This window comes from Enterobacter cloacae complex sp. 394F7 (genome assembly GCF_057320385.1).
Window position 1 is genome coordinate 1 of record NZ_JBXWCS010000017.1, and the last position, 55,663, is coordinate 55,663.

57 protein-coding genes and 1 other annotated feature (1 of these 58 cut by a window edge) are annotated in these 55,663 nt (G+C 56.8%); of the genes, 36 read left to right on the plus strand and 21 right to left on the minus strand.

What is annotated here, in order from left to right:
• Positions 1–363 precede the first annotated feature (363 nt).
• From mnmE to rpmH, 5 genes are all read right to left on the minus strand, one after another.
• Positions 364–1,728, minus strand: coding sequence for a tRNA uridine-5-carboxymethylaminomethyl(34) synthesis GTPase MnmE (gene mnmE, locus AC2FAK_RS20385; protein ID WP_020685446.1), 1,365 nt, complete (start codon positions 1,726–1,728; stop codon positions 364–366).
• 72 nt (positions 1,729–1,800) lie between these two features.
• Positions 1,801–3,441 (minus strand): membrane protein insertase YidC, encoded by a 1,641-nt coding sequence (gene yidC, locus AC2FAK_RS20390; RefSeq protein ID WP_020685445.1) that lies wholly within the window; start codon positions 3,439–3,441, stop codon positions 1,801–1,803.
• Between the two features lie 2 nt (positions 3,442–3,443).
• Positions 3,444–3,701 (minus strand): membrane protein insertion efficiency factor YidD, encoded by a 258-nt coding sequence (gene yidD, locus AC2FAK_RS20395; RefSeq protein WP_001307474.1) that lies wholly within the window; start codon positions 3,699–3,701, stop codon positions 3,444–3,446.
• Positions 3,665–4,024 carry a ribonuclease P protein component gene (gene rnpA / locus AC2FAK_RS20400; RefSeq protein ID WP_028028049.1) on the minus strand — a complete coding sequence of 120 codons (360 nt, stop codon included), beginning with the start codon at positions 4,022–4,024 and terminating at the stop codon, positions 3,665–3,667. Before rnpA ends, yidD begins: the two co-directional genes overlap by 37 nt.
• A 16-nt stretch (positions 4,025–4,040) precedes the next feature.
• Positions 4,041–4,181, minus strand: a complete 141-nt coding sequence (rpmH, locus tag AC2FAK_RS20405; protein WP_000831330.1) for a 50S ribosomal protein L34 — start codon at positions 4,179–4,181, stop codon at positions 4,041–4,043.
• 637 nt (positions 4,182–4,818) lie between these two features.
• Here rpmH and dnaA point away from each other — a divergent pair.
• Genes dnaA through gyrB form a run of 4 tightly spaced genes read left to right on the plus strand, consistent with a single transcriptional unit; the run spans position 4,819 to position 10,834 of the window.
• Positions 4,819–6,216 carry a chromosomal replication initiator protein DnaA gene (dnaA, locus tag AC2FAK_RS20410; RefSeq protein WP_014830027.1) on the plus strand — a complete coding sequence of 466 codons (1,398 nt, stop codon included), beginning with the start codon at positions 4,819–4,821 and terminating at the stop codon, positions 6,214–6,216.
• Positions 6,217–6,220: 4 nt separating this feature from the next.
• Positions 6,221–7,321, plus strand: a complete 1,101-nt coding sequence (gene dnaN / locus AC2FAK_RS20415) for a DNA polymerase III subunit beta (protein ID WP_008500170.1) — start codon at positions 6,221–6,223, stop codon at positions 7,319–7,321.
• Positions 7,321–8,394 carry a DNA replication/repair protein RecF gene (gene recF / locus AC2FAK_RS20420; protein ID WP_095455656.1) on the plus strand — a complete coding sequence of 358 codons (1,074 nt, stop codon included), beginning with the start codon at positions 7,321–7,323 and terminating at the stop codon, positions 8,392–8,394. Before dnaN ends, recF begins: the two co-directional genes overlap by 1 nt.
• A 28-nt stretch (positions 8,395–8,422) precedes the next feature.
• Positions 8,423–10,834 carry a DNA topoisomerase (ATP-hydrolyzing) subunit B gene (gyrB, locus tag AC2FAK_RS20425; RefSeq protein WP_013094780.1) on the plus strand — a complete coding sequence of 804 codons (2,412 nt, stop codon included), beginning with the start codon at positions 8,423–8,425 and terminating at the stop codon, positions 10,832–10,834.
• 20 nt (positions 10,835–10,854) lie between these two features.
• Here the strand turns inward: gyrB and AC2FAK_RS20430 are convergent, their stop codons facing one another.
• Entirely contained in the window at positions 10,855–11,802 is a 948-nt protein-coding gene (locus AC2FAK_RS20430) for a LysR family transcriptional regulator (protein ID WP_095455657.1), read from the minus strand.
• A gap of 110 nt (positions 11,803–11,912) precedes the next feature.
• Between AC2FAK_RS20430 and AC2FAK_RS20435 the strand changes: the two genes are divergently transcribed.
• The 8 genes from AC2FAK_RS20435 (at position 11,913) to AC2FAK_RS20470 (ending at position 20,137) form a co-directional block, all read left to right on the plus strand.
• Positions 11,913–12,938, plus strand: coding sequence for a zinc-dependent alcohol dehydrogenase family protein (locus AC2FAK_RS20435; protein WP_095455658.1), 1,026 nt, complete (start codon positions 11,913–11,915; stop codon positions 12,936–12,938).
• A gap of 114 nt (positions 12,939–13,052) precedes the next feature.
• The gene (gene yidA / locus AC2FAK_RS20440) at positions 13,053–13,865 is read left to right on the plus strand and encodes a sugar-phosphatase (protein WP_020685441.1); all 813 of its coding nucleotides are present in this window, start codon (positions 13,053–13,055) and stop codon (positions 13,863–13,865) included.
• Between the two features lie 226 nt (positions 13,866–14,091).
• Positions 14,092–14,781 carry a D-galactonate utilization transcriptional regulator DgoR gene (gene dgoR, locus AC2FAK_RS20445; RefSeq protein ID WP_003861109.1) on the plus strand — a complete coding sequence of 230 codons (690 nt, stop codon included), beginning with the start codon at positions 14,092–14,094 and terminating at the stop codon, positions 14,779–14,781.
• Positions 14,778–15,656 carry a 2-dehydro-3-deoxygalactonokinase gene (locus tag AC2FAK_RS20450; RefSeq protein ID WP_095455659.1) on the plus strand — a complete coding sequence of 293 codons (879 nt, stop codon included), beginning with the start codon at positions 14,778–14,780 and terminating at the stop codon, positions 15,654–15,656. Before dgoR ends, AC2FAK_RS20450 begins: the two co-directional genes overlap by 4 nt.
• Positions 15,640–16,257, plus strand: a complete 618-nt coding sequence (locus AC2FAK_RS20455) for a 2-dehydro-3-deoxy-6-phosphogalactonate aldolase (protein ID WP_020685439.1) — start codon at positions 15,640–15,642, stop codon at positions 16,255–16,257. The genes AC2FAK_RS20450 and AC2FAK_RS20455 overlap by 17 nt, the downstream gene beginning before the upstream one ends.
• Entirely contained in the window at positions 16,254–17,402 is a 1,149-nt protein-coding gene (gene dgoD, locus AC2FAK_RS20460; RefSeq protein WP_013094786.1) for a galactonate dehydratase, read from the plus strand. Before AC2FAK_RS20455 ends, dgoD begins: the two co-directional genes overlap by 4 nt.
• 117 nt (positions 17,403–17,519) lie before the next feature.
• Positions 17,520–18,857: an MFS transporter gene (locus AC2FAK_RS20465; protein ID WP_170942763.1), complete on the plus strand. Its 1,338-nt coding sequence runs from the start codon at positions 17,520–17,522 to the stop codon at positions 18,855–18,857.
• A 50-nt stretch (positions 18,858–18,907) separates the two neighbouring features.
• Positions 18,908–20,137, plus strand: coding sequence for a YidR family protein (locus AC2FAK_RS20470; RefSeq protein ID WP_095455660.1), 1,230 nt, complete (start codon positions 18,908–18,910; stop codon positions 20,135–20,137).
• Here AC2FAK_RS20470 and AC2FAK_RS20475 read toward each other — a convergent pair.
• Positions 20,134–20,466 (minus strand): YceK/YidQ family lipoprotein, encoded by a 333-nt coding sequence (locus AC2FAK_RS20475; RefSeq protein WP_020685435.1) that lies wholly within the window; start codon positions 20,464–20,466, stop codon positions 20,134–20,136. The genes AC2FAK_RS20470 and AC2FAK_RS20475 overlap by 4 nt on opposite strands.
• 248 nt (positions 20,467–20,714) lie before the next feature.
• Positions 20,715–20,787, plus strand: a sequence feature (ROSE (Repression Of Heat Shock gene Expression) occurs in the 5'-region of heat shock genes and acts as an RNA thermometer to modulate expression.).
• Here AC2FAK_RS20475 and ibpA point away from each other — a divergent pair.
• The 3 genes from ibpA (at position 20,781) to AC2FAK_RS20490 (ending at position 23,583) form a co-directional block, all read left to right on the plus strand.
• The gene (gene ibpA / locus AC2FAK_RS20480; RefSeq protein ID WP_006177605.1) at positions 20,781–21,191 is read left to right on the plus strand and encodes a small heat shock chaperone IbpA; all 411 of its coding nucleotides are present in this window, start codon (positions 20,781–20,783) and stop codon (positions 21,189–21,191) included. Its footprint overlaps the feature before it by 7 nt.
• Positions 21,192–21,327: 136 nt before the next feature.
• Positions 21,328–21,756, plus strand: a complete 429-nt coding sequence (ibpB, locus tag AC2FAK_RS20485; protein WP_013094790.1) for a small heat shock chaperone IbpB — start codon at positions 21,328–21,330, stop codon at positions 21,754–21,756.
• Positions 21,757–21,921: 165 nt separating this feature from the next.
• The gene (locus tag AC2FAK_RS20490) at positions 21,922–23,583 is read left to right on the plus strand and encodes a putative transporter (protein WP_013094791.1); all 1,662 of its coding nucleotides are present in this window, start codon (positions 21,922–21,924) and stop codon (positions 23,581–23,583) included.
• On the opposite strand, the gene AC2FAK_RS20495 is transcribed toward AC2FAK_RS20490, so the two are convergent.
• Positions 23,551–24,297: a GntR family transcriptional regulator gene (locus AC2FAK_RS20495; protein ID WP_013094792.1), complete on the minus strand. Its 747-nt coding sequence runs from the start codon at positions 24,295–24,297 to the stop codon at positions 23,551–23,553. The genes AC2FAK_RS20490 and AC2FAK_RS20495 overlap by 33 nt on opposite strands.
• Positions 24,298–24,519: 222 nt before the next feature.
• On the opposite strand from AC2FAK_RS20495, the gene AC2FAK_RS20500 reads away from it, so the two are divergent.
• The 4 genes from AC2FAK_RS20500 to AC2FAK_RS20515 all read left to right on the plus strand — a co-directional run bounded on the left by AC2FAK_RS20500 (position 24,520) and on the right by AC2FAK_RS20515 (position 28,238).
• A complete protein-coding gene (locus tag AC2FAK_RS20500) occupies positions 24,520–26,142 on the plus strand; it encodes an alpha-glucoside-specific PTS transporter subunit IIBC (protein WP_013094793.1) in 1,623 nt (540 codons plus the stop codon).
• Positions 26,139–27,461: a 6-phospho-alpha-glucosidase gene (locus tag AC2FAK_RS20505; RefSeq protein WP_013094794.1), complete on the plus strand. Its 1,323-nt coding sequence runs from the start codon at positions 26,139–26,141 to the stop codon at positions 27,459–27,461. Before AC2FAK_RS20500 ends, AC2FAK_RS20505 begins: the two co-directional genes overlap by 4 nt.
• 92 nt (positions 27,462–27,553) lie before the next feature.
• Positions 27,554–27,901, plus strand: coding sequence for a YidH family protein (locus tag AC2FAK_RS20510; RefSeq protein ID WP_013094795.1), 348 nt, complete (start codon positions 27,554–27,556; stop codon positions 27,899–27,901).
• Complete coding sequence (locus AC2FAK_RS20515; protein WP_013094796.1) at positions 27,891–28,238, plus strand: DUF202 domain-containing protein; 348 nt, start codon at positions 27,891–27,893, stop codon at positions 28,236–28,238. Before AC2FAK_RS20510 ends, AC2FAK_RS20515 begins: the two co-directional genes overlap by 11 nt.
• A gap of 32 nt (positions 28,239–28,270) precedes the next feature.
• Here the strand turns inward: AC2FAK_RS20515 and dsdA are convergent, their stop codons facing one another.
• Positions 28,271–29,557 carry a D-serine ammonia-lyase gene (dsdA, locus tag AC2FAK_RS20520; protein WP_095455661.1) on the minus strand — a complete coding sequence of 429 codons (1,287 nt, stop codon included), beginning with the start codon at positions 29,555–29,557 and terminating at the stop codon, positions 28,271–28,273.
• Positions 29,558–29,652: 95 nt separating this feature from the next.
• Between dsdA and AC2FAK_RS20525 the strand changes: the two genes are divergently transcribed.
• A complete protein-coding gene (locus AC2FAK_RS20525; protein WP_095455662.1) occupies positions 29,653–30,741 on the plus strand; it encodes a glycoside hydrolase family 5 protein in 1,089 nt (362 codons plus the stop codon).
• Here the strand turns inward: AC2FAK_RS20525 and emrD are convergent.
• The 4 genes from emrD to tisB form a co-directional block, all read right to left on the minus strand.
• Complete coding sequence (gene emrD / locus AC2FAK_RS20530) at positions 30,644–31,828, minus strand: multidrug efflux MFS transporter EmrD (protein WP_032618354.1); 1,185 nt, start codon at positions 31,826–31,828, stop codon at positions 30,644–30,646. The two genes, AC2FAK_RS20525 and emrD, sit on opposite strands and share 98 nt — an antisense overlap.
• Before the next feature lie 175 nt (positions 31,829–32,003).
• Positions 32,004–32,837, minus strand: a complete 834-nt coding sequence (locus AC2FAK_RS20535; RefSeq protein WP_029881854.1) for an EamA family transporter — start codon at positions 32,835–32,837, stop codon at positions 32,004–32,006.
• A gap of 62 nt (positions 32,838–32,899) precedes the next feature.
• Positions 32,900–33,346 carry a GNAT family N-acetyltransferase gene (locus tag AC2FAK_RS20540; protein WP_013094803.1) on the minus strand — a complete coding sequence of 149 codons (447 nt, stop codon included), beginning with the start codon at positions 33,344–33,346 and terminating at the stop codon, positions 32,900–32,902.
• A 64-nt stretch (positions 33,347–33,410) separates the two neighbouring features.
• On the minus strand, positions 33,411–33,500 hold the full coding sequence (tisB, locus tag AC2FAK_RS20545; protein WP_020684667.1) for a type I toxin-antitoxin system toxin TisB: 90 nt from the start codon (positions 33,498–33,500) through the stop codon (positions 33,411–33,413).
• Between the two features lie 488 nt (positions 33,501–33,988).
• Between tisB and AC2FAK_RS20550 the strand changes: the two genes are divergently transcribed.
• The 10 genes from AC2FAK_RS20550 to AC2FAK_RS20595 all read left to right on the plus strand — a co-directional run bounded on the left by AC2FAK_RS20550 (position 33,989) and on the right by AC2FAK_RS20595 (position 43,237).
• Positions 33,989–34,303 carry a type II toxin-antitoxin system HigB family toxin gene (locus tag AC2FAK_RS20550; protein WP_020684666.1) on the plus strand — a complete coding sequence of 105 codons (315 nt, stop codon included), beginning with the start codon at positions 33,989–33,991 and terminating at the stop codon, positions 34,301–34,303.
• Positions 34,303–34,719 carry a helix-turn-helix domain-containing protein gene (locus AC2FAK_RS20555; RefSeq protein WP_028027984.1) on the plus strand — a complete coding sequence of 139 codons (417 nt, stop codon included), beginning with the start codon at positions 34,303–34,305 and terminating at the stop codon, positions 34,717–34,719. The genes AC2FAK_RS20550 and AC2FAK_RS20555 overlap by 1 nt, the downstream gene beginning before the upstream one ends.
• Before the next feature lie 146 nt (positions 34,720–34,865).
• The gene (gene ivbL / locus AC2FAK_RS20560; RefSeq protein WP_071830013.1) at positions 34,866–34,964 is read left to right on the plus strand and encodes an ilvB operon leader peptide IvbL; all 99 of its coding nucleotides are present in this window, start codon (positions 34,866–34,868) and stop codon (positions 34,962–34,964) included.
• Positions 34,965–35,070: 106 nt separating this feature from the next.
• Positions 35,071–36,759 carry an acetolactate synthase large subunit gene (gene ilvB, locus AC2FAK_RS20565; protein WP_095455663.1) on the plus strand — a complete coding sequence of 563 codons (1,689 nt, stop codon included), beginning with the start codon at positions 35,071–35,073 and terminating at the stop codon, positions 36,757–36,759.
• 3 nt (positions 36,760–36,762) lie between these two features.
• Positions 36,763–37,050, plus strand: a complete 288-nt coding sequence (gene ilvN, locus AC2FAK_RS20570) for an acetolactate synthase small subunit (protein WP_001171659.1) — start codon at positions 36,763–36,765, stop codon at positions 37,048–37,050.
• Positions 37,051–37,132: 82 nt separating this feature from the next.
• Positions 37,133–37,726: a response regulator transcription factor UhpA gene (uhpA, locus tag AC2FAK_RS20575; RefSeq protein WP_013094809.1), complete on the plus strand. Its 594-nt coding sequence runs from the start codon at positions 37,133–37,135 to the stop codon at positions 37,724–37,726.
• Positions 37,723–39,228, plus strand: coding sequence for a signal transduction histidine-protein kinase/phosphatase UhpB (uhpB, locus tag AC2FAK_RS20580; protein WP_013094810.1), 1,506 nt, complete (start codon positions 37,723–37,725; stop codon positions 39,226–39,228). The genes uhpA and uhpB overlap by 4 nt, the downstream gene beginning before the upstream one ends.
• Entirely contained in the window at positions 39,221–40,540 is a 1,320-nt protein-coding gene (gene uhpC, locus AC2FAK_RS20585) for an MFS transporter (RefSeq protein ID WP_045901857.1), read from the plus strand. The genes uhpB and uhpC overlap by 8 nt, the downstream gene beginning before the upstream one ends.
• 140 nt (positions 40,541–40,680) lie before the next feature.
• On the plus strand, positions 40,681–42,072 hold the full coding sequence (gene uhpT / locus AC2FAK_RS20590; protein ID WP_013094812.1) for a hexose-6-phosphate:phosphate antiporter: 1,392 nt from the start codon (positions 40,681–40,683) through the stop codon (positions 42,070–42,072).
• A 160-nt stretch (positions 42,073–42,232) separates the two neighbouring features.
• On the plus strand, positions 42,233–43,237 hold the full coding sequence (locus AC2FAK_RS20595) for an alpha/beta fold hydrolase (protein WP_095455664.1): 1,005 nt from the start codon (positions 42,233–42,235) through the stop codon (positions 43,235–43,237).
• Here AC2FAK_RS20595 and AC2FAK_RS20600 read toward each other — a convergent pair.
• A complete protein-coding gene (locus tag AC2FAK_RS20600; RefSeq protein WP_095455665.1) occupies positions 43,225–44,127 on the minus strand; it encodes a LysR family transcriptional regulator in 903 nt (300 codons plus the stop codon). The two genes, AC2FAK_RS20595 and AC2FAK_RS20600, sit on opposite strands and share 13 nt — an antisense overlap.
• Before the next feature lie 99 nt (positions 44,128–44,226).
• Between AC2FAK_RS20600 and AC2FAK_RS20605 the strand changes: the two genes are divergently transcribed.
• The 5 genes from AC2FAK_RS20605 to AC2FAK_RS20625 all read left to right on the plus strand — a co-directional run bounded on the left by AC2FAK_RS20605 (position 44,227) and on the right by AC2FAK_RS20625 (position 47,128).
• Positions 44,227–44,679 (plus strand): DUF1198 domain-containing protein, encoded by a 453-nt coding sequence (locus AC2FAK_RS20605; protein ID WP_014830062.1) that lies wholly within the window; start codon positions 44,227–44,229, stop codon positions 44,677–44,679.
• Between the two features lie 96 nt (positions 44,680–44,775).
• The gene (locus tag AC2FAK_RS20610) at positions 44,776–45,303 is read left to right on the plus strand and encodes an SRPBCC domain-containing protein (RefSeq protein WP_058681575.1); all 528 of its coding nucleotides are present in this window, start codon (positions 44,776–44,778) and stop codon (positions 45,301–45,303) included.
• Between the two features lie 64 nt (positions 45,304–45,367).
• Positions 45,368–46,558 carry a purine ribonucleoside efflux pump NepI gene (gene nepI, locus AC2FAK_RS20615; RefSeq protein WP_038418265.1) on the plus strand — a complete coding sequence of 397 codons (1,191 nt, stop codon included), beginning with the start codon at positions 45,368–45,370 and terminating at the stop codon, positions 46,556–46,558.
• Positions 46,559–46,614: 56 nt separating this feature from the next.
• Complete coding sequence (locus AC2FAK_RS20620; protein WP_041911702.1) at positions 46,615–46,887, plus strand: type II toxin-antitoxin system Phd/YefM family antitoxin; 273 nt, start codon at positions 46,615–46,617, stop codon at positions 46,885–46,887.
• Entirely contained in the window at positions 46,862–47,128 is a 267-nt protein-coding gene (locus AC2FAK_RS20625) for a Txe/YoeB family addiction module toxin (RefSeq protein ID WP_020686436.1), read from the plus strand. The genes AC2FAK_RS20620 and AC2FAK_RS20625 overlap by 26 nt, the downstream gene beginning before the upstream one ends.
• 1 nt (position 47,129) lies before the next feature.
• On the opposite strand, the gene AC2FAK_RS20630 is transcribed toward AC2FAK_RS20625, so the two are convergent.
• From AC2FAK_RS20630 to AC2FAK_RS20655, 6 genes are all read right to left on the minus strand, one after another.
• Positions 47,130–48,035, minus strand: a complete 906-nt coding sequence (locus AC2FAK_RS20630) for an EamA family transporter (RefSeq protein WP_095455666.1) — start codon at positions 48,033–48,035, stop codon at positions 47,130–47,132.
• A 125-nt stretch (positions 48,036–48,160) separates the two neighbouring features.
• Positions 48,161–49,540: a carbohydrate porin gene (locus AC2FAK_RS20635; RefSeq protein ID WP_013094819.1), complete on the minus strand. Its 1,380-nt coding sequence runs from the start codon at positions 49,538–49,540 to the stop codon at positions 48,161–48,163.
• A gap of 134 nt (positions 49,541–49,674) precedes the next feature.
• Positions 49,675–49,977, minus strand: a complete 303-nt coding sequence (locus tag AC2FAK_RS20640) for a PTS lactose/cellobiose transporter subunit IIA (RefSeq protein WP_008500136.1) — start codon at positions 49,975–49,977, stop codon at positions 49,675–49,677.
• An 11-nt stretch (positions 49,978–49,988) separates the two neighbouring features.
• Positions 49,989–51,362, minus strand: a complete 1,374-nt coding sequence (locus AC2FAK_RS20645) for a glycoside hydrolase family 1 protein (RefSeq protein ID WP_013094820.1) — start codon at positions 51,360–51,362, stop codon at positions 49,989–49,991.
• Positions 51,363–51,379: 17 nt separating this feature from the next.
• Positions 51,380–52,705: a PTS cellobiose transporter subunit IIC gene (locus AC2FAK_RS20650; RefSeq protein WP_013094821.1), complete on the minus strand. Its 1,326-nt coding sequence runs from the start codon at positions 52,703–52,705 to the stop codon at positions 51,380–51,382.
• Positions 52,706–52,716: 11 nt separating this feature from the next.
• Positions 52,717–53,031 (minus strand): PTS sugar transporter subunit IIB, encoded by a 315-nt coding sequence (locus AC2FAK_RS20655; RefSeq protein ID WP_013094822.1) that lies wholly within the window; start codon positions 53,029–53,031, stop codon positions 52,717–52,719.
• Positions 53,032–53,324: 293 nt separating this feature from the next.
• Between AC2FAK_RS20655 and AC2FAK_RS20660 the strand changes: the two genes are divergently transcribed.
• Positions 53,325–54,275, plus strand: a complete 951-nt coding sequence (locus AC2FAK_RS20660) for a LacI family DNA-binding transcriptional regulator (protein WP_013094823.1) — start codon at positions 53,325–53,327, stop codon at positions 54,273–54,275.
• A 101-nt stretch (positions 54,276–54,376) separates the two neighbouring features.
• Here the strand turns inward: AC2FAK_RS20660 and AC2FAK_RS20665 are convergent, their stop codons facing one another.
• A protein-coding gene (locus AC2FAK_RS20665; protein ID WP_095455667.1) for an efflux transporter outer membrane subunit crosses the window boundary here: on the minus strand, positions 54,377–55,663 show its 3' portion. Its footprint extends 78 nt past the window's final position; 1,287 of the gene's 1,365 nt are visible here — the last part of the coding sequence; its start codon lies off the right edge, out of view; its stop codon occupies positions 54,377–54,379.

Here is a 55,663-nt window from a genome sequence, read left to right on the forward strand (position 1 = left end):
ACCGTCGATACTGAGTGTAAAGCGCAGCCCCTTCAGTGACATAATGATGTCTCCGTAATATAAACGGGTCTCACCTTAGCGCTAATGGTATACAGGAAACAGGTTTTATCCGGATAAAGCCGAAAACCAGGAATTTATAAAGAAATGTATAATCTGAGCTAATTAATGAGTACGAACTATTTGTTATGACGGTGACGTTGTTGCAAAAAAAAACGCTCTGATCTTCTTGCCATGCATCACATTTGGTGGACAGACTGGATTTGCACAGGAAATATCCCCGTAAGAAAAAGCGGCAATATAGATAATCAAAACCCACATTAACAGTCAGTTAATGCGGGTTAATGATCGCACGCGGACTAAATGTTATTTCCCAATACAGAAGCTCGAGAAGATCCTCCCAAGCAGATCGTCCGACGTAAACTCCCCGGTGATCTCACTCAGATTCTGCTGCGCCAGGCGCAACTCTTCCGCCAGCAATTCCCCCGCCCATGCGCCAATCAGCTGCGCTTTGCCCTGCTCGAGGTGACGTGCCGCCTCTTCCAGCGCCTGCAGGTGGCGACGCCGCGCCAGGAAGCCGCCTTCCATGCTGGTGTCAAAGCCCATGCTCTGCTTGAGATGGTTACGCAGGTCGTCAACGCCCTCGCCGGTGCGGGCCGACAGACGGATAAGTGAGTGACCATTCACATCGCTGATGCCCAGCGTTTCGCCGGTGACGTCTGCTTTGTTACGCACCACGGTGATCGGCAGTTTAGCCGGCAGACGGGCGATAAAGTCCGGCCAGATCTCCGCCGGGTCAACGGCGTCGGTCGTGGTGCCATCCACCATAAACAGCACACGGTCGGCCTGCTCAATCTCCTGCCAGGCGCGCTCGATACCAATACGCTCCACTTCGTCGCTGGCATCACGCAGACCCGCAGTGTCGATGATATGCAACGGCATGCCATCGATGTGAATATGCTCGCGCAGCACATCGCGGGTGGTCCCAGCGATGTCGGTCACGATCGCCGCCTCACGGCCCGCGAGGGCGTTCAGCAGGCTCGATTTCCCGGCGTTTGGACGACCCGCGATGACCACCTTCATCCCTTCACGCAGCAGGCTCCCCTGGCGCGCTTCGGCGCGAACGGCATCGAGATCGGCCATCACATCATTGAGCTGGGCTTCAATTTTACCGTCAGAGAGAAAGTCGATTTCTTCATCCGGGAAGTCAATCGCTGCTTCGACGTAGATCCTGAGGTGAGTAAGTGCTTCCACAAGGTGATTTACACGTGCGGAAAACGCGCCCTGCAACGAGTTCAGGGCAGAGCGAGCCGCCTGTTCAGAGCTGGCGTCGATCAGGTCAGCAATCGCCTCGGCTTGCGCCAGGTCGAGCTTGTCGTTGAGGAAGGCACGTTCGGAGAACTCGCCAGGCTTCGCAATACGCAGGCCCGGCAGAGTCAGAATACGTTTTAACAGCAGGTCGAGGATAACCGGGCCGCCGTGACCCTGCAGCTCCAGCACGTCTTCACCAGTAAAGGAGTTCGGGCCGGGGAACCACAGCGCAATGCCCTGGTCCAGTGGGGTACCGTCGCTGTCTTTAAACGGCAGATAATCAGCGTAGCGCGGCTTTGGCAGTTTACCCAGCACCGCTTCAGCGACCTCGCGCGCCTTCAGGCCGGAGATACGCAAAATGCCTACACCACCGCGTCCCGGTGGGGTTGCCTGGGCGACGATAGTGTCGTTATGGCTCATGGTTGCTCTCGTTCAATACAAATAAAAAAGGCGGTCAATCGACCGCCCTTATTTTAGCGTTAACTTACCGAATCAGGACTTTTTCTTTTCGCGGCTATGCAGGCCACGTTTTTCCAGACCACGGTAAATAAGCTGCTGCTGGATGATGGTCACCAGGTTGCTGACGATATAGTACAGCACCAGACCTGACGGGAACCACAGGAAGAACACGGTGAAGATGACCGGCATAAAGGTCATGATCTTCTGCTGCATCGGGTCGGTCACGGTGGTCGGAGACATCTTCTGGATGAAGAACATCGTCACGCCCATCAGGATCGGCAGGATGTAGTACGGGTCCTGTGCGGACAGGTCATGGATCCACAGGGCGAACGGCGCATGGCGCAGCTCAACGGAACCCATCAGCATGTAGTACAGCGCAAGGAAGATTGGCATCTGAATCAGCAGCGGGAAGCAGCCACCCAGCGGGTTCACTTTCTCTGCTTTATACAGGGCCATCATCTCCTGGCTCTGACGCTGTTTGTCATCGCCCAGACGCTCGCGCATTGCCTGAATCTTCGGCTGCAGCATACGCATCTTCGCCATGGAGGTGTACTGCGCTTTGGTCAGCGGGTACATGATGCCACGTACGATGAAGGTGATAACGATGATGGAGAAGCCCCAGTTACCCAGGAAGCTGTGGATGAACTTCAGCAGCTTGAACAGCGGCTGAGAGATGAACCACAACCAGCCGTAGTCAACGGTCAGATCCAGGTGCGGTGCAACAGCAGCCATTTTGTCCTGGATTTCCGGGCCGACCCACAGGGTGCTTGCCAGCTTACCGGTTTGACCCGGCTGAACCAGAACCGGCTGAGATTTGTAGCCGATAGCCGCAATACCGTTGCCCAGATTCGCGGTGTAGAAGTTATTGGTACCGTCGTTATTTGGGATCCAGGCCGTTGCGAAATACTGCTGCAACATTGCCACCCAACCGCCTTTGGAGCTGACGTTCAGGTTTTCGTTATCGGCAATGGTGTCGAATTTGTATTTCTCATACTTCGCGTCAGGCGTGGAGTATGCCGCGCCACGGAAGGTATGCAGCGCAAAGTTGCTGCTTCCGGTGTCACGGTGAGACGGCAGATTGATGGACTGCTTCAGCTGACCAAAGGTCGATACTTCAAGCGGTTTCGCACCGGCGTTCTGTACGCTGTAGCCCACGTTCACTGCATATTCACCGCGTTTCAGGGTGAAGGTTTTAGTGAAGGTGTTGCCTGCCGCGTCGGTGTAGGTCATCGGAATAACGAGTTCGTTCTGGCCATCAGCCAGTACAAAGGTGTCGTTTTCGACGTTGTACAGTGGACGCGCACCGTTAGCCGGGTTATCCGGGCCATCACGACCGGTCAGGCCGCTCTGCGCCTGGTAGATAAACTCTGGCGTGGTTTCCAGTAACTGGAACGGCTCGGTAGACTTCAGCTCTTTCGGGTAGGTCAACAGCAGCGCCTGCTCAACATCACCACCACGGGTGTTGATAGTCAGCTCAAGCACATCGGTCTTAACCGTAATCTGTTTCCCCTGGCCACTGGCCGGTACGCCCTGGTCGGCGGCACTCCCCTGGCTGCTCGTTGTCTGCGTGGTCTGCTGCTGGGGTTGAGGATTTTTATCCTGCTCCCATGCCTGCCAGATCATGAAAGACACGAACAACAAAGCGATGATAAGAAGATTGCGTTGCGAATCCATCGTTAGTGTTCTCTGGTATCAAAGGGTCCTGGGGGGACGGGGTCGTCTCCACCTGGGTGTAAAGGGTGGCATTTTAATACGCGTTTCACCGTCAACCAACTGCCTTTTATCACTCCAAACCTGCGCAATGCCTCAATTCCGTAGCTTGAGCATGTTGGCGTGAAACGGCAGTGTGGCCCGAGTAGCGGACTAATCAGGCGTTGATAGACCCGAATGAGGGCTATCAGGACCCGCGAGCCAGGCGACAGTGGCGGCGCCATAATTTTTCCAACGCTTCCGAGAGAGCACGGTTATCGAGGTCGGCAACCCCTTTTTTCGCCACCACCACGAAATCCATAGAAGGCAGTTCGTGCTGACGTAAACGGAAGCTTTCACGCGTCAGACGTTTAATCCGGTTGCGTTCATGCGCACGCTTAACGTTTTTCTTGGCGACAGTAAGACCGATGCGGGGATGCCCCAGCGAATTTTGGCGGCCGAGGATGGTGATTTGCGGCGTGCCAGCCCGTAGTGGCTGCTGGAAGACGAAAGTGAAATGAGCGGGAGTTAACAAACGTAACTCCCTGGGAAATGCTAGCTTAACCACTCAGGGGTTAGCTTTATTACTTGGAAACGGTCAGACGAGCGCGGCCTTTAGCACGACGACGTGCCAGAACCTGACGACCATTTTTAGTAGCCATACGAGCACGGAAGCCGTGAGAACGGTTGCGCTTCAGTACAGACGGTTGAAAAGTGCGTTTCATGGCGATTTCTACCTAAACTTGAATAAATTCACTGACTTTTGCGTATACCCGAACGAGATTCGAACGACTAACGCCTCAGCGTGGGTGATTAAAGAGGCCGGATTGTAATAATTGTACACTCCGGAGTCAATTCTCTTTCCTTATTTCCCGCGTATTTCCGCACGATTTCGCGTGGAAAATGAGCAACGGACGACGCAGGAAGAAGAGCATCACGCGCCGGGTCGAGGATTATACGGTCTCATCAACAAAGCGCAAGGATCGTCCTGGATCTTCGTTAGATCATTTAAGCAAAAAATTGTCTGTTCTCATTAAATTTTCCAATATGCGGGCTAAATCGTGGGGCACTCCCGCCAGGATCGTTTACACTTACCCGGTTTCGGATCTTCCTGTGGATAAATCGGGAAGAATCTGTGAGAAACAGAAGATCTCTGGCTCAGTTTAGGCTATGATCCGCGGTCCCGATCGGGATCCAGCGATCCTGGCCGGGCATAAACACAATATCGTTCAGGTTGTTTCAACGATGGCGTGTATAACCGCAGATAGCGGTTCGCACATCCCCCTCATTGGGTCATGTCGATGTGCGCCAACAATCATGAATATTCAATAGTTTTCTTTTATTGTTCGAGTGGAGTCCGCCGTGTCACTTTCGCTTTGGCAGCAGTGTCTTGCCCGATTGCAGGATGAGTTACCAGCCACAGAATTCAGTATGTGGATCCGCCCGTTGCAGGCGGAACTGAGCGATAACACGCTGGCTTTGTATGCGCCAAACCGTTTTGTGCTCGATTGGGTAAGGGACAAGTACCTTAATAACATCAATGGACTGCTGAATGATTTCTGCGGGTCAGATGCCCCGCAGCTGCGCTTTGAAGTAGGCACAAAGCCGGTTACCCAGACGGTGCGCGAAACCGTAAACGTGGCAGCGCCTGCTCAGGCGGCACCCGCTCCGGCTCCTCGCGTTGCTCCTGCTGCACGTCCGGGTTGGGATAATGTGCCTGCCCCGGCAGAACCGACCTACCGCTCTAACGTTAACGTCAAACACACCTTCGATAACTTCGTGGAAGGTAAATCGAACCAGCTGGCACGCGCGGCGGCTCGCCAGGTGGCAGACAACCCCGGTGGAGCCTATAACCCGCTGTTCCTCTATGGCGGCACGGGTCTGGGTAAAACGCACCTTCTGCACGCGGTGGGTAACGGCATTATGGCGCGCAAGCCAAATGCGAAAGTGGTGTATATGCACTCCGAGCGCTTCGTTCAGGACATGGTAAAGGCCCTGCAAAACAATGCGATCGAAGAGTTTAAACGCTATTATCGTTCTGTTGATGCGCTGCTGATCGATGACATTCAGTTCTTTGCGAATAAAGAACGATCGCAGGAGGAGTTTTTCCACACCTTCAATGCGCTGCTGGAAGGTAACCAGCAGATCATTTTGACCTCGGATCGTTATCCAAAAGAGATCAACGGTGTGGAAGATCGTCTGAAATCCCGCTTCGGCTGGGGCCTGACCGTGGCGATCGAGCCGCCGGAACTGGAAACCCGCGTCGCGATCCTGATGAAAAAAGCCGATGAGAACGACATTCGCCTGCCGGGTGAAGTGGCGTTCTTTATTGCCAAGCGTCTGCGTTCCAACGTTCGTGAGCTGGAAGGGGCGCTGAACCGCGTCATCGCCAATGCCAACTTTACCGGCCGCGCGATCACCATCGATTTTGTGCGTGAAGCGCTGCGCGATCTGCTGGCACTGCAGGAAAAACTGGTCACTATCGACAACATTCAGAAGACGGTGGCCGAGTACTACAAAATCAAAGTGGCAGATTTACTGTCTAAACGTCGTTCCCGCTCGGTGGCGCGCCCGCGTCAGATGGCGATGGCGCTGGCAAAGGAGTTAACCAACCACAGTCTGCCGGAGATCGGCGATGCGTTTGGTGGCCGTGACCATACGACCGTGCTGCACGCTTGTCGCAAGATTGAGCAGTTACGCGAAGAAAGCCACGACATAAAAGAAGATTTTTCCAATTTAATCAGAACATTATCATCGTGACGCTATGAAATTTACCGTTGAACGTGAACATTTATTAAAACCGCTGCAACAGGTGAGTGGCCCATTAGGTGGCCGCCCAACGCTGCCTATTCTCGGAAACCTGCTGCTTCAGGTCGCGGACGGTACGCTGTCGCTGACCGGCACAGACCTGGAAATGGAAATGATCGCGCGCGTTACGCTGACTCAGCCGCATGACGCAGGCGCGACCACGGTTCCGGCACGTAAATTCTTTGATATCTGCCGCGGGCTGCCGGAAGGCGCAGAGATCGCGGTGCAGCTGGAAGGCGACCGCATGCTGGTGCGCTCTGGCCGCAGCCGTTTCTCCCTCTCCACGCTGCCTGCTGCGGACTTCCCGAACCTGGACGACTGGCAAAGTGAAGTCGAATTCACCCTGCCGCAGGCGACGATGAAGCGTCTGATTGAAGCCACGCAGTTCTCTATGGCGCACCAGGACGTTCGTTACTATTTAAACGGCATGCTGTTCGAAACCGAAGGGGAAGAGCTGCGTACCGTGGCCACCGACGGCCACCGTCTGGCGGTCTGTTCCATGCCAATTGGCGACTCACTACCAAACCATTCGGTGATTGTGCCGCGTAAAGGCGTAATTGAGCTGATGCGTATGCTCGACGGTGGCGACACGCCGCTGCGCGTGCAGATCGGCAGCAACAACATCCGCGCTCACGTGGGCGATTTTGTCTTCACATCCAAGCTGGTTGACGGTCGTTTCCCGGATTATCGCCGCGTATTGCCGAAGAACCCGGACAAAACGCTGGAAGCGGGTTGCGATAGCCTCAAGCAGGCGTTTGCCCGCGCGGCCATTCTCTCGAACGAGAAATTCCGCGGTGTGCGCCTGTACGTAAGTGAAAACCAGATCAAAATCACCGCCAATAACCCGGAGCAGGAAGAGGCAGAAGAGATTCTGGACGTCACCTACGCCGGGGCGGAGATGGAAATCGGGTTTAACGTCAGCTACGTGCTGGACGTGCTGAATGCACTGAAATGCGAGAACGTTCGCATTCTGCTGACTGACTCCGTTTCGAGCGTACAGATTGAAGATGCCGCATCACAGTCGGCTGCGTATGTTGTTATGCCAATGAGACTGTAATGTCGCTCACCCGTCTGTTGATCCGCGACTTTCGCAATATCGAAAGCGCGGATCTCGCTTTATCCCCTGGCTTTAACTTCCTGGTTGGCGCGAACGGCAGCGGCAAAACCAGCGTGCTTGAAGCCATCTATACGCTCGGCCATGGCCGGGCGTTTCGCAGTTTGCAGATTGGTCGCGTGATTCGCCACGAACAGGAATCCTTTGTCCTGCACGGGCGTTTGCAGGGTGAGGAGCGGGAAACCGCCATTGGCCTGACCAAAGACAAGCAGGGCGACAGCAAGGTGCGCATCGACGGTACCGACGGCCACAAAGTGGCGGAGCTGGCGCTGCTGATGCCGATGCAGCTGATCACGCCGGAGGGGTTTACTTTACTCAACGGCGGCCCCAAATACAGAAGAGCGTTCCTCGACTGGGGATGCTTTCACAACGAAGCCGGTTTCTTTAACGCCTGGAGCAACCTGAAGCGTCTGCTTAAGCAGCGTAACGCCGCATTGCGCCTGGTCACGCGCTACGCCCAGCTGCGCCCGTGGGACATGGAATTAATTCCTCTTGCGGAACAAATCAGCCGCTGGCGTGCCGAATACAGCGCAGGCATCGCCGAAGATATGGCCGACACCTGCAAACAGTTTTTACCTGAATTTTCTCTCACCTTCTCCTTCCTGCGCGGCTGGGAAAAAGAGACGGATTATGCCGAGGTGCTGGAGAGAAACTTCGAGCGCGACCGTATGTTGACCTACACCGCGCACGGCCCGCACAAGGCGGATTTCCGTATTCGTGCTGACGGTGCGCCGGTGGAAGACACACTGTCGCGTGGGCAGCTCAAGCTCCTGATGTGCGCGCTGCGCCTGGCGCAGGGGGAGTTCCTCACCCGCGAAAGCGGGCGACGCTGCCTGTACCTGATAGATGATTTTGCCTCGGAACTTGACGACGCGCGGCGCGGGCTGCTTGCCAGCCGCTTAAAAGCCACGCAGTCGCAGGTTTTCGTCAGCGCTATCAGCGCTGAACACGTTATGGACATGTCGGACGAAAATTCGAAGATGTTTACCGTGGAAAAGGGTAAAATAACGGATTAACCCAAGTTGAAATGAGCGAGAAACGTTGATGTCGAATTCTTATGACTCCTCCAGTATCAAAGTCCTGAAAGGGCTGGATGCGGTGCGTAAGCGCCCGGGTATGTATATCGGCGATACGGATGACGGCACCGGTCTGCACCACATGGTATTCGAGGTGGTAGATAACGCTATCGACGAAGCGCTCGCGGGTCACTGTAAAGACATTATCGTCACCATCCACGCCGATAACTCCGTTTCCGTACAGGATGACGGCCGTGGTATCCCGACCGGTATCCACCCGGAAGAGGGCGTGTCTGCTGCAGAAGTGATCATGACCGTTCTGCACGCAGGCGGTAAATTTGACGATAACTCCTATAAAGTCTCCGGCGGCCTGCACGGCGTAGGTGTTTCCGTGGTAAACGCCCTGTCGCAGAAACTGGAACTGGTTATCCAGCGCGAAGGCAAAATTCACCGCCAGATCTATCAGCACGGCGTGCCTGAAGCGCCGCTGGCCGTGACCGGCGATACCGAAAAAACCGGTACCATGGTGCGTTTCTGGCCGAGCCTCGAAACCTTCACCAACGTCACCGAGTTCGAGTACGACATCCTGGCAAAACGCCTGCGTGAACTGTCGTTCCTGAACTCCGGCGTCTCAATTCGTCTGCGTGACAAACGCGACAACAAAGAAGACCACTTCCACTATGAAGGTGGTATCAAAGCGTTCGTTGAATACCTGAACAAGAACAAAACGCCAATTCACCCAAATATCTTCTATTTCTCTACGGAAAAAGACGGTATCGGCGTGGAAGTGGCTCTGCAGTGGAACGACGGTTTCCAGGAAAACATCTACTGCTTCACCAACAACATTCCACAGCGTGACGGTGGTACGCACCTTGCGGGCTTCCGTGCGGCGATGACCCGTACCCTGAACGCCTACATGGACAAAGAAGGCTACAGCAAAAAAGCGAAAGTCAGCGCCACCGGTGATGACGCCCGTGAAGGCCTGATTGCTGTTGTCTCCGTGAAAGTGCCGGATCCGAAGTTCTCCTCACAGACCAAAGACAAGCTGGTCTCCTCTGAGGTGAAATCGGCGGTTGAACAGCAGATGAACGAACTGCTGAGCGACTACCTGCAGGAAAACCCGAACGACGCGAAAATTGTTGTTGGTAAAATTATCGATGCGGCGCGTGCCCGTGAAGCGGCGCGTAAAGCCCGTGAAATGACCCGCCGTAAAGGCGCGCTGGACTTAGCGGGTCTGCCGGGCAAACTGGCTGACTGCCAGGAACGCGACCCGGCGCTGTCCGAACTGTACCTTGTGGAAGGGGACTCCGCGGGCGGTTCTGCGAAGCAGGGCCGTAACCGTAAGAACCAGGCCATCCTGCCGTTGAAAGGTAAAATCCTCAACGTTGAGAAAGCGCGTTTCGACAAAATGCTCTCTTCTCAGGAAGTGGCGACGCTGATCACCGCGCTGGGCTGCGGCATTGGTCGTGACGAATACAACCCGGACAAGCTGCGCTATCACAGCATCATCATCATGACCGATGCGGACGTCGACGGCTCGCACATCCGTACGCTGCTGTTGACCTTCTTCTACCGTCAGATGCCGGAAATCGTTGAACGCGGCCACGTCTATATTGCACAGCCGCCGCTGTACAAAGTGAAGAAAGGCAAACAGGAACAGTACATCAAAGATGACGACGCGATGGATCAGTACCAAATCGCGATCGCACTTGATGGTGCGACCCTGCATGCGAACTCCAGCGCTCCGGCACTGGCAGGTGAGCCGCTGGAGCGTCTGGTGTCTGAGTTCAACGCCACGCAGAAAATGATTGGTCGTATGGAGCGTCGCTATCCAAAAGCGCTGCTGAAGGAGCTGATCTATCAGCCAACCCTGACTGAAGCCGATCTGAGCAACGAGCAGGCGGTGACCCGCTGGGTGAACGCGCTGGTGAGCGAGCTGAACGAGAAAGAGCAGCACGGTAGCCAGTGGAAGTTCGACGTTCAGCAGAACGCGGCGCAGCAGTTTGAGCCGATTATTCGCGTGCGTACCCACGGCGTCGATACCGATTACCCGCTGGAGCACGAGTTTGTGACCGGCCCGGAATACCGTCGTATCTGCACTCTTGGCGAGAAGCTGCGTGGTCTGATTGAAGATGATGCGTTCATCGAACGTGGCGAACGTCGCCAGCCGGTGGCCAGCTTCGAACAGGCGCTGGAATGGCTGGTGAAAGAGTCCCGTCGCGGCCTCTCTATCCAGCGTTATAAAGGTCTGGGCGAAATGAACCCGGATCAGCTGTGGGAAACCACCATGGATCCGGAAAGCCGTCGCATGCTGCGCGTTACGGTTAAAGACGCGATTGCTGCCGACCAGTTGTTCACGACCCTGATGGGCGATGCGGTTGAACCTCGTCGTGCCTTCATCGAAGAGAACGCACTGAAAGCGGCGAATATCGATATTTAATCGTTGTTATACAGCACGACTCAGGCCGCGCATTTAGCGCGGCTTTTTTTGGGCGCAGGCATATCCAGCGACAGCACTGACGGTAAACGGCTGGCAAGCGTATCGATGGCAATTCTGACTCTGAGTGGCAGATGCGGCGTCTGTTGCCAGACTGCATGAACGTCGAAGCGTACGTCCGGCGCCTGCTTTAAAAGCGGGATGAGTTTCCCCTGCTGTATTTCTCTGCGGGCCATCCAGCAGGGCAACCATGCAATGCCGTATCCTGCCAGCGCTGCGTCGCAAATCGCCTGCAAATCATCCATATTGAGGGATGAGCGGGGAGTAAAGGTGTGCGATCTCCCTTCGTTATCCATCAGCTGCCAGGGTAACACTCTGCCTGCTCGCAGATAGTTAATGGCAGTATGGTGGGGTAAATCAGCAACGGTGTCTGGCTGACCGCTTTTTTGCAGATATTCTGGCGCAGCACACAGCACCATGCGGTGTTCTCCCAGCCTTCTGGCGACCAGAACGCTACTGTCCTGCAGCGTGCCGTTGCGCACCGCCATATCAAACCCTTCCTCTACGAGATCCACCACGCGGTCGCTGAATGACATTTCCAGTTCAAGACCGGGATGTTCCTGCGCCAGTTCTATCAGCAGTGGCGCGACGCACTGGCGACCAAACAGCACCGGCATGGCCACACGCAGGCGGCCGCTGATCTGCTGCTTCCCCGTTTCCAGCAGCGATTCCGCGCCCCTAATCTCCTCCAGCGCGCGCAGGCAGCGCTCGTAAAAAAGCGCCCCGTTATCGGTCAGGCTTTGGCTGCGGGTGGTGCGGTGAAACAGACGGACTCCCAGCCGCTCTTCCAGGCGAGCGATGCTTTTTCCCACCGCGGAGCGCGACAAATGCAGGCGGATCGCGGCCTGCGCAAAACTGCCCGCCTCCACGGCGGCCACGAAAACGGGAATATCCTTCAGCGTACTGGTCATGGATTGTTTCCATTATGGCGTCAATAGTGGGAAAAATTATCGCCACTGGCAACAAGGAGTCAACGGTAGACTGTCGATACTGAAGCTTATTTAACGGCAGGAGAAAAACGATGGCAGAGACAATGCAACGCTGGTCAATGAACGCTCTCGGACGGGAGAATCTTAAACTCACCCAGGAACCTGTTCCGAAGCCAGGTCCAGGCGAAGTGCGCGTGCGGGTGAATGCCGTTGCGCTCAACTATCGCGATAAAATGGTTATTGAAGGCATGATGCCGATCCCGCTTTCCTTCCCGTTCACACCGGCGTCTGACATGGCCGGCGTGGTGGACAGCATTGGTGAAGGCGTGACGCGTTTTCAACCTGGCGCTCGCGTCATCTCGACGTTCTTCCCGGAGTGGATCGACGGCAGGCCGCAGGCGGATGCCCGTCATTTGCCCTATAAAACGAGCGGAGGGTACTTCCCGGGGATGCTGGCTGAGTACGTGATCGTGAATGAAAACGGGCTGGTGGCCGCTCCGGAAACCCTGGATGACGTTGAGGCCAGCACATTACCTTGTGCAGGGCTAACCGCCTGGTTTGCGCTGGTGGAGCGCGGGAACTTGCGAGCCGGACAATCGGTGCTGGTACAAGGCACCGGCGGGGTGGCGATTTTCGCACTGCAAATTGCAAAAGCACTCGGTGCAGAGGTTTACGTGACCTCGGGGAGTGATGAAAAGCTGGCGCGGGCCAAAAAACTGGGAGCCGATCGGGGTATCAACCGGCTGAAAGGCGACTGGGCTGAAGCGCTTTTAACGCTGACTCAGGATCGCGGCATTGACCACATTATTGAAACCGTGGGGGGAGAAAACCTGCAGCACTCCCTGCGTGCCGTTGCCGTTCATGGACGCATCTCGGTTATTGGCGTGCTGGCCGGGACCGACATTTCGCTGTCAGCAGGTGAGCTGCTACTGAAATCCCCGGTTATTCAGGGAATTGGCGTCGGGCATCGCCGTGCGCTGGAAGAGTTTGTCCGCGCCGTGGAAGTGACAGGGCTGAAACCGGTCATTGAGCAGCGCTACCGTTTTGACCAGCTGGAGCAGGCGCTGGAACACCTCGATCGCGGCGCGTTTGGTAAAATCGTCCTCACCCGCGAGTGAGCCAACGTTCCCCGGGATTGCGGAAAAAGGGGTTTTCTGTTGCGCAATGTAGCTCTATTTTTGTGTGCTTAATCGCGTTAGCATGAGGTAGCACTCATTTATCCCGGGGACCTCATGGCTATCAAACTCATTGCTATCGATATGGACGGCACGCTGCTGCTGCCAGACCACACTATCTCTCCAGCCGTTAAAAACGCAATCGCCGCGGCGCGCGCAAAGGGCGTGAATGTGGTACTGACCACCGGGCGTCCGTATGCGGGCGTGCACAGCTACCTCAAAGAGCTACACATGAATCAGCCGGGCGATTACTGCATCACCTATAACGGCGCGCTGGTGCAGAAAGCGGCGGACGGCAGCACGGTTGCGCAAACCGCGCTGAATTATGATGACTATCTGTTCCTGGAAAAACTGTCCCGTGAAGTCGGGTCTCACTTCCACGCGCTCGATCGTACAACGCTCTACACCGCTAACCGCGACATCAGCTATTACACCGTGCACGAATCGTATGTCGCCACCATTCCGCTGGTGTTCTGTGAAGCAGAAAAAATGGATCCGAACACTCAGTTCCTGAAAGTGATGATGATCGATGAGCCAGAGATCCTCGATAAAGCCATTGCGCGCATCCCGGCGGAGGTCAAAGAGAAATACACTGTGCTGAAAAGCGCACCGTACTTCCTCGAAATCCTCGATAAACGCGTCAATAAGGGCACTGGCGTGAAGTCGCTTGCCGACGCGCTGGGCATTAAGCCTGAAGAGATCATGGCCCTGGGCGATCAGGAAAACGACATCGCAATGATTGAATACGCGGGTATGGGCGTGGCGATGGAAAACGCCATCCCGTCAGTGAAAGAAGTGGCGAACTTCGTCACCAAATCTAACCTGGAAGACGGCGTGGCTTACGCGATTGAGAAATTTGTCCTGTCTTAGCAGTCGCCCTTAATCATCAGCCTCGGTTATCGACCGGGGCTTTTTTTGGCCCTGAGTTTATTGAATTGTTCTTTTTGTGATCTGGATTGTAGTACAACATTAACTGATTGTACTACATTGTCACCAAGGCAAAGGCGAAAGGCCTCACGTTTGTACTGCAAAAGTGAGGCGAAATTCAGCGGTCGCGGTAAAGTAGTGATGGACTTACAGAGCACAAGGACTCTCCATGACTCTCAATAAAACCGATCGCATTGTCATCACGCTGGGTACACAGATTGTGGGTGGCAAATATGTTCCCGGCTCGCCGCTACCGGCAGAGGCAGAACTGTGTGAGGAGTTTGAAACCTCCCGCAACATCATCCGGGAAGTGTTCCGCTCGCTGATGGCGAAGCGGCTGATTGAAATGAAACGCTATCGCGGCGCGTTTGTTGCTCCGCGTAACCAGTGGAACTACCTCGATACCGATGTTCTGCAGTGGGTACTGGAAAACGATTACGACCCGCGGCTGATTGGCGCCATGAGCGAGGTACGAAACCTGGTAGAACCGGCTATCGCCCGCTGGGCGGCAGAGCGCGCCACCTCAGGTGACCTGGCGCAGATTGAGTCGGCGCTGAACGACATGATCGCCAATAACCAGAACCGTGAGGCATTTAACGAGGCGGATATTCGCTACCACGAGGCGGTACTGCAGTCGGTGCATAACCCGGTGTTACAGCAGCTTAGCGTGGCGATCAGCTCGCTACAGCGAGCAGTATTTGAACGTACCTGGATGGGTGATGAGGCCAATATGCCAAAAACGCTCCAGGAACATAAAGCGCTGTTCGATGCGATACGGCATCAGGACGGCGATGCGGCAGAGCAGGCGGCGCTCACCATGATTGCCAGCTCAACACGAAGGCTGAAGGAAATTACATGACATCACGCTACATCGCAATTGACTGGGGATCGACCAATCTGCGCGCCTGGCTGTACCAGGGCGAGCAGTGCCTGGAGAGCAGGCAATCAGAAGCAGGCGTGACGCGTCTGAACGGAAAATCCCCCGAGGCGGTGTTAGCAGAGGTCACACAAAACTGGCGCGACAGCGCCACGCCCGTGGTGATGGCGGGGATGGTGGGCAGCAACGTGGGCTGGAAAATCGCGCCTTATCTGCCTGTTCCTGCCCCTTTCTCCGCCATTGGCGAGCAGTTAACGTCCGTTGGCGACAATATCTGGATTGTTCCCGGTTTGTGCGTCTCGCGCGACGATAACCATAACGTGATGCGCGGTGAAGAGACACAGCTGCTCGGTGCGCGCACGCTTTCTCCTTCTTCTGTCTACGTCATGCCCGGCACGCACTGCAAGTGGGTCCAGGCAGATGCAGAGTATATCTACGATTTTCGCACCGTAATGACCGGCGAATTGCACCATTTGCTGCTTAATCATTCGCTGTTGGGGGCCGGTTTACCGGAGCAGGTTCCGTCGCCGGAGGCGTTTGCTGCTGGCCTTGCTCGTGGGATCGCTTCTCCTGATGTTTTGCCGCAACTTTTTGAGGTTCGCGCCTCGCACGTGCTGGGAAATCTCCCGCGCGAGCAGGTCAGCGAGTTTCTTTCTGGCCTGCTGATTGGCGCAGAAGTCGCCAGCATGCGTGAGTTCGTCGGGCGCGAGCAGGCTGTCACGATTGTCGCTGGTGCAGCGCTGACGTCGCGCTACGAGCAGGCGTTTCGCGCGATTGGCCGTGAAGTATCAACGGTATCCGGCGACACGGCATTTCAGGCAGGAATAAGGAGCATCGCTCATGCAGTGGCAAACTAGTCTTCCCCTTATCGCAATCTTGCGCGGCATTACCCCCGACGAGGCGCTGGCGCACGTCGGTGCCGTGATCGACGCCGGATTCGACGCGGTGGAAATCCCGCTCAACTCCCCCGAATGGGAAAAAAGTATTCCGACAGTGGTAGAGGCCTTTGGTGATAAAGCGCTGATTGGCGCAGGAACCGTCTTGCAGCCGGAGCAGGTGGAGAGGCTGGCAAAGATGGGCTGCAAGCTCATCGTCACCCCCAACATCAACCCCGAGGTGATCCGCCGCGCGGTGAGCTATGGAATGACCGTGTGTCCAGGATGCGCGACGGCAACCGAAGCCTTTACCGCCCTCGATGCGGGTGCACAGTCGCTCAAAATTTTCCCGTCGTCGGCCTTTGGTCCTGACTATATCAAAGCACTGAAAGCGGTCTTGCCCGCCAGCGTGCCGGTCTTTGCCGTGGGCGGCGTGACGCCAGAAAACCTGGCGCAGTGGATTAACGCCGGTTGTGTGGGCGCGGGGCTGGGCAGCGATCTCTATCGCGCCGGACAGTCCGTTGAGCGTACCGCGCAGCAGGCGGCAGCATTTGTGAAAGCGTATCGAGAGGCAGTGCAATGAAAATAACCAAACTCACCACGTACCGTTTACCCCCGCGCTGGATGTTCCTGAAAATCGAAACCGATGAAGGCGTGGTTGGCTGGGGTGAACCGGTGATAGAAGGGCGCGCGCGCACCGTGGAGGCCGCGGTGCATGAGCTGGGGGAATACCTGATTGGTCAGGATCCGGCACGCATTAACGACCTGTGGCAGGTGATGTACCGGGCGGGCTTTTATCGCGGTGGCCCAATCCTGATGAGCGCCATCGCCGGTATTGACCAGGCGCTGTGGGATATCAAAGGCAAAGTGCTGAATGCCCCGGTCTGGCAGCTGATGGGCGGCCTGGTACGCGACAAAATCAAAGCCTACAGCTGGGTGGGTGGCGACCGTCCTGCGGAAGTGATCGACGGTATTACGCAGCTGCGCAATATCGGCTTCGATACTTTTAAGCTCAACGGCTGTGAAGAGATGGGCGTGATTGACAACTCGCGCGCGGTGGACCGGGCGGTGAATACCGTGGCGCAAATCCGTGAAGCTTTCGGTAACGAGATTGAGTTTGGTCTGGATTTCCACGGACGCGTCAGTGCGCCAATGGCCAAAGTGCTGATTAAAGAGCTGGAGCCCTATCGTCCGCTGTTTATTGAAGAGCCCGTCCTGGCCGAGCAGGCGGAGTACTATCCGAAACTGGCTGAACAGACCCATATTCCTATCGCCGCAGGTGAGCGTATGTTCTCGCGCTTCGAGTTCAAACGCGTGCTGGAAGCAGGCGGTATTGCGATCCTGCAACCGGATCTCTCCCATGCGGGCGGTATCACCGAATGTTACAAAATTGCCGGGATGGCAGAAGCCTACGATGTGGCGCTGGCACCGCACTGTCCGCTGGGGCCCGTTGCGCTGGCGGCCTGCCTGCACGTGGATTTTGTCTCCCGCAATGCCGTGTTCCAGGAACAGAGCATGGGTATTCACTATAACAAGGGCGCGGAATTGCTCGACTTTGTGAAAAACAAAGAAGACTTCAGCATGGAAGGCGGTTTCTTCAAACCATTAATGAAGCCGGGCCTTGGCGTAGACATTGACGAAGCCAAAGTCATTGAGCTCAGTAAAAATGCGCCGGACTGGCGTAACCCGCTGTGGCGCCATGAGGACGGCTCCGTAGCCGAGTGGTAAATCGCCGGATGGCGCTACGCTTATCCGGACTACTCTCTCGTAGGCCCGGTAAGCGTAGCGCCACCGGGCAAAAAAAACGTACATAGAAAAAATATAACCCTCTGTAAATTACAGGGCATGGTGAGCGGCTTCGCTATGCCCAAAATCTGGAGACAGATTGCGATGGATATTCCAGTTACTGCTACAAAGACCGGGCGTCGCCGCTACCTGACGCTAATCATGATCTTTATTACCGTGGTCATTTGCTATGTTGACCGCGCCAACCTTGCCGTGGCCTCGGCCCATATTCAGGAAGAGTTTGGGATCACCAAGGCGGAAATGGGCTACGTCTTCTCGGCGTTTGCCTGGCTCTATACGCTCTGCCAGATCCCGGGCGGCTGGTTCCTCGACCGCGTGGGGTCGCGTCTGACCTACTTCATCGCCATTTTAGGCTGGTCTGTGGCGACCCTGTTCCAGGGCTTCGCGACCGGGCTGATGTCGCTGATTGGCCTGCGTGCTATCACTGGCGTTTTCGAGGCACCCGCGTTCCCCACCAACAACCGTATGGTCACCAGCTGGTTCCCGGAGCATGAACGTGCCTCTGCGGTGGGCTTTTACACCTCCGGGCAGTTTGTCGGCCTGGCGTTCCTGACCCCGCTGTTAATCTGGATCCAGGAGCTGCTAAGCTGGCACTGGGTGTTTATCGTCACCGGTGGGATCGGCATTATCTGGTCCCTGATCTGGTTCAAGGTCTATCAACCGCCACGTCTGACAAAAAATATCAGCAAAGCGGAGCTGGACTACATCCGCGACGGTGGCGGCCTGGTAGACGGCGATGCGCCAGTGAAAAAAGAGGCGCGTCAGCCGCTGACCCGCGCGGACTGGAAGCTGGTCTTCCATCGTAAGCTGGTGGGGGTTTATCTCGGTCAGTTTGCGGTTACGTCGACGTTGTGGTTCTTCCTGACCTGGTTCCCGAATTACCTCACCCAGGAAAAGGGGATTACCGCGCTGAAGGCGGGCTTTATGACCACCGTGCCGTTCCTTGCCGCATTCTTTGGCGTGCTGCTCTCGGGCTGGCTGGCGGATAAGCTGGTCAAAAAAGGCGTCTCATTAGGTGTTGCGCGTAAAACGCCGATTATCTGCGGGCTGCTGATCTCAACCTGTATCATGGGCGCCAACTACACCAACGATCCGGTGTGGATTATGACCCTGATGGCGCTCGCGTTCTTCGGCAACGGTTTTGCCTCTATCACCTGGTCGCTGGTGTCGTCTCTGGCGCCGATGCGTCTGATTGGCCTGACCGGTGGTGTGTTCAACTTCGTCGGTGGACTCGGCGGGATCACTGTGCCGCTGGTCATCGGCTACCTGGCGCAGGACTACGGCTTTGGCCCGGCTCTGGTCTACATCTCTGCCGTGGCGTTGATTGGCGCGCTCTCCTACATCCTGCTGGTCGGCGACGTGAAACGAGTAGGCTAATCCCTTCGGATGTTTTACCCTGATGCGATAACTGCGCATCAGGGTATCCCATGAAACAAATCACCTTTGCTTCCCGCAACCACCAGCTAACCAATACCAATACCTGGACACCGGACAGCCAGTGGCTGGTCTACGATGTGCGCCCGTCCGGGGCATCGTTCACCGGCGAAACCATAGAGCGGGTAAACGTCAGTACGGGCGAGGTTGAGGTGATTTATCGTGCCACGCACGGCGCGCATGTTGGGGTGGTGACCGTTCATCCTGCACAAGACAAATACGTCTTTATCCACGGCCCGAAAAACCCGGATGCAGACTGGCAATACGATTTTCACCATCGCCAGGGCGTGATTGTCCATAACGGCCAGGCGAGCAACCTCGATGCCATGGATATCACCGCGCCCTATACCGCAGGCGCACTCCGTGGCGGCAGCCATGTACACGTCTTTAGCCCGAACGGGCAGTTCGTCAGCTTCACCTATAACGACCATGTGTTGCATGAGCGCGATCCAAAGCTCGATTTACGTAACGTTGGCGTCGCCGCACCCTTTGGCCCGGTCACCCCGCAGGGCAACCATCCTCATGAATATCCGGGCACCTTCTGGAGCGTGCTGGTAAGCCGTACGACGCCGAACCCACAGCCGGGCAGCGATGAGATCAACCGCGCCTATGAAGAGGGCTGGGTGGGCAACGGCAGGCTGGCGTTTATTGGCGATACCCTGTCTGTGAAAGGCGAAAAAGTGCCTGAACTGTTTATTGTCGATCTGCCCAAAGACGAGCAGGGCTGGAAACAGGCAGGCGATGCGCCATTGCAGGGCACGCCAGAGACGATGCCAGCACCGCCTGCTGGCGTGCTGCAGCGCCGTCTGACTTTCACCCATCAAAAGGCGTATCCGGGGCTGGTGAACGTGCCGCGCCACTGGGTGCGCAGCAACCCGCAGGGTACGCAGATTGCTTTTCTGATGCGTGATGATAACGGCATTGTCCAGCTGTGGCTGGTCTCACCGGAGGGGGGCGAGCCGCGTCAGTTAACGCATACCGAAAGCGGTATCCAGTCGGCATTCAACTGGCATCCTTCGGGCGACAGTCTGGGATTTGTGCTGGAAAATCGTATCGCCTGCTGCGATGCGCAGACCGGAGAGGTCACGTTTTTGACGTCCGATCACGGCAATCCGCCGTCTGCTGATGCGGTCGTCTTTTCCCCGAACGGGCGCGCTATTGCATGGATGGAGGAGAAAGAGGGTTTCCGCCAGCTGTGGCTAACGGAAACCGCACAGGATTAGCGTCGCGGCATCTCGGCGGGCGGGATAACGGCGTTGGTTGCCAGATTTTGCTGCTCGCTTTTCTCAACGCGCGAGCGTACGGAACTGTCCGTGCGGAACATATCCCAGGGCAGCAAAAGCGTATCGGCCACTGCCGTGAACGGCATATCGAGGATCACCAGGGATTTGGTGCCCCAGTTCGTGTCATCATCGGAGATCATCGCCGCGCTGGCGCGCGTCCCCGGATATGTTCCTTCTTTACCGCCGGTGTGAGACATCACGCTCGAACACCCGCAAAGTAAAACCACCCCGCTGAACATCGTCAGCTTAATCAGAACATTTTTCATCATCACTCAGTCATCGTTAATGGCACTGCATAGACCTGCAACTCTGGGTTATAGCGAGCCTTGTTGAAAATGAATAGCCCAATAACCCCGCACTGTGGCAGCCATCGCAATTTAACCCTTTGTGCTGTTGTCCCAGTCTAAGCGAGAAGCACAAAAGTGCAAAAAAAAGTGCGAACGTCGCGGTTGAAAACACCGGTTCCAGACCCATTTTAAGAATGTAACCCGATAACGAACACGCCTGATGGGTGTTCGGGGGCGCAATGGCCTGTCCATGGTGGAAGGCTAAAATTTCTCGCTGATTTCAGGAGCTTTTATTTATGCGTAACTTCGATCTTTCCCCGCTATACCGTTCTGCAATTGGTTTTGACCGCCTGTTTAATCATTTAGAAAATAACCAAAGCCAGAGCAACGGCTACCCTCCATACAATGTTGAGCTGGTTGATGAAAACCACTACCGCATTGCCATTGCTGTCGCCGGTTTTGCAGAGAGCGAACTGGAGATCACCGCGCAGGACAACCTGCTGGTGGTGAAAGGTTCACATACGGCCGAGCAGAAAGAACGTACCTACCTTTACCAGGGCATTGCCGAGCGCAACTTTGAACGCAAGTTCCAGTTAGCGGAGAACATTCATGTTAAAGGCGCGAACCTGGTCAACGGTCTGCTGTTTATCGAGCTGGAACGTGTGATTCCGGAAGAGAAAAAACCGCGCCGTATCGAAATTAATTAATGCCGCGGGTCGCGTCAGCGGCCCACTCAGAATTGCTTGCCGAACCGGGAGCATATGCGAATCCACAAGGATTTGCAGGAACAACTGTGCACAAAAATAAACTGTGCCGAACTCGCTTCTCAGAAGGAGATTTAGTATGCGTAACTACGATTTATCCCCCCTGCTGCGTCAGTGGATTGGTTTTGACAAACTGGCTAACGCCCTGCAAAGCACCACTGAGCACCAGACGTTTCCGCCGTACAACATCGAAAAAAGCGACGATAACCACTATCGCATCACGCTGGCGCTGGCCGGGTTCCGCCAGGACGATCTGGATATCCAGCTCGAAGGCACGCGTCTGACCGTGAAAGGGTCGCCGGAAAAACAAGAAACCGAGACCAAATGGCTGCATCAGGGGCTGGTGACTCAGCCGTTTAGCCTGAGCTTTACCCTGGCAGATCATATGGAAGTCTCCGGCGCGACCTTTACCAACGGGTTGCTGCATATTGACCTGGTCCGTAACGTGCCGGAAGCCATCGCGCCACAGCGTATCGCCATTAGCGAGCGGCCGGCGCTGAATAGTTAATGCTGTGCGGGCTGGTGCCCTCACCCCCAGCCCTCTCCCACAGGGAGAGGGTGAAAAGTTAAAGCCCTGCCCCGGCAGGGCTTTTTTGTGCGCCATCACCCATACAACGCCCTTCACCTCTGAGAGAATCCTTAGCATAACTAAGGTTATGCAAGGAAGTGGATCATGAGTGATATCGCGTTAACCGTCAGCGTGTTGGCCCTGGTCGCTGTTGTTGGACTATGGATTGGCAACATAAAAATCCGTGGCGTCGGGTTTGGGATCGGTGGGGTGCTGTTTGGCGGCATTTTTGTCGGACACTTTGCTGACAAACTCGGGCTGGTTCTCAGCGCCGATATGCTCCACTTTACGCAGGAGTTCGGCCTGATCCTCTTCGTCTATACCATAGGCATTCAGGTCGGGCCGGGCTTTTTCGCCTCATTGCGGGTTTCCGGATTACGCCTCAATCTGTTTGCCCTCGGCATCGTCGTAATGGGCGGGCTGGTCACCGCTATCCTGCATAAACTCTTCGCAATTCCGCTGCCCGTGGTGCTGGGCATTTTCTCCGGGGCCGTGACTAACACGCCCGCGCTGGGTGCGGGCCAGCAAATCCTGCGCGATTTAGGTATCGAACCCGGCATTGTCGACCAGATGGGGATGAGCTATGCGATGGCTTATCCGTTCGGGATTTGCGGCATTCTGCTCTCCATGTGGCTGGTTCGGGTGCTCTTTCGCATTAACGTCGACAAAGAGGCGAAGGACCACGAAACCACGCTTACCAACGGCCATATGCCGATCAAAACCATCAACATCCGCGTCGATAACCCCAATCTGAACAACATGGCGATTCAGGACGTGCCGATCCTGAACAGCGCCAATATTATCTGCTCGCGCCTGAAACGTGACGAAATGCTGATGGTGCCCGCGCCTGGCACCATTATCCGGCAAGGCGATCTGCTGCACCTTGTCGGGCAGCCCGGGGATTTAAACAACGCGCGGCTGGTGATTGGTCAGGAAGTGGATACCTCGCTCTCTACCCGCGGCACCGACATGCGCGTGGAGCGTGTGGTGGTAACTAACGAGCACGTTCTGGGCAAGAAAATACGCGATTTGCAGGTAAAAGAACGTTACGACGTGGTTATCTCTCGTCTCAATCGCGCCGGTGTTGAACTGGTCGCCAGCCCGGAAGCCAGCCTGCAGTTCGGCGATATTCTTAACCTGGTCGGGCGTCCGTCGTCCATTGACGCCGTGGCGGATATGGTCGGTAACGCTCAGCAAAAACTGCAGCAGGTCCAAATGCTGCCGGTGTTTATCGGTATCGGGCTGGGCGTGCTGCTTGGCTCCATTCCGCTGTATATACCGGGGTTCCCGGTGGCCCTCAAGCTGGGTCTGGCGGGCGGGCCGCTGATTATGGCGCTGATCCTCGGGCGAATCGGCTGTGTCGGTAAGCTCTACTGGTTTATGCCGCCGAGCGCCAACCTGGCGCTGCGCGAGCTGGGCATTGTGCTGTTTCTGGCGGTCGTCGGGCTAAAATCCGGTGGCGATTTTGTCGATACCCTGGTCAGGGGGGAAGGGATGAGTTGGGTCGGCTATGGCATCTTCATCACCGCGATCCCGCTGCTGACGGTCGGCATACTGGCGCGAATGTTCGCTAAAATGAACTATCTGACGCTGTGCGGCATGCTGGCGGGGTCAATGACGGATCCACCGGCGCTGGCCTTTGCCAATAGCCTGCACGCCACCAGCGGCGCGGCGGCGCTGTCGTACGCTACGGTCTATCCGCTGGTCATGTTCCTGCGCATCATCACCCCGCAGCTACTGGCGGTGCTGTTCTGGGGGATGAGTTAGCAGGTCGTCCGGGTGGATGCGCCGCAGATGGTAGTCCACCTGGTAATCACTGGTATTTCGGAACATCACGGAATAGTTAAGGAACTCGCCGCTGTCGCTGTAGGAGAGAGAGGTAATGCGCAGCAGCGGCGTTTGCTCCGGCAGGTTCATGTAACCAGCGAGTTGTTTATCGGCCAGTACCGGCGTCAGGCTCTCGTAATTGCCGCTGATTGTAATTCCGCACTCCTTCTCGATGTAATCAAATTTTGACCCTTCCAGATGCGCCAGCGAGAGGTTGCGAAACAGCTTCACGGGCATAAAGCTGTCCTCCAGCATCAGCGGTTTTCCGTCCACGTAGCGCACCCGGCGGGAAAAGTAGATCCGCTCATCCACCTGGATCCGCAGCTGGCTGGCGATGGCGGGCGGGGCGGGCATCACTTCAAACTGCAACACCTTGCTCTGTACCTCTTTGCCCTGCTGACGCAGTACCTCCACCAGCCCGGTGAGGTTGGTGGTTTCATGGTGCACATCTTTGCGTGCTACAAACGTCCCGCTGCCGTGCCGCCGCTCAACCAGCCCCCAGCTCACCAGCAGATCCAGCGCCTTGCGAATGGTCATGCGCGCCACGCCAAACTCCTGCGCCAGCGCTTTCTCACCCGGAATGGGGCTGCCGATGTTGTAGTCCGATGAATTCAGCCGTAGCCGTAATCGGTCGGCAATGGATTTGTAGATCACCAGTAGACCTCTCTGCCCGTATCAGGGCGTGGATTGCATCCTGACATGTCCATATTTACAGCGAAAAGTAGACCTGATTGGTCAAAATAAAACCATGAATGCGATCACGAATCGCAGCGGCACGCCATGTTCGCGCATCAGTAACTTCTTATGCTCACCTCAGGCCAGCACAAAACCATAAAGGCCTCTCTCCCCTACAGGTTGTTACGTGAGGATTTAAAGATGCTCAGTCAAATACAACGTTTTGGTGGTGCCATGTTTACCCCGGTGTTGCTGTTTCCCTTTGCCGGGATCGTGGTGGGAATCGCCATCATGCTTCGCAATCCGCTTTTCGTGGGCGAAGCCTTAACGGCTCCTGATAATCTGTTCGCGCAGATCGTGCACATCATTGAAGAGGGCGGCTGGGCGGTATTCCGCAATATGCCGCTGATTTTTGCCGTTGGCTTACCGATTGGTCTGGCGAAACAGGCGCAGGGCCGCGCCTGTCTGGCGGTGCTGATCAGCTTCCTGACCTGGAACTACTTCATCAACGCGATGGGGATGACCTGGGGCCACTTCTTTGGCGTCGACTTTTCCGCCGAACCGACGGCGGGAAGCGGGCTGGCGATGATTGCCGGGATCAAAACCCTTGATACCAGCATTATTGGGGCGATTGCGATTTCCGGTATTGTCACTGCGATCCATAACCGCTTTTTCGAGAAACCACTGCCGGTTTTCCTGGGCATTTTCCAGGGCACCTCGTTTGTGGTGATTATCGCGTTTTTCGTCATGATCCCCTGCGCCTGGCTGACGCTGCTGGGCTGGCCGAAAGTGCAGATGGGCATTGAGTCCCTGCAGGCGTTCTTACGCTCCGCCGGTGCGCTCGGCGTCTGGGTGTATACCTTCCTGGAACGCATTCTGATCCCAACCGGGCTGCACCACTTCGTCTACGGTCCGTTTATCTTTGGCCCGGCCGCCGTTGAGGGCGGGATTCAGGTCTACTGGGCGCAGCATCTTCAGGCGTTCAGCCAGAGCACGCTGCCGCTGAAAACCCTGTTCCCGGAAGGTGGTTTCGCGCTGCACGGTAACGCTAAGGTGTTTGGATCGGTCGGGATTGCGCTGGCGATCTGGTACACCGCCTCACCAGAAAACCGCGTCAAGGTCGCGGGCCTGCTGATCCCGGCCACGCTTACCGCCGTGCTGGTGGGGATTACCGAACCGCTGGAGTTTACTTTCCTGTTTATCTCGCCGCTGCTGTTTGCCATTCACGCCGTACTGGCGGCCACCATGGCGACGGTGATGTACACCTTTGGCGTGGTGGGCAACATGGGCGGTGGCCTGCTGGACCAGTTCCTGCCGCAAAACTGGATCCCCATGTTCCATAACCACGCTTCAACGGTATTCACCCAGATCGGCATCGGCGTCTGCTTTACCGGCCTTTACTTCGTGGTCTTCAAAACGCTGATTGAGCGTCTGAACCTCAAAACCCCGGGTCGTGAAGAGAGTGAAATCAAACTCTACAGCAAGGCCGACTATAAGGCGGCACGCGGACAAACCACCGCCCCGGCTGCCGCCAGCCAGCAGGTCGGCCAAGCCGCCGGATTCCTGCAGGCGCTGGGCGGCGCGGCCAACATCGAAAGCATCAACAACTGCGCCACCCGCTTGCGTATCGCGCTGGTCGACATGGCGCAAACCCAAAGCGATGAGGTGTTCAAAGCCCTCGGCGCACACGGCGTAGTGCGACGCGGCAACGGCATACAGGTGATCGTTGGCCTGCACGTTCCGCAGGTGCGAGACCAGCTGGAATCGCTGATGAAAACCCCTTTAACGAATGAACAAACCACCCTGACAGAGGCTATATCATGAAAAAATTCTCAGTTGTCATTGCAGGCGGCGGCAGCACCTTTACGCCTGGTATCGTCCTGATGCTGTTAGCCAACCGTGACCGTTTCCCGCTGCGTGCCCTGAAGTTTTATGACAACGATGGCGCACGTCAGGAAACCATCGCCGAGGCGTGCAAAATTATCCTTAAGGAACAGGCACCGGAGATTGAGTTTAGTTACACCACCGATCCAAAAGCGGCGTTTACCGATGTGGATTTCGTGATGGCGCACATCCGCGTGGGCAAATACCCGATGCGCGAAAAAGACGAGAAAATTCCGCTGCGTCACGGTGTGCTGGGTCAGGAAACCTGCGGCCCGGGTGGGATCTCTTACGGCATGCGCTCCATCGGCGGCGTACTGGAACTGGTGGATTATATGGAGCAGTACTCCCCGAACGCGTGGATGCTGAACTACTCCAACCCGGCGGCGATTGTGGCGGAAGCGACGCGCCGCCTGCGTCCGCATGCCAAAATTCTCAACATCTGCGATATGCCAATCGGTATTGAAGGGCGCATGGCGCAGATTGTCGGCCTGAAAGACCGCAAACAGATGCGCGTGCGTTACTACGGCCTGAACCACTTCGGCTGGTGGACATCGATTGAAGATCTGAACGGTAACGATCTGATGCCGAAACTGCGCGAATACGTGGCGAAACACGGCTATGTTCCGCCTTCGGAAGATGCGCATACCGAAGCGAGCTGGAACGATACCTTCGCCAAAGCCAAAGACGTGCAGGCGCTCGATCCAGATACCATGCCAAACACCTATCTGAAGTATTACCTGTTCCCGGACTACGTGGTCGCGCACGCCAACCCGGAGCGGACCCGCGCCAATGAAGTTATGGATCACCGTGAGAAGCATGTGTTCAGTTCGTGCCGGGCGATTATAGAAGCCGGAAAATCCTCTGCCGGGGAGCTGGAGATTGACGAACATGCCTCGTACATCGTCGATCTGGCGACGGCGATTGCCTTTAATACCCAGGAGCGGATGCTGCTGATTGTGCCAAACAACGGGGCCATTCATAACTTTGATGCCGACGCGATGGTGGAAATTCCGTGTCTGGTGGGCCATAACGGGCCGGAGCCTCTCACCGTGGGCGATATCCCGCACTTCCAGAAAGGGCTGATGAGTCAGCAGGTGGCGGTGGAAAAACTGGTGGTGGATGCCTGGGAGCAACGCTCGTACCAGAAACTCTGGCAGGCAATCACCCTGTCAAAAACCGTACCGAGCGCGTCGGTCGCGAAAGCGATTCTGGATGACCTGATCGAGGCCAATAAGGATTACTGGCCAGAGCTGCATTAATCCTCCTGACCGGCATCGCCTGATGCCGGTCTCCTTGTCCTGGCCGATTTACGCTATGCTGAAGCCTGCCTGCAGCATGACAAGGAGCCTTCATGAAAATTTCCCGCCTCGGTGAAGCCCCGGACTACCGCTTCTCGCTGGCCAATGAACGTACATATCTGGCGTGGATCCGTACCGCGCTGGGCTTTCTGGCCGCCGGCGTCGGTCTTGATCAGCTCGCGCCCGATTTCGCCACGCCGTTGATTCGTGAAGTGCTGGCGCTGCTGCTGTGCCTGTTTGCGGGCGTACTGGCGATTTACGGCTATCTGCGCTGGCTGCGTAACGAAAAGGCGATGCGCCTGAAGCAGGATCTGCCCTATACGCGTGGGTTACTGATCATCAGTGCGATTTTGCTGACAGTGGCGGGCGTGGTGATGGTGCTGGTGGTGTATGGCGGATAGTCGCAAAGCGCGGCGCGAAGCGGACCCCGGCCTGCAGCCGGAGCGGACGTCGCTGGCGTGGCTGCGCACGCTGCTGGGGTATGGCGCGCTGATTGCCTTGGCGATTAAGCACAACTGGCACCGCACGGGGCTACCCTTCTGGATCTCACTGGTTGTGCTGGCGCTGGTGGCCATCATTTTATGGCGCTATACCCGCAGCCGTAACGTGATGGACGTGGCGCAGGACGATTTTGTGCAGCCGAAGGCGGTGCGGGATAAGTTCCTCATCGCCCTGGCCGTGCTGTCGCTATCACTGCTGTTTGCGGTAACTCACATTCAACAAATTGTGCACCTGTAGGCCGGGTAAGGCGCAGCCGCCACCCGGCATAATTACTTCCCTTTCGCCAGATACTTCGCCATCTCGTCTTCCGGCACCATGCCGCCGCCGGTCGCCCACACCAGATGGGTGACGTTGGCATCAGCCTGAACACGCAGCGGCCCGGCCATGCCCGCCAGCGCCGATGGCTCCAGACGAATCCCTTCCTCCTGCGCCAGCCAGCCGAGCATGTCGTACATGCTTTGATCGGAAAGGGTATAGAACCCGTCGAGCAGACGTTCCATCGCGCGGCCGACGAAGCCCGATGCGCGTCCGACCGCCAGCCCGTCCGCTGCCGTCACGTTGTCGATACCCAGATCCTGCACGGCAATCTCATCGTGCAGGCCGGTATAAACCCCCAGCAGCATGCACGGGGAGTGCGTGGGCTCGGCAAAGAAGCAGTGAACGTTGTCGCCAAACGCCAGCTTCAGACCAAACGCCACACCGCCAGGACCCCCGCCAACGCCGCACGGCAGATAGACATACAGCGGGTGCTCTGCATCCACCACACGGCCCTGTTCGGCAAACTGCGCCTTCAGGCGCTCGCCGGCAACGGCATAGCCCAGGAACAGGGTGCGGGAGTTTTCATCGTCGATAAAGAAGCAGTTCGGGTCGTTTTCCGCCGCTTTTCGCCCTTGTTCCACCGCCACGCCATAATCCTGCTCATATTCCACGACGGTAACGCCATGGCTGCGCAGTTTGGCTTTCTTCCACTCGCGGGCGTCGGCGGACATATGTACCGTCACCTTAAAGCCGATGCGTGCGCTCATGATGCCGATGGACATTCCCAGGTTGCCGGTTGAACCCACCGCAATGCTGTACTGGCTAAAGAAGTCTTTAAAGCGCGGTTCCAGCAGGATGCTGTAGTCATCATCAGTGCTCAGCAATCCCGCTTCCAGCGCCAGTTTTTCCGCGTGGGTCAGCACCTCGTAGATGCCGCCACGCGCTTTAATCGAGCCGGAGATGGGCAGATGACTGTCTTTTTTCAGCAGCAGCGTTCCGGGAAGAGCCTTGCCAGATTCTCTCTCCAGCCGTTTTTTCATGGCCGGAATAGCAACCAGCTCAGATTCGATAATCCCGCCCGTTGCCGCGGTTTCCGGGAAGGCTTTCGCCAGATATGGCGCGAAGCGGTTGAGGCGCGCATGCGCGTCGTCCACGTCGGCTTTGGTCAGCCCGACATAGGGCAGCCCTTCTGCAAGCGAAGTGGTTCGCGGGTTAAGCCACGTGGTCTCTTTCAGAGCCATCAGATCCTCAACCAGAGGAAACTGTGCGATGAGCGTATTGATGACCGTTGCGTTCATAATTTTTCTCAGAAATTAGTTCACCCTGACTCTACACCAAATGTGATAAAGCGTGCTAAATACAGGTAATGCTTTTGATTTATCCAGGGTAAGCCGTGTTAAAGCCTCTTATTGCGACCGCGATACTTCTCTCTTCCGGCTGGGCGATAGCCGCCGAGCCGCCGCTGACGGCTGCGCTTTATGCACAAAAGCTGGGTGTGGGTATGGACGTGGACTGGGCACGCACCGAGCGCGGGATACGGGAATTCGACCCGCTGGTGGTACGCGACTTTCGCGCGAAAGGCATCAGCCATGTGCGTATTCGTGTGGCCGATGAGCCGACCGAAGCACGGCTGATCCACCTGCGTAAGCTGGTGGAAGCCTGCGAGCAGTACGGCGTGATCCCGATTATCGCGTATCAGGCGGACAGCTATAAAAACGATCCGAAAGCCGATAACGAAAAAGAGGTTACCGACTGGTGGATTGCCGTGGCGCACTATTTCGGCAAACGTTCGCCGCTGCTGGGCTTTGACCTGATTTATGAGCCTGCGGACAAGCTCAACCACAACGCAGCCTCGCTCAACCGGGTGTATGAAAAAACCATCAAGGTCATCCACAGCATTGATGCGGATCGGATGATCTTCATCGCTCCCCGCCTGCGTGCGGCCCCCGAAGATCTCCCCAGCCTCAAGCTGCCTGCGCACAGCCAAAACTTCCTGCTGGCGGAGTGGCATATCTTTCCGTGGGGGCCGCTGAAAAATAACGGCAAATACCCGTGGACCTCCGGTACGGCGGCGGAGAAAGCGGCGATTCACAATCGCATCGCGACGGCGCTGCGCTGGCAACAAAAAACCGGACACGTCAGCTGGGTCGGGGGCTGGGGCGTGGGGGAGTCAAACCGCTTTACACCCACCGCGTCGCAAATGGCCTTTGCCACGTTTATGGCCTGTGAGCTGCAAAAGGCGAAAATACCCTACGCGATTAACGCCGATTTCCAGTTTTATGACGGAGAGGAGGGGGCCTGGCGGCCAGCGCCAGAGCCGCTGCTGGAGGCGATGATTGCCCCGGCGTGTGAAAAGCCCGGCGAGAAGCCGGGCCATCATGCGGTTAAACAGGCTGCTCGTGGTGGGGAACACGCGACGCCAGCGGCAGCCAGCACAGCAAAATCAGTAGCCCCATCAGCGTCATCAGTAAACCCAAACTAGCCTGCCCGGTTTGCGGCATCATGGCGGAGAGCCAGGCCAGCGCGCCGGAACCGATGTTTTGCAAACCGCCCACCAGTGCACCCGCCGTACCCGCGAGGAACGGGAACGGCTCCATGGCGCCGCTGGTGGCAAGCGGGAACAGCATCCCCGCGCCGAAGAAGAACAGTGCCGCCGGGATGAGCAGCGTCCAGACAGTCATCACGCCAAACAGACCCGGGATCCACATCATCAGGCCAGCCAGCAGGCAGCTGATTACGGACTGCCACATCAGCGTCGAGAAACGTTTGTTCTGACGTCCGGCGAACCATGCGCCAAAAAACGCCGCCGGGATCGGCAGAATAAACAGAATACTCACCACCATGCTGCTCAGGCCAAGCCCCGCTCCCAGCAGCACGCCGGAGCAGGCTTCGAACACCGCAATGCCCGCCAGACCGCCGATCAGCATCAGCAGGTAACAGGTAAAAGCCCCGTTGCCGAACAGCGTTTTGTAGCTGGCGAGAAGCTTCGTGCGCGGTGCGTCCTGGGGACGGGTTTCCGGCATCCAGCGCGCCATGCTGAAGGTGACAATCACGCACAGCACCAGCAGGAAGGCATAGCAGGCGCGCCATGACCACATTGTGTCCAGCAGGCCGCCAATCAGTGGTGCCAGCAGCGGGCTGACCAGAATACCCATATTCAACAGGCTGTTGGCATGGCGGAGTTGCGTGCCCTGATACATATCGCGCGGTAAGGTACGCGCCATCACCCCACCGACGCCCGTGCCTACCCCCTGCAGCGCGCTGGCGGCAATCAGTACGGTCAGGCTATGGGTGGTAATAGCAACCACCGTCGCGACCATGAAAATGCACATGCCGGTCAGAATGACCGGACGGCGGCCAATGCGGTCGGATAATGGCCCGTAGAACAGCTGCGAAACGCCATAGGTCAGCAGGTAGGCGGCCATCACGCTTTGTACCGCGCCCTCGCGGACGTTGAGTTCCTTTGCCATGTCGGCAATCGCCGGAATGTAGATGGTTTGCGCCATCTGACCGACGGCCACCAGTAACACCAGCATCAACAATAAGTTAACGTTCCTTTGTTTTTTCATGTCGCTGAATACTTTTGCCAAAAGAGAAAAATGAAGAATAAGTGACTACGCATTCCCATAAATGCGCGAGGAATCTACCACAATGAGATGACAAATTAAGCATTGTCATGATGAATGAAGAAGAGGATTAAGGCAGGTTTTGTAAACAAGAACGGCAACTAATGTTGCCAGTGAATTACGCCAGACGCAGCAGGATCGCACCGGCTGCAATACCCAACGCGGCAGCGATACGCAGACCGGCAACCTTTTCTTTTAAAAGCACAAATGCGATCAGCGCACCGAAGAGTATGGAGGTTTCACGTAGCGCAGCGACAACCGCCAGCGGAGCCTGTGTCATCGCCCATAAGGCCAGGCCATACGAGCCCATGGTTCCAACCCCGCCGAGCAACCCCTTTTTCCAGTGCAAACGCAGGTAGCTGGAAGCTTCGCGGCGACGCGCCACCATTGCCCAGCACAGCAGGCAGAAGCCGTTCATAAAGAAGGTCCACAGCGTATAGCCCAGCGCGGTATCCGATAAACGTACGCCCGTTCCGTCCACCAGCGTATAGCCGGCGATAAAGCAGGCGTTCAGCAGTGCCAGCCAGATCCCTTTGCGGGACTGCAGTCGGCCATTTATCGCCATCGCGAGGATCGACAGGCAGATCACTCCGATGCCCGCCCAGGCGAGCCAGGAGAGGCTATCCCCGAGCACCAGCACGCTGATCAGCGCCACCAGCAGTGGGGCTGTTCCGCGCATCAGCGGATAGGTCTGGCTCATGTCTGAGACCTGATACGTCTTCGCCACCAGTACCGTGTACACCACCTGCAGCGCGCAAGAGACCACTAAAAATGGCCAGCTGGCTACGGAGGGTTGAGGAGAAAATGGCAATAAAACCAGTGCAATGAGCGTGGCGGAGCCGCTAACGCTGATCGCCGAGTAAAGCTTATCCGTTCCGGCTTTGACGATGGCGTTCCAGCTGGCATGCAGCAGTGCGGCGAACAGCAAAATACAGAAAACGGAGAGGGTCATGGCGTCTTTGGCGGTGAATTGTCACTCAACTGTAACATTCACGACCTGATGTCGCCAGCCAGCTACACCGCGCAAAAGAGACGATGGGTAACCCGTGGCTCGTCTGACACCAGCCTGAAGCCTGCCCGACGGTAGAAGCCGCAGGCCGTATCGGGTGCATGGGTATTGAGGAAATCAAACCAGATGCTGGCATCGGCCATCACCACCGTTAACAGCTGTTTACCAATGCCCAGACCGCGGCACTTCTCGCTGACATAAAGATGGCGAATACGTCCGGCACGCGGCTGCTGGCTGAACGGATCGCGGTTAAGGCCGCAGACGCCCACCAGCTTGCCGTTTAAAAAGGCACCCAGCAGCTTTTCACCCGGCGCGTTAAAGCGGTTTTCACCGCGCTGCCAGTTCTCTTCCAGCCTGCGCAGCATATTGAAATTCGCCGCGATGCTTTCGGCTTTCAGCGCGATATACCCGGGCTCTTCCGGCGTGATGGGTTCAATTAACAGACGCGACATAGCATTCCCTCGTTATTAAAGAGGGGCGGTTGCCCGCCCCTCTCAGGTGCGACTTGAACCTGAATCACCGAAGGTATTTCAGGACAGCATCAAGCAGTTGCAGAACAGCAACAATGAGTTTGAGGATAAGTATCACCATATCCACTACGCTCATACGCGTCTCCTTTTGGTAAAAAGGAGCACGATGCTGGCGTACCTTTCCGCCGCCTGTTGCCAGCACCTCGATTGACGTAACACAGTGTGCTCACTTCAGAGGGTTAAGGCACTGACGGCACCACCCGTTTCAGCCAGGACTTCGTTGCGCCGGTAGAACTGCGGCCCCCTCGCTCACTGCGAACATCCTCAGTATAGATAAATACTGTATGCATGAACAGTATTTTGTGGACAAAATTCGAAACCCATTCCATACTCAAAAACGTCAAAATCCGTGCCGGAATTGCGCGTTCGTCTTCGATCGCATATACTTCGTGCGTTGACGTAACACAGTGTGTTCTGCGGCAACCAACCGCAAAACCCTGAAAAAACCTCGCTCCGGCGGGGTTTTTTGTTTTCTGCTTTCTGTACCGAACGGGATTCTTGTTGACTTATTGGCAACGACTGCTATTGTTGCCATAATGGCAACGGACGCGGCAGGCATGCAGTATGCATTTAATCTCGATGAAGGCAATTTTGGATGCGGTTATCCAGTTTCCGCAGCACAGGGAAGAACTCCTCGTTTTGGGACGCACTCTTGAAAAGAGTCATTGCCCAACACCTGCTGCGTTAAAAAAACTATTTCCGACGCTGGATAACTTCAAGTATCTGGATAAGCATTATGTTATTGATATTGCGAACAACAATCTTAGGGTAGTGGCTCTCATATTCTTTGAAAGCCAAAAGTTTTATGTGCGCCATGTTTTTACTCATAAGGAATATGACCGTTTTACGGAAAAACATCGCACTAAGGGGAAGAAATGATGATCGTCGCTGATGCAATGAAAGCTACGCATGCCCTTGTTGAGGCCGTTCCTCTATTGGGAGAGCAGCCGAGCGAGAAAGATTATAACGATGCACTGGAGTTGGTTGAGTATCTGCTTATTAACGAACCTAATAGCCCATTGCTGGATATCGTGTGCGCCAGAATCAGCCGTTACGAAGCCAATCGGCCAGAGATCGTCGCGTTACGCAAGGAGATGGAACTCGTGCCTGTCGGTATCGCGGTTTTAAGAACCTTGATGGATCAGTATAAACTGACAACATCTGATTTTCAGGATGAAATTGGTAGTAAATCAATGGTTTCAAGGGTTCTGAATGGTCAGCGACAGCTTACTCTGAACCATATTAAAAAGCTGGCGTCCAGATTTGGTGTTTCACCAGCACTATTTATTGAATAAGGCAAAACGGCTTTTTTGCTTTCATCACCCAACAAACGAAACGTGATCCCTGACGCATTTTTGCGCAGATGAAAATATTTCCATTGTCACGCCCGAAAACCTGTGTTTGTATAAATTCAATCAATGATTCCAAACACAGGTCCCCCATGACTGCATCCATGAACACCGCGACCCTACTAAAAACTGCGCAACCAGCCGCAGTGGTCGTCGTGCGTGTGGTGGTGGTCGTCGGCAATGCGCCGTAGGGACTGGATCAACACACGAATCCAAAACCCCGCCGGCGCAAACCGGGCGGGGTTTTTCGTTTAGGACCCTCCCCGGGAAGTCGGCTCAGAAGAAAAGGACTGGAGCATGGCAAGTTCGGGCACAACATCCACCAAGACGCGTTTTACGGGCGCGCAGCTGATTGTTCATTTACTGGAACGACAGGGCATTACCACGGTTGCGGGTATTCCGGGCGGTACGGTGCTGCCGCTGTATGACGCGTTAAGCCAAAGCACGCAGATCCGCCACGTGCTGGCGCGTCACGAGCAGGGAGCGGGTTTTATCGCTCAGGGCATGGCACGTACGCAGGGTAAACCGGCAGTCTGTATGGCCTGTAGCGGTCCGGGGGCGACCAACCTGGTAACCGCCATCGCCGACGCGCGTCTCGACTCCATTCCGCTGATTTGCATTACCGGCCAGGTGCCGTCCTCAATGATCGGTACCGATGCGTTTCAGGAAGTGGATACCTACGGCATCTCTATCCCCATCACCAAACATAACTATTTAGTTCGCAATATTGCCGAGCTTCCTCAGGTTATCAGCGATGCGTTCCGCATTGCGCAGTCCGGTCGCCCAGGCCCGGTGTGGATAGACATTCCTAAGGATGTCCAGACCGCAGAAATTGAGATCGACGTCCTGCCGGAGCCGGGCGAGCGGGCACCCGCGCCAGAATTCAGCGCTGAGAGCGTGCGCGATGCCGCGGCCATGATCAACGCCGCTAAACGTCCGGTGCTCTATCTGGGCGGCGGGGCAATCAATGCCGCAGATGAAATCCGTCAGTTCGCTGAAAAAGCCAACCTGCCTACCACCATGACCCTGATGGCGCTCGGCATGCTGCCCAAAGCACACCCGCTGTCATTAGGAATGCTGGGCATGCACGGCGCGCGCAGCACTAACTACATCCTGCAAGAGGCGGATTTGCTGATTGTGATGGGCGCGCGTTTTGATGACCGGGCGATTGGTAAAACCGAGCAGTTCTGCCCGAACGCAAAAATCATTCACGTGGATATCGACCGCGCCGAGCTGGGTAAAATCAAACAACCGCACGTGGCGATTCAGGGGGACGTGGCCGACGTGCTGGCACAGCTGATCCCGCAAACGGACGCAACTGATCGCGCCGACTGGCGTCAGATGGTGGCGGATCTGCAACGCGAGTTCCCGGGCGCGATCCCAACCGAAGGCGACCCGCTGAGCCACTACGGGCTGATTAACGCCGTGGCCGCCTGCGTGGACGACAGCGCGATTATTACCACCGACGTTGGGCAGCACCAGATGTGGACCGCCCAGGCCTATCCGCTGAACCGTCCGCGTCAGTGGCTGACCTCCGGTGGCCTGGGAACCATGGGCTTTGGTCTGCCTGCGGCAGTTGGTGCGGCGCTGGCGAACCCGGACCGCAAGGTGATCTGCTTCTCCGGTGACGGCAGCCTGATGATGAACATTCAGGAGATGGCCACCGCGGCCGAAAATCAGTTAGACGTTAAAATCATCCTGATGAACAACGAGGCGCTGGGGCTGGTACACCAGCAGCAGAGCCTGTTCTACAAGCAGGGGGTGTTTGCGGCAACCTATCCGGGGATGATTAACTTCATGCAAATTGCCGCCGGTTTTGGCCTGCATACCTGCGATCTGAACGCAGAAGAGGACGTCCACGCAGCGCTGCAGGCGGCGATCTCTCGTCCGGGCCCGGCGCTGATCCACGTCCGTATCGACCCTGAACAAAAAGTGTATCCGATGGTGCCGCCGGGTGCGGCAAATACTGAGATGGTGGGGGAATAAGCCATGCAGAAACAACATGAAAACGTCATTCTGGAACTCACCGTCCGCAACCACCCTGGCGTCATGACCCACGTCTGCGGGCTGTTTGCCCGTCGCGCGTTTAACGTCGAAGGCATTCTCTGTCTGCCGATTCAGGGCAGCGAGCACAGCCGCATCTGGCTACTGGTCAATGACGATCAGCGTCTGGAGCAGATGATGGCCCAGATCGACAAGCTGGAAGACGTCACCAGAGTGGCGCGCAACCAGTCCGATCCCACCATGTTTAACAAAATTGCGGTGTTCTTCGAATAGATCGCTTAAGGTAAGCGTCTTTCGCTCTTGTAGGCCGGATAAGCGCAGCGCCATCCGGCGTTTTCAGACCGCAGGAACAGACATGACCACCATCGCTCTCATCGACGACCACCTTATCGTTCGCTCCGGCTTTGCCCAGCTTTTAAACCTCGAACCGGATTTTCAGGTGGTGGCAGAGTTCGGCTCGGGGCGCGAGGCGCTGGCGGGCCTGCCGGGGCGTGGCGTACAGGTCTGTATCTGTGACATCTCAATGCCAGATCTCTCCGGACTGGAGCTGCTAAGTCAGTTACCGAAAGGGATGGCGATTATCATGCTCTCGGTTCATGACAGCCCGGCGCTGGTGGAGCAGGCGCTCAACGCGGGGGCGCGCGGATTTCTCTCTAAACGCTGTAGCCCGGACGAGCTGATTGCCGCCGTGCGCACCGTCTCGACGGGCGGCTGCTACCTGACGCCGGATATCGCCCTCAAGCTGGCGGCCGGACGTCAGGATCCGCTTACCCGGCGTGAGCGTCAGGTGGCAGAAAAACTCGCGCAGGGGATGGCGGTGAAAGAGATTGCCGCCGAACTGGGTTTGTCGCCCAAAACAGTGCACGTTCACCGCGCTAACCTGATGGAAAAACTCGGCGTCAGCAACGATGTCGAGCTGGCGCGCCGTATGTTCGATAGCTGGCAATGAACCCGTTGATTTCGCGGCTGATCGCCGTTGTTGCCAGCTTTTTTATCTTCTCTGCCGCCTGGTTCTGTCTGTGGAGCATCAGCCTGCATCTGGTGGAACGCCCGGAGCTGGCGGTGCTGCTGTTTCCCTTTGGCCTGCGTCTGGGGCTGATGTTGCAATGCCCGCGCGGCTACTGGCCGGTTTTGTTGGGCGCAGAGTGGCTGATGCTGATCTGGTTGTCGCAGGAGGTCGCCCTCGCGCATCTGCCCTTATTGATGACCGGAAGCCTGCTCACGCTCCTCCCGGTTGCGTTGATTTCCCGCTATCGTCACCAGCGCGACTGGCGCACGCTGCTGCGCCAGGGGGCGGCGCTGATTGCTGCCGCGCTGCTGCAATCCCTGCCGTGGGTAGGCGAAAAGGAGATGCTTAACGCCCTGCTGCTGACCCTGACCGGCGGCCTGACGCTGGCACCCACCTGTCTGGTTTTCTGGCACTATCTCACCAGCACTGTCTGGCAGCCGCTCGGACCATCGCTGGTCTCCCAGCCGGTTAACTGGCGCGCCCGACATCTCATCTGGTATCTGCTGCTGTTTGTGGTGAGCCTGTGGCTGCAGCTTGGCCTGCCTGCTGAGCTTTCCCGTTTTACCCCGTTTTGTCTGGCGCTGCCGATCATTGCTCTCGCCTGGCATTACGGCTGGCAGGGGGCGCTGATCGCCACACTGATGAACGCCATCGCGCTGATTGCCAGCCAGACCTGGCACGATCACCCGGTCGATTTACTGCTCTCTCTGCTGGCGCAGAGCCTGACCGGGCTGCTGCTCGGGGCAGGTATTCAGCGCCTGCGTGAGCTGAACCAGTCCCTGCAAACCGAACTGTCGCGCAATCGCCGCCTGGCAGAACGCCTGCTGGAGACCGAAGAGAGCGTGCGCCAGGAGGTGGCGCGCGAACTGCACGACGACATCGGCCAGACCATTACCGCCATTCGCACCCAGGCGGGTATCGTCCAGCGTCTGGCGGCGGACAACGCCGGAGTGAAGCAGGGCGGGGCGCATATCGAACAGCTCTCTCTTGGCGTGTACGATTCGGTGCGTCGCCTGCTGGGCAGGCTCCGTCCGCGCCAGCTGGACGATCTCTCTCTGGAACAGGCGGTGCGCTCCCTGATGCGCGAGATGGAGCTGGAAAGCCGCGGAATTGTCAGCCATCTCGACTGGCGCATTGATGAATCATTGCTGAGTGAAGGCCAGCGCGTCACGCTGTTCCGCGTCTGTCAGGAAGGGCTGAACAATATCGTCAAACACGCCAACGCCAGCGCGGTGACGCTGCAGGGCTGGCAGCAGGATGAAAGCCTCAGGCTGGTGATTGAGGACGACGGCTGCGGCCTGCCGCCGGGCTCGGGGCAGCAGGGCTTTGGCCTGGCGGGCATGCGCGAGCGCGTGAAGGCGCTGGGCGGCACGCTGAATATCTCCTGCACCCACGGGACGCGCGTCAGCGTCAGCCTGCCGCTAAGGAGCCATCATGTTTAAAACCCCCGCAAACGCCGCGCCGATAGGCAACAAAGCGGAGATCGACGCCCGCTACCGCTACTGGCGTCGTCATATCCTGATCACTATCTGGCTCGGCTACGCGTTGTTCTACTTTACCCGCAAAAGTTTCAACGCCGCCGCGCCGGAAATCCTTGCCAGCGGCGTGATGATGCGCACCGATATCGGCCTGCTGGCGACGCTGTTCTACATCACCTACGGCCTGTCGAAGTTCTTCTCCGGCATCGTCAGCGACCGCTCCAACGCCCGCTATTTTATGGGTTTTGGACTAATCGCCACCGGCGTGGTGAACATTCTGTTTGGCTTTTCCACCTCGCTCTGGGCGTTTGCCCTGCTGTGGGCGTTGAACGCCTTTTTCCAGGGCTGGGGCGCGCCGGTCTGCGCCCGCCTGCTCACGGCGTGGTATTCGCGCAACGAGCGCGGCGGCTGGTGGGCTATCTGGAACACCGCGCATAACGTCGGTGGCGCGCTGATCCCAATGGTGGTGGGCGCAGCGGCGCTGCACTACGGCTGGCGCGCGGGGATGATGATTGCCGGTGGTCTGGCGATCCTGGCCGGGTTGTTCCTCTGCTGGCGGCTGCGCGACAGGCCACAAACCGTGGGGCTGCCCGCGGTGGGCGACTGGCGGCACGATGAAATGGAAGTGGCGCAACAGCTTGAGGGGGCGGGGCTGACGCGCAAAGAGATCCTCACCAAATACGTGCTGTTAAACCCGTATATCTGGCTGCTGTCGCTTTGCTACGTGCTGGTCTACGTGGTGCGCGCGGCCATCAACGACTGGGGTAACCTGTACATGTCCGAGACGCTGGGGGTGGACCTGGTGACCGCCAACTCGGCGGTGACGATGTTCGAGCTGGGCGGGTTTATCGGCGCGCTGGTGGCGGGCTGGGGCTCGGATAAGCTCTTCAACGGCAACCGTGGCCCAATGAACCTCATCTTTGCGGCAGGAATCTTACTCTCCGTCGGTTCGCTGTGGCTGATGCCGTTCGCCAGCTACGTGATGCAGGCGGCGTGCTTCTTTACCATCGGCTTCTTCGTGTTTGGCCCGCAGATGCTGATCGGCATGGCGGCGGCAGAATGCTCGCATAAAGAGGCGGCGGGTGCGGCGACGGGCTTCGTCGGGTTGTTCGCCTACCTGGGCGCGTCCCTCTCCGGCTGGCCGCTGGCGCGGGTGATCGACATCTGGCACTGGAGCGGTTTCTTTGCCGTGATCGCCATCGCGGCGGGGATATCGGCCCTGCTGCTGCTGCCGTTTTTGCATGCGCAGGCGCCGCGTGAAGCCAGTGTGATGTGATGCGCCTCACCTTTTCATCCCGAGTGGCGCAAAACTAAGAAATTTTCCCGGTTTTACCTGGACGCTGTCTCAGGCATCTCTCCTGGCTGATTTTTACAATGCCTGCCATTCGCAGGTAAAAATCAGCTCAGGAGCAAACCATGCTGGCCTTCCTTAATCAGGTGCGCAAGCCGACCCTGGATCTGCCGCTCGACGTGCGGCGCAAAATGTGGTTCAAACCGTTCATGCAGTCCTATCTGGTGGTCTTTATCGGCTACCTGACCATGTACCTGATCCGCAAAAACTTTAACATCGCGCAGAACGACATGATCTCCACCTACGGGCTGAGCATGACGCAGCTGGGGATGATTGGCCTGGGCTTCTCCATCACCTACGGCGTGGGCAAAACCGTTGTCTCGTACTATGCAGACGGCAAAAACACCAAGCAATTCCTGCCGTTTATGCTGATCCTCTCCGCCATCTGTATGCTCGGCTTCAGCGCCAGCATGGGCGCGGGCTCCGTCAGCCTGTTCCTGATGATCGCCTTCTACGCCCTGAGCGGTTTCTTCCAGAGTACCGGTGGGTCGTGCAGCTACTCCACCATCACCAAATGGACCCCGCGCCGTAAGCGTGGTTCATACCTTGGTATGTGGAACATCTCCCACAACCTCGGCGGGGCGGGGGCAGCAGGCGTGGCGCTGTTCGGTGCTAACTACCTGTTTGACGGTCACGTCATCGGCATGTTTATCTTCCCGTCGATTATCGCCCTGATTGTCGGCTTTATCGGTCTGCGTTTTGGCAGCGACTCTCCGGAATCTTACGGCCTCGGCAAAGCCGAAGAGCTGTTCGGCGAGGCGATCAGCGAAGAGGACAAAGAGACCGAAGAGAATGAGATGACAAAATGGCAGATCTTTGTTGAGTACGTGCTGAAAAACAAAGTGATCTGGCTGCTCTGCTTCTCCAACATTTTCCTGTACGTGGTGCGCATCGGTATTGACCAGTGGTCGACTGTGTATGCCTTCCAGGAGCTGAAGCTCTCTAAAGAAGTCGCGATTCAGGGCTTTACCCTGTTTGAAGTGGGTGCGCTGGTCGGTACGCTGCTGTGGGGCTGGCTCTCTGATCTTGCCAACGGTCGTCGTGCGCTGGTGGCCTGCGTCGCGCTGGCGCTGATTATCGCTACCCTGGGCGTCTACCAGCACGCCAGCAACCAGTACGTTTACCTGGCGTCTCTGTTTGCGCTCGGCTTCCTGGTGTTTGGTCCACAGCTGTTGATCGGCGTAGCGGCGGTAGGTTTTGTACCGAAAAAAGCGATCGGCGCCGCCGATGGGATTAAAGGCACCTTCGCCTACCTGATTGGCGACAGCTTCGCCAAGCTGGGTCTGGGGATGATTGCCGACGGCACGCCGATTTTCGGCCTCACCGGCTGGGCAGGCACCTTTGCGGCGCTGGATGCCGCCGCCATCGGCTGTATCGTCCTGATGGCAATGGTTGCGGTGCTCGAAGAACGTAAAATTCGCCGTGAAAATCGTGTGCAGAAATTAAAAGCAGCCTGAGTGTGCAGGTGACTTCTTTGCCCGGTGTGTGATGCCGGGCTTTTTTGTTTTAAATTCCAGTTTTTACCCCGCTTTACACAATCGCCCCTCTCCTTGCTCTACAGTTTTTTTACTGCCGCCTTTCGCGCAGCCTTATTCCTTTTGCTATGGGAGAGCTTGCATGTTGACCCGACGATTATCCTGCCTGGCGCTGTTGATGGCGCTGGCAACCCCCGCAATGGCTACGGATGCGCCCACCTACGGCGAGAAGCTGGAAGGTTTCGACTACGGCTGGCCGGTAAAACACTTTACGTTTACCTCCCAGGAACAGTCTCTGGATATGGCTTATCTGGACATGAAGCCGGAAAAACCCAACGGCCGCACCGTGGTGCTGATGCACGGCAAAAACTTCTGCGCCGGTACCTGGGACGGCACTATCCGTGCGCTCTCAGCCAGCGGTTATCGGGTGATCGCTCCCGACCAGATTGGCTTTTGTAAATCCACCAAACCGGAGCACTATCAGTACACCTTTCAGCAGCTGGCGGATAACACCCACGCCTTGCTGAAAACGCTCGGCGTCGATCGCGTGACGGTTATCGGCCACTCGACCGGAGGGATGCTGGCGACCCGCTACGCGCTGATGTGGCCGCAGCAGGTGGAGCAGCTGGTGATGGTCAACCCCATTGGTCTGGAAGACTGGAAAGCACGCGGTGTGCCGCATATTACGGTCGATCAGTGGTACCAGCGCGAGCTGAAGGTCAGCGCCGACGGCATTCGTCAGTACGAGAAAAATACCTACTACGCCGGAGAGTGGAAGCCGGAGTACGAGCGTTGGGTCACCATGCTTGCCGGGCTGAACAACGGGCCGGGAAAAGAACGTGTGGCCTGGAACTCGGCGCTGCTCTACGACATGATTTACACCCAGCCGGTGATCTACGAATTTAGTGAACTAAAGATGCCGGTATTATTGATGATCGGCACGAAGGACAACACCGCCATCGGGAAAGATCTCGCCCCGCCTGAGATCCGCAAAACGCTCGGCAACTATGCGGTGCTGGGGAAGGAGACGGCGAAACGCATCCCGCACGCGACGCTGGTCGAGTTCAACGACATGGGGCACGCGCCGCAGATGCAGGATCCTGCACGCTTCCACGAGGCACTGCTGAAAGGGCTTCAGGCGCGCTGACAGGTTTCCAGCAACAACCCGCGCAGCCACATCTGCGCGGGATTACGGTGTGTTCTTGCGTGCCAGGCCATGCACTTGGTGAAACCCGGCACCGGAACCGGTGTGTCGCAGACAAACATTCCTGTCTGGTTTTCCGCTATCCGTGACGGTACCACGGCGATCATATCGCTTATCGCCAGTACATCCGGCAGTACCAGGAAGTTGCTCACCGATAACCCCACGTGCCGCGTCCGGCCCATTTTTTCCAGCGCGCCATCCGTCACGCCGCGAAAACTGTCACCCTCATAAGAGACCAGCACGTGCTCAAGGGCGCAAAAGCGCGCCAGAGAGAGCGGTTTGCCCGCGTCCGGGTGGTCGGCACGCATCATGCAAACGTACCGTTCATCATAAAGCGCCCGGCTGTGCAGGTCGTCTGGCGTGGTGTGGGGCGTGATCAGCGCCACGTCAACGTTCCCGCGTTCAAGCTGGTTCATCATCCGCTCGGAATCGACAGGTATAACCCGCACGCGTATTGCCGGTGCCCGCACCTTCAGTGCCGCGATAAACGGCACCGCGATCGCGCGGAGCGCGTAATCGGTGGCAGCAAGCGTGAAGGTGAGGGTGGCCTGCAGTGGGTCAAACGCCACCGGCTGCAGCAGGAGGTCGATATCTGCCAGGATGCGCTTCACCGGCGCGGCCAGCTCTTCCGCACGCGTCGTGGGTACGATACCGTGGGGCGCACGGATAAACAGCGGGTCGTCGAAGTAATCCCGCAGGCGGTTCAGCATGCCGCTGACCGCCGGCTGGGTCAGGGCCAGACGCGTCGCCGCGCGGGTGACGCTGCGTTCATCCAGCAGGGCGTCGAGCGTTTTCAGCAGGTTAAGATCCAGCGTGCGCAGATCCGTTTTCATGACGATGTTCTACCTTTTTTCAGTTCACTATTATGGCCGTGCCCGCTGTCGATACCCTGCGTTTCCCGCTATGATGAGCGGCTATTCAAAGGAGAACGCATGGTCTGGATAATGCTGGCAACGCTTGCCGTGGTGTTTGTGGTTGGGTTTCGTGTCCTGACCTCGGATTCCCGCCGCGCCATCAAACGCTTGAGCGAACGGCTGGGTATCACCCCGATGCCGGTAGAATCGATGATCGATCAGTTCGGTAAAACGCCCGGCAATGAGTTTATCCGCTATCTTGAACGCCCGGACGAGGCGCATCTGCAAAACGCTGCCCAGGTGCTGCTCATCTGGCAGGTCTGTATCGTCGACGGTAGCGAAGAGAATCTCCACACCTGGCACCGCATGCTGCGTAAAGCCCGTCTGGCCGCGCCGATCACCGATGCGCAAATCCGCCTCGCCCTCGGCTTTATGCGCGAGATGGAGCCGGATCCGCAGGAGCTGAACGCTTTCCAGCTGCGTTACAACCAGCTTTTTCTGCCGGAAGAGGGAGTGTTTTACCTGCACTGATATCACGAACCGTGATGATGAGTATAAGGCATCATCATTAGATTTATACCACTCACGGGCGCACCATCACCTCATCCACTCACGATGAGGTGAACCATGAAACAATCCGCCATTATCTGGCCAGACGATTACCTGCCAGGCACTACCGATAACTTTGCATCCAACGAAATCATTGTCGCCGGACTGAGCGCGAAAGCGATCTGGGCGCAGCTCAACGACACTACCCTGTGGCCGAACTACTACAGCAACGCCGAAGATATTCGTTTTCACGACGGCAGCGGTCCGGAACTGAGCGCCAACGCCCGCTTCCGCTTCACGACCTTTGGCTTTCCGGTTGAGGCGCAGGTGACGGAGTATGTTCCGCCGGTCGATGGCGAGGCGGCGCGTATCGCCTGGCACGGCTGGGTGGAAGGGGAGGAGAGCGCGCGTCTGGATGCCTACCACGCCTGGCTGTTTGAAGACTTACCAGGTAACCGCGTCCGTATTTTGACTCAGGAGTCGCAGAAAGGCGTTCCGGCACAGGAATTAGCACGTACCCTACCGAACCCGATGATCAACGCGCACCAGGAGTGGATCGTCGGGCTGGCGAAGGCGGCGATGCAAGAAAAGTTGTCGAAACGTTAAATTCGTCACACTTTTGATGATAAACTGCGCGACTTTCCCGCACGTTTTTATCTCAGGTGACACTATGACAGAACATATCCAGCCCACGACCAGACCGCAGACCAAAGAGGTTTCTCGCCCCAACTGGTCGGCGGTTTTTTCCGTGGCGTTCTGCGTCGCCTGTCTTATTACCGTGGAGTTTTTACCGGTCAGCCTGCTGACGCCGATGGCGCAGGATCTGGGCATTTCCGAAGGCGTGGCAGGGCAGTCCGTTACCGTGACCGCGTTTGTGGCGATGTTTGCCAGCCTGTTTATCACGCAGGTTATTGGCGCGATTGATCGCCGCAAAGTGGTCATTCTCTTCAGCGTGCTCCTGACGCTCTCCTGTCTGCTGGTCTCTTTCGCGGAGAGCTTCACCCTGCTGCTGCTCGGCCGCGCCTGTCTGGGTCTGGGGTTGGGCGGTTTCTGGGCAATGTCCGCCTCGCTCACCATGCGTCTGGTGCCGGCACGCACCGTGCCGAAAGCCCTCTCCGTTATCTTTGGCGCGGTCTCCATCGCGCTGGTGATTGCCGCGCCGCTGGGGAGTTTCCTTGGCGGAATCATCGGCTGGCGTAACGTCTTTAACGCCGCAGCGGTGATGGGTTTTCTCTGTATTCTGTGGGTTTGGAAAGCGCTGCCGTCCCTGCCGGGAGAAGCGGCGCACCACAAACAGAACATGTTCAGTCTGCTTAAGCGCCCCGGCGTGCTGGCGGGGATGACCGCCATCTTCATGGCCTTTGCCGGGCAGTTTGCCTTCTTTACCTATATCCGCCCGGTCTTTATGACCATGGCGGGCTTTGACGTGGATGGCCTGACGCTGGTGCTGCTCAGCTTCGGTATCGCCAGCTTTGTCGGCACCTCGCTGTCGTCTCAGTTCCTGAAGCGCTCCCTGAAAGTGGCGCTTGCTGGCGCCCCGCTGGTACTGGCTGTCAGTGCCGTCGTGCTCATTCTGTGGGGCAGCGACAAATGGGTTGCCTCGGCGATTGCGATTATCTGGGGCTTTGCCTTTGCGCTGGTGCCGGTGGGCTGGTCGACGTGGATCACCCGCTCGCTGGCCGATCAGGCTGAAAAAGCCGGGTCGATTCAGGTGGCGGTGATCCAGCTGGCGAACACCTGCGGAGCGGCGGTGGGCGGCGTGGCGCTCGACCACCTGGGGCTGACGTCACCGCTGGTCATCTCCGGCACGCTGATGCTGCTGACCGCGCTGCTGGTGGCTGGGAAAGTGAAGACGCGCTGATTGATAAATAATCACCTTGCCGATATACTTGTACCGTAACTTGTACAGGAGGAAGTATGCAGGTTGTGACGTTTACCGAAGCGCGAAGCCGACTCAAAGATGTGTTGGACGACGTGAATGACAACGTGGAGACAACCATTATCAGCCGTCGCAACGGTGGTGATGCGGTAGTGATGTCTCTGCAGCACTACAACTCAATGATGGAAACCATCCATCTGATGAGTTCGCCTGCCAACGCCAGCCGACTGATGGAGTCAATCGCACAGGCAAACACGGGAAAAACCACGCAGAGGGATCTGATAGATGACCAGGCTACTGATTTGGACTGATAACGGCTGGGACGATTACCTGTGGTGGCAAGAGCAGGACAAGAAGACGCTTCGCAGAATCAACAAGCTAATTGAAGATGCGAAGCGCCAACCCTTTGACGGCCTGGGTAAGCCGGAACCGCTTAAGGGCAACCTTTCCGGGTACTGGTCCCGCCGGATCAACGACACTGACCGTCTGGTTTACGGCGTGACGGATAGCGCTCTCACCATTCTGATGTGTCGCTATCATTATTATTCATAGATTACGCCGGGGCTTTCACCCGTTTTCTCGAATCCATCGAAATCAACACCACCGACGACACGATCAGCAGCGTGCCCAGCCAGTCCGGCAGGGTAAACGCCACGCCCAGTAAAATCACCGACAGTAACGCGCTGCTCAGCGGCTCGGCGCAGCTCAGAATGCTCGCCTTCGGCCCGCCGATCATCTGCGCGCCTTTCAGGTACAGGCTGAAGGTCAGCGCCGTGCCGATCACCACCAGGTAGAAAAACGCCAGCAGCAGGCTGCCGTCAATAACAAACGCGGTGCCGCGTCCGGCGTAGAACGGCGTCAGCGTTAAGCCGGCGATCAACATACTCCAGCCGACAATCGGCAAGGTGCCGTAACGGGCGATCAGGGTTGACGGATACGTCGTGTAAAACGCCGCGGCAAAGGCCGAGGTAATGCCAAAGAACAAAGCCGCAGGCGAGATGGAGAGTGAAGTGGGGTCGCCGTGGGTGACCAGCAAAAATGTCCCCACCAGTGAGGTCAGGATCGCGGAAAGCACAAACAGACCCGGCCGCTTTTTCCGCGCCAGCGCAAACCACGCCACGATAATCGTCGGTGACAGAAACTGCAGCACGGTGGCCGTAGCTGCGTTGGATTTCTCGATTGTCACCAGGAAGGTGAGCTGCACCGTGAGCGCGCCAGCCAGGGAGAAAAACAGCAGGCTGAGGGCGTCTTTGCGATGTTTGATGACCGAGAAAATTTTGTCGCCGTGAACGAAGGAAAGCGTCAGCAGGATCAGGCCGGTAAACAGCAGGCGAACCATGGTCAGATACGGTGACGAGATCTGGCTTTTCTCCATGATGTACTGCGCGCAAACCCCTGAGCTGCCCCATAAAACGGCGGCAATCAGGACGTTCAGCATCCCTTTACGTGTGGAACCCATGTTCTCCCCTGCGATGTTGTCGTTAATTCGGTCAACAGCATAGCATGATGGGGTGCGGCCTGGTGCCCTCACCCCGACCCTCTCCCACGGGGAGAGGGGGATACACCGTTTTGCTTTTACCTTGCTTAGAACCACGCCTCCCACATCGCGCCGACGTTGAAGTCGTCCAGCGTTTCGTCTTTGGTATTGTTCACGCGGGCGGTACGTTCGTTATCCACTTTGCCGCCGGTGACGTAGAAGCGCAGCATCGGACGGAACTCCGGCCCCATGGCGATAGACATGTTCTGCGACAGGGTCAGCTTCCAGCCCTTGTTGTCGCCGCCGTTGTCGTAATCCACATGCTGCCAGCCTGCTTCCAGCCAGGTGGAGTGGACGTCGTTCCACCAGTGCATCGGACGTACAATGGCGTTGTAGTTCTTACGGTTATCGGTCTTATCACGGCTGTTGTCGTAGTCGTGGAAGGCGAGGATGTACTCCACCTGCGTGGCCTGGGTGAATTTGTACAGCCCTTCGAAGCTGGCATAGACCGTGGTCAGATCCTCGGTTTTATTGAACACGCTGTTGTCCGCGTTATCAGAGTAACGGGCAATCACCTTGTTCACGCCGCTGTCGTTGGTGTGGCTCAGCACCACGCCACCCTGCCAGGCATTCAGACGCTCATCGCTCTCCACCGCTTTTGAATCAAAGCCGTAGTTGGCGTACAGCTCCAGATCCAGCGGACCGACTTTCATGCCGTGGATTTTAGAGGTGGCCGCGTAGTTACCTTTGTCGCCCGTGCCGGACCCGCCGGTACAGGTGATGCGTGACGGGTTGGCTTCATCTTCCATGACTTCCGGGCTACAGGATTCCACCGCCGCCACGGCGGCCACGTCAAACTGCACGCCGCCGATGTCGAAGTTCTTCACCCCGGCGCCCTGGCCGTCGTGGTTCATCCAGAAGTAATCGTTGATGCCCTGCTGCGGACGCTGGTGGAAGTCACGACCGGCCCAGAAGTAGGCGTTCGGGTTGGAGGCCATAATGTTGGTCACCCCCGCGTAGGCTTTTTTCAGGTTAACTTCATCGCCCCAGTGGTCGATCATCACGTTGATGTCCCAGATGGCGCCGTTGTCACCCTTGAAGGCCTTGGAGAGCTGGAATTCACCGCCGTTGCCTTCGTTACCCAGACGACCGATGGCAGATGCCCCGTTATAGGAACCGTCCACCGCCACGTATTTCTGGTCAGCGGCCTGGAAGTGCGCGCCGTAACGGGCATAACCGGTAAATTTAATGCCGAACGGAATAGCCATATCCGGAGATTGCGCCGCGCTTTGCGGCTCCGTCACCACGTCGGCTTTTTTCGCGACCGCGGCATCCATTTTGGCCTGACGCTCCGCGAGGGCTTTATCCACCGCTTTTGCCACAATGGCGTCGATTTGTTCCTGGGTAAATTCCTGTGCGAGTACAGAAATTGGGCAAAGCGCGGCGATAACCGCCATGGTTAATGGAAGTTTTTTTAGGGTAGTCATGGTTATCTCAATATAGTTTAATTTTATTCAGACAATAACCATCCCGCTCCGATCTGACAGAGTATGTCGCTATCATCAGAACAAGTGGATTTCTATTTAAGGTACAGAGGTATTACTCGTTATTTCGCCATAGATTATCTCTGATATAAATGAATAATTTCTTCGGATAATTCACGCGCCAGTAATGAATTCATTAAATGATCTTGCGCGTGCACCATAATTAACGTCATCGGCTGACGGGCTTCACCCGCATCCTGCTCAATGAGTTTGGTCTGCATCTTGTGCGCCTGGCGCGCGTAGCCATCGGCTTCGCGCAGCAGGCTTTTGGCTTCGTCAATGTTGCCCTGCCGCGCAGCGTGCAGTGCTTCAAAGCACAGGCTGCGCGACTGACCCGCATTGACGATGATTTCCATCACGGCTTCTTCCAAGGCAATCATCGTCTTTCTCTCTATTTCTCGAAACTATTATGTAAAGAGGTGGCAGCAAACCACTCTCCGCTCTTTTTAATGGTGCGCTGTTGCGTAGTTAAATCGAGCTGAATAAAGCCATAGCGGTTTTTATACGCATTACACCACGACCAGTTATCAATAAACGTCCACATATGGTAACCAAGACAGTGACACCCTTCGCTAATACCTTTATGCAGCCAGGCTAAATGTCCGGAAATAAAATCGATGCGGTATTGATCGTTGATTTGGCCATTTTCAATAAAACGCTGTTCATTTTCGACGCCCATTCCGTTTTCAGAAATAAAACAGCGTGGGTTGCCGTAATTGTCGCGCAGATTAACCAGAATATCGTAAATACCCGGCTCGTAAATTTCCCAGCCACGGTACGGGTTCATCTTGCGGCCCGGCATCTCGTAGTTATCAAAGAACCACTCCGGCATAAACGGCGCCTGCGGGTTCACCGCGCTGTCGCGACACTTCACGCGACGCGGCTGGTAATAGTTAATGCCGAGCAGGTCGATTTTCCCTTCCGCGATCAGGAAACTGTCCTCCGGTTTACAGGCGGGCAGCTGGTCGTAAGATTTCAGCAGCGCTACCAGATCGGCCGGGTATTCGCCGCGCAGAACCGGGTCCAGAAAGCTGCGGTTGAACATCAGATCCGCAATGTGCGCCGCCTTCACGTCCGCCGGGTTTTGCGAGCGCGGGTAGGACGGCGTCAGGTTGAGCACGATGCCGATCTCACCTGCGTAATGTCCGGCGCGGTAGGCCTGGACAGCCTTCGCGTGGGCCAGCACGGTGTGATACGCCACGGTGGCCGCCCGACGGAAATCCACCACGTTGGGGTAGTGGAAATCGTACAGATAACCGCCTTCAACCGGGACAATCGGCTCGTTGAAGGTAAACCAGTGCAGCACGCGGTCGCCAAACAGGTCGAAGCAAATCTGCGCATAGCGGGCGTAAGCGTCCACCACCTCCCGGTTTTCCCAGCCGCCAATCTCCTGCATCGCCATCGGCATGTCGAAATGGAACAGGGTGATAAACGGCGTAATGCCCTGCTCGATCAGCTCATCAATGACCTGGTTATAAAATTCGACCGCCTTTGGATTCACTTCACCGATACCGTCGGGGATCAGACGCGCCCAGCTTATAGAAGTGCGAAAGCTGTTGTGGTTCAGCTGCTTTAACAGCTGAATGTCCGTTTTCCAGTGCTGATAAAACGTGGAGGTATGCTGCGGCCCCACGCCGTTGTGAAAACGGTTCGGCTCGCGGGCAAACCAGTAATCCCATGTGGTTTCACCCTCTCGTGTCCCTTCGGTCTGGAGAGCAGAGCTTGCGCTGCCCCACCAGAAATTATCGGGAAATGTATATTTCATGACGCTTCCTCTTTGACTTAATTGCTTGCGGTCTCAGCGGTACCGACGGTTGCCTGAGCTTTCTGCTCTTCGTTTTTCATCAACGTACGCTCGTAAGCACGCAGGAACGGCAGGTACATCAGCGCTGACATCACCATACAGATGAGACACATCACCACCGGGCTCAGCGCCCAGTTGGCGGCCCATGAGGCGCCAATTGGTGCGGGCGTGGTCCACGGCGTTAACGATACCACCTGTGCCAGCCAGCCCAGTTTGGTTGCCGCGTACGCCAGGCACGCATTCACCAGCGGAACACACACGAACGGGATAAACAGCATCGGGTTCATGATAATGGGGGCGCCGAACAGGATCGGTTCGTTGATGTTAAAGAAGCTTGGCACAACGCCCATTTTGCCGATGGTGCGTAAGTGCGTTACCCGGCTACGCAGCAGCAGGAAGGCCAGCGGCAGTGTGGAGCCTACGCCGCCAATCAGCAGGTAGTGATCCCAGAAGCCCTGCAGGTAGACGTGCGGCAGCGCCGCACCGGCCGCCAGAGCCGCCTGGTTTGCCGACAGGTTCGCCATCCAGAACGGGTTCATGATGCCGGTAACAATCAGCGAGCCGTGGATACCGGCGAACCAGAAGATCTGGCACAGCAGCACGGAGAGCAGAATAGCGGGCAGCGAGTCAGACGCAGAGACCAGCGGTTCCAGCAGGTGCATAATCGCCTGCGGGATGATCATGCCGGTCTGCGCCTCGATAAACAGGTTCAGCGGATGCAGGGTGCCAATCACCACCATCACTGGGATCAGGATCTCAAACGAACGCGCCACGCCGGTCGGGACTTCCTTCGGCAGACGAATGGTCACGTTGTTCTGCTTCAGCCACGCATAGACGCGGGTGGCGTAGATGGCGGTGATCAGCGCAGTGAAAATCCCCTGACCAGACAGATACTGGGTGGAGATCTTACCGTCCGCATACGGCGCGGCGACCAGCAGGAAGGCCATAAAGGCCAGCAGGCCGGACATCACCGGGTCGAGATTAAACTGACGCCCCAGGCTCGCCCCGATCCCCACCGAGATGAAGAAGGTCATCACGCCCATGCTGAGGTTAAATGGCAGCATCAGCTGTTCGCGATAAGTCTGGGAGAAATCCAGCCAGCCGCGGGCAAAGCTGTTGGTGGTATCCGCCGAGAACGGCGGGAAGATGAACACCAGCATAAACGAGCCGATGATCATAAACGGCAGCGCGGCGGTAAAGCCGTCGCGGATGGCAATCACATACTTTTGCTGGCCGAGCTTCGCGGCCAGCGGGGTAATTGACTGCTCAATCACCGCGACCATGGATTGATATAACGAACTCATGTGAACACCTTTTAGTGTGCCGCTTCGATGAGCGACAGAGCATAGTCCAGTACTTTATCGCCACGCTGCATGCCGTAGTCCATCATATCGATGGGCTGGACCGGAATGCCTTTTGTGGCCGCCTTGTCTGAGAGTGTCTGTAACATGTATTTCACTTGCGGTCCGAGAAGCACCACCTGATATTGCGGAAACTGCGTATCAAATTCGGAAACGCCGTACGCATCAATTTTTACCGCCAAACCGCGTTCTTTCGCCACATCGACCATTTTGCTGACCAGCAGGCTGGTGGACATCCCGGCAGAGCAGCAGAGCATAATCTTGAACATCGACAACCATCCTCAAAATGTAAATAGATATTGCGGTAATGATTGGATATCAGATGGAAACCGGTTTCCATTTATAAAAGACAGAAGTGTGACAACCATCAAGATCCCTTATGTATGAGGCTAATTAACCCGATGTGCGTCACAGAATTTGGCTGTTTTGACATCATTTTGAGTGGAAACGGAAAATCGGTTTCCATGGAAAACGGAAACGGATATACTCCTTACTGGCTATAATGTGAGCCGTAGCGGTAATGGAATTTGCAGGCGCGAGGTAAGCCTGTCAGGGGAAAAAGATGTCGACAATCAATGATGTATCACGTCTTGCCGGGGTGTCGAAAGCCACGGTATCGCGAGTGTTGAGTGGGTCGCGTGGCGTAAAGGAAGCCAGCCGTCAGGCCGTTCTGAAAGCGGTAGATGAACTGAACTACCGGCCCAATGTGATTGCGCAGTCGCTGCTGAGCCAGTCGACGGGGTGTATCGGGGTGATTTGCGCGCAGGAGAATATTAACCAGACGACCGGTTATCTGTACGCGCTGGAAAAACAGCTCAGCCAGCATCAAAAACACCTGCTGCTGCGCTTCGCCCATAGCAAAGCGGATGTGCTGCACGCCCTGGAAGAGCTCTCCTGTGGGCTTTGCGATGACATTCTGGTGATTGGCGCGCGTTTTCCACTGGATATCGACATGGATAACGTCATCCTGGTTGACTGTATGGGCTCAGAAAATCCCAACAGCATCCAGTTCGATCACGCCTTCGCCGCCGAAACCGCCTGTAACTACCTTACCAGCCAGGGACGCCGCCAGATTGCCCTGATCCATCCGCACGGTAGCGGCTTTGCCGATCAGGTGCTGCTGGGCTACAAACATGCGCTGGAAAAAAATTTCCTGCCCTTCAACCGCAACCTCGTGTTTATGGACGCGACCTCCTCGTCCGTGGCGCTGCAGGAGCTGCTGAATAACGCCAGCACGCTGAATTTCAACGCATTACTGGTTGCGGACGAGCAGGAAGCGCAGCGGGTGATCCCGCAGTTGCAGGCGTTTAATAAATCGGTGCCGGAGGACATTATGGTCTTCAGCCTTGCTGGATCGCTGCATCTGCCAGGCATTCCGGTGATCCCGGCCATTGAGTATTCCATGGATGCCATGGCGGCGCGCATCGTGAGCTGGTTGACGGAAAAAACACAGATGCTCGGGTCGTACGTGCTGCGTGGGGATTTGATCATTCCGGATGTGCGTAAGCGTTAAAAATGTTGTGCAGGCCGGGTAAGGCGCAGCCGCCACCCGGCGAGAAGCACGTTTCCAGCCCTCAATAATCCTCCATACAATCCACTTGCCGTATATCCGGTTTACTCAATCCCACCCCCCAGCGACTGCCACAGCGTGATGCGGTTTTCCAGGTCGGTCTGCTGCAGCGATATCAGCGATTCCTGCGCCGACCACAACGATCGCTGCGCGGTCAGTACCGTCAGATAATCCCCGGCCCCCGCCTGATAGCTGCGGGTCGCCACATCCAGCGTTTTTTGCCCGGCTGCCACGTATTCACGCTGGGCATCAAGCTGCTCGCTGAGCGTTTCACGACGTGCCAGCGCATCGGCCACGTCTTTAAACGCGCTCTGGATGGTTTTCTCGTAGGTGGCGATCAATCCCTTCTTCTCCGCTTCCGCGTAGCGCAACTGGGCCAGATTGTTACCGCCGCTGAACAGCGGCAGGGTGATGGACGGTGCGAATGACCACACCTTCATCCCGTGGCTGAACAGGGACGAAAGCGAATCGCTGCCGACGCCCGCACTGGCGGTCAGTGAAATGGTCGGGAAGAAGTTGGCGCGCGCGGCACCGATATTGGCGTTGGCGCTCAGCAGGTTGTGCTCCGCCTCCTTAATATCCGGGCGACGCAGCAGCGCGCTGGAACTGACACCCGCCGGGATCAGCGTAATGGCGTTATCGCTCAGGCTCTCCAGCGTACCCGGCAGCAGAGTGTCCGGCACCGTGTCACCCGCCAGCAGATTAAGGGCGTTTTTGTCCTGCATTACCTGCGTTTGATAGCTCGCCACGCTGGCTCGCGCCTGCTGGTAAACCGCCATCGCTTCGCTAACGTCCGTAGCCGCCGCCACGCCGACCTGCTGCTGACGCTTCACTATCCTGAGCGAGCTGGCGGCGCTCGCCATCGTCGATTTTGCCAGCGCCAGGTTGCTGTTATCGGCCGCCAGGGTCACCCAGGCGGTGGTCAGTTCGCTGACCATCGTCAGGCGCGTGTTCTGCGCGGTAAATTCACTGGCAAGCCAGGTTTCACGTGCTGCACGCGACAGGCTCTGGTTGCGGCCAAACAGATCCAGCTCGAAGCTGGAGACCGTGCCGTTGGCCTCATCGCTGGTCGCGACACCGCTTGCCAGCGTGCGGCTGCGGGTGTGGCTCAGCTCCGCGTCCACCGCCGGGAACAGGGACGATCGCGTTTCGCCGTACTGGGCGCGCGCGGCGTCAATATCGGCAATTGCTTTTTGCAGGTCGCGGTTGCTGTTGAGCGCCATCGTCACTACGCCTTTCAGGCGCGCATCGTTCATCACCTGTTGCCACTGGCTCACCACGGCGGTGGCTTCGCCGTGCGCACCCGGCAACGTCGCCGGGACGGGCGCAGC

Excerpts from the sequence above, each read along its gene's own strand:
- AC2FAK_RS20600 (WP_095455665.1), bottom strand. The coding sequence starts at position 44,127 with ATGAAAACGGATCTGCGCACGCTGGATCTTAACCTGCTGAAAACGCTC.
- emrD (WP_032618354.1), bottom strand. The coding sequence starts at position 31,828 with ATGAAAAAACAAAGGAACGTTAACTTATTGTTGATGCTGGTGTTACTG.
- ibpA (WP_006177605.1), top strand. The coding sequence starts at position 20,781 with ATGCGTAACTTCGATCTTTCCCCGCTATACCGTTCTGCAATTGGTTTT.
- AC2FAK_RS20515 (WP_013094796.1), top strand. The coding sequence starts at position 27,891 with ATGGCGGATAGTCGCAAAGCGCGGCGCGAAGCGGACCCCGGCCTGCAG.
- AC2FAK_RS20475 (WP_020685435.1), bottom strand. The coding sequence starts at position 20,466 with ATGATGAAAAATGTTCTGATTAAGCTGACGATGTTCAGCGGGGTGGTT.
- AC2FAK_RS20650 (WP_013094821.1), bottom strand. The coding sequence starts at position 52,705 with ATGAGTTCGTTATATCAATCCATGGTCGCGGTGATTGAGCAGTCAATT.
- ilvB (WP_095455663.1), top strand. The coding sequence starts at position 35,071 with ATGGCAAGTTCGGGCACAACATCCACCAAGACGCGTTTTACGGGCGCG.
- AC2FAK_RS20455 (WP_020685439.1), top strand. The coding sequence starts at position 15,640 with ATGCAGTGGCAAACTAGTCTTCCCCTTATCGCAATCTTGCGCGGCATT.
- uhpA (WP_013094809.1), top strand. The coding sequence starts at position 37,133 with ATGACCACCATCGCTCTCATCGACGACCACCTTATCGTTCGCTCCGGC.
- AC2FAK_RS20430 (WP_095455657.1), bottom strand. The coding sequence starts at position 11,802 with ATGACCAGTACGCTGAAGGATATTCCCGTTTTCGTGGCCGCCGTGGAG.
- ibpB (WP_013094790.1), top strand. The coding sequence starts at position 21,328 with ATGCGTAACTACGATTTATCCCCCCTGCTGCGTCAGTGGATTGGTTTT.
- dsdA (WP_095455661.1), bottom strand. The coding sequence starts at position 29,557 with ATGAACGCAACGGTCATCAATACGCTCATCGCACAGTTTCCTCTGGTT.
- AC2FAK_RS20465 (WP_170942763.1), top strand. The coding sequence starts at position 17,520 with ATGGTGAGCGGCTTCGCTATGCCCAAAATCTGGAGACAGATTGCGATG.
- yidC (WP_020685445.1), bottom strand. The coding sequence starts at position 3,441 with ATGGATTCGCAACGCAATCTTCTTATCATCGCTTTGTTGTTCGTGTCT.
- tisB (WP_020684667.1), bottom strand. The coding sequence starts at position 33,500 with ATGAGCGTAGTGGATATGGTGATACTTATCCTCAAACTCATTGTTGCT.
- dgoR (WP_003861109.1), top strand. The coding sequence starts at position 14,092 with ATGACTCTCAATAAAACCGATCGCATTGTCATCACGCTGGGTACACAG.
- AC2FAK_RS20660 (WP_013094823.1), top strand. The coding sequence starts at position 53,325 with ATGTCGACAATCAATGATGTATCACGTCTTGCCGGGGTGTCGAAAGCC.
- recF (WP_095455656.1), top strand. The coding sequence starts at position 7,321 with ATGTCGCTCACCCGTCTGTTGATCCGCGACTTTCGCAATATCGAAAGC.
- yidD (WP_001307474.1), bottom strand. The coding sequence starts at position 3,701 with ATGGCGCCGCCACTGTCGCCTGGCTCGCGGGTCCTGATAGCCCTCATT.
- AC2FAK_RS20450 (WP_095455659.1), top strand. The coding sequence starts at position 14,778 with ATGACATCACGCTACATCGCAATTGACTGGGGATCGACCAATCTGCGC.
- AC2FAK_RS20620 (WP_041911702.1), top strand. The coding sequence starts at position 46,615 with ATGCAGGTTGTGACGTTTACCGAAGCGCGAAGCCGACTCAAAGATGTG.
- AC2FAK_RS20540 (WP_013094803.1), bottom strand. The coding sequence starts at position 33,346 with ATGTCGCGTCTGTTAATTGAACCCATCACGCCGGAAGAGCCCGGGTAT.
- dnaN (WP_008500170.1), top strand. The coding sequence starts at position 6,221 with ATGAAATTTACCGTTGAACGTGAACATTTATTAAAACCGCTGCAACAG.
- ilvN (WP_001171659.1), top strand. The coding sequence starts at position 36,763 with ATGCAGAAACAACATGAAAACGTCATTCTGGAACTCACCGTCCGCAAC.
- AC2FAK_RS20490 (WP_013094791.1), top strand. The coding sequence starts at position 21,922 with ATGAGTGATATCGCGTTAACCGTCAGCGTGTTGGCCCTGGTCGCTGTT.
- AC2FAK_RS20625 (WP_020686436.1), top strand. The coding sequence starts at position 46,862 with ATGACCAGGCTACTGATTTGGACTGATAACGGCTGGGACGATTACCTG.
- AC2FAK_RS20550 (WP_020684666.1), top strand. The coding sequence starts at position 33,989 with ATGCATTTAATCTCGATGAAGGCAATTTTGGATGCGGTTATCCAGTTT.
- AC2FAK_RS20655 (WP_013094822.1), bottom strand. The coding sequence starts at position 53,031 with ATGTTCAAGATTATGCTCTGCTGCTCTGCCGGGATGTCCACCAGCCTG.
- AC2FAK_RS20510 (WP_013094795.1), top strand. The coding sequence starts at position 27,554 with ATGAAAATTTCCCGCCTCGGTGAAGCCCCGGACTACCGCTTCTCGCTG.
- AC2FAK_RS20535 (WP_029881854.1), bottom strand. The coding sequence starts at position 32,837 with ATGACCCTCTCCGTTTTCTGTATTTTGCTGTTCGCCGCACTGCTGCAT.
- gyrB (WP_013094780.1), top strand. The coding sequence starts at position 8,423 with ATGTCGAATTCTTATGACTCCTCCAGTATCAAAGTCCTGAAAGGGCTG.
- AC2FAK_RS20630 (WP_095455666.1), bottom strand. The coding sequence starts at position 48,035 with ATGGGTTCCACACGTAAAGGGATGCTGAACGTCCTGATTGCCGCCGTT.
- nepI (WP_038418265.1), top strand. The coding sequence starts at position 45,368 with ATGACAGAACATATCCAGCCCACGACCAGACCGCAGACCAAAGAGGTT.
- mnmE (WP_020685446.1), bottom strand. The coding sequence starts at position 1,728 with ATGAGCCATAACGACACTATCGTCGCCCAGGCAACCCCACCGGGACGC.
- AC2FAK_RS20435 (WP_095455658.1), top strand. The coding sequence starts at position 11,913 with ATGGCAGAGACAATGCAACGCTGGTCAATGAACGCTCTCGGACGGGAG.
- dgoD (WP_013094786.1), top strand. The coding sequence starts at position 16,254 with ATGAAAATAACCAAACTCACCACGTACCGTTTACCCCCGCGCTGGATG.
- uhpC (WP_045901857.1), top strand. The coding sequence starts at position 39,221 with ATGTTTAAAACCCCCGCAAACGCCGCGCCGATAGGCAACAAAGCGGAG.
- AC2FAK_RS20640 (WP_008500136.1), bottom strand. The coding sequence starts at position 49,977 with ATGATTGCCTTGGAAGAAGCCGTGATGGAAATCATCGTCAATGCGGGT.
- AC2FAK_RS20610 (WP_058681575.1), top strand. The coding sequence starts at position 44,776 with ATGAAACAATCCGCCATTATCTGGCCAGACGATTACCTGCCAGGCACT.
- AC2FAK_RS20470 (WP_095455660.1), top strand. The coding sequence starts at position 18,908 with ATGAAACAAATCACCTTTGCTTCCCGCAACCACCAGCTAACCAATACC.
- AC2FAK_RS20500 (WP_013094793.1), top strand. The coding sequence starts at position 24,520 with ATGCTCAGTCAAATACAACGTTTTGGTGGTGCCATGTTTACCCCGGTG.
- yidA (WP_020685441.1), top strand. The coding sequence starts at position 13,053 with ATGGCTATCAAACTCATTGCTATCGATATGGACGGCACGCTGCTGCTG.
- uhpT (WP_013094812.1), top strand. The coding sequence starts at position 40,681 with ATGCTGGCCTTCCTTAATCAGGTGCGCAAGCCGACCCTGGATCTGCCG.
- AC2FAK_RS20555 (WP_028027984.1), top strand. The coding sequence starts at position 34,303 with ATGATCGTCGCTGATGCAATGAAAGCTACGCATGCCCTTGTTGAGGCC.
- AC2FAK_RS20505 (WP_013094794.1), top strand. The coding sequence starts at position 26,139 with ATGAAAAAATTCTCAGTTGTCATTGCAGGCGGCGGCAGCACCTTTACG.
- uhpB (WP_013094810.1), top strand. The coding sequence starts at position 37,723 with ATGAACCCGTTGATTTCGCGGCTGATCGCCGTTGTTGCCAGCTTTTTT.
- ivbL (WP_071830013.1), top strand. The coding sequence starts at position 34,866 with ATGACTGCATCCATGAACACCGCGACCCTACTAAAAACTGCGCAACCA.
- rpmH (WP_000831330.1), bottom strand. The coding sequence starts at position 4,181 with ATGAAACGCACTTTTCAACCGTCTGTACTGAAGCGCAACCGTTCTCAC.
- AC2FAK_RS20595 (WP_095455664.1), top strand. The coding sequence starts at position 42,233 with ATGTTGACCCGACGATTATCCTGCCTGGCGCTGTTGATGGCGCTGGCA.
- AC2FAK_RS20635 (WP_013094819.1), bottom strand. The coding sequence starts at position 49,540 with ATGACTACCCTAAAAAAACTTCCATTAACCATGGCGGTTATCGCCGCG.
- AC2FAK_RS20605 (WP_014830062.1), top strand. The coding sequence starts at position 44,227 with ATGGTCTGGATAATGCTGGCAACGCTTGCCGTGGTGTTTGTGGTTGGG.
- AC2FAK_RS20645 (WP_013094820.1), bottom strand. The coding sequence starts at position 51,362 with ATGAAATATACATTTCCCGATAATTTCTGGTGGGGCAGCGCAAGCTCT.